The sequence below is a fragment of the Azonexus sp. genome (assembly GCF_041909095.1).
GTDB lineage: Bacteria > Pseudomonadota > Gammaproteobacteria > Burkholderiales > Rhodocyclaceae > Azonexus.
In genome coordinates, this window is record NZ_JAYREB010000007.1 from 117,264 (window position 1) to 173,787 (window position 56,524).

The window sequence follows — 56,524 nt, forward strand, 5'->3', positions numbered from 1 at the left end:
AAATGCAGAACTGGCGATAACTGGCAATGACCAGATGCCCAGCAGGAAATACATTTCGCCACCACCGTCGCAGGAGTGCTTTGCGCCTACCGAAAATGCCACCAATATGTAAGACAGGTATAGTGCTGCGGGAATGGCAATGATCAAAAATGCCTGATCTCTCCATTTTGCGTACTGACGTGAGGGACTTGCAGTCAGATTTTCCGGTGGAATAGCGTTCTCCATCGCTGCTTCGGCTTCATTCTTCGTGGCTTTGAATGTGGGGCCATTCCCGTTTGTCACGTCTTCTCCGGAAACTTCGGCCAGGGCGAAAAGGCGAACGACCACAGCGCAATCAGGTTGAACAGCGGAACAAAAGCGAGCAGGGCCCACCATGGCGACAGGCCGGCCTTCGTGAAGATGCGCGCGAAGAGCCAGGCAGGCAGGGCGACAACGGCGATAACGGCGATCAGGATCAGCACGTGCCAGATGGAAAAGGTGCCCATGTTCAGCTCTCTTGGTTGGTGGCGGTCGGACGGGACGCCGGCCACTCCGCAAACGCGAGGATGCCGGCGACGATCAGGAAACCGAGCAGCGGGACGAGGGCGATCAGCGACAAGGCCGGGGGAAATCCCGCTCGGCGGCAGATTCGCCAGAGCGGAATGACGAATAACACGATGCCGAACAATATTTCCATAGATGTTCCTGATTTGCGTCTTGCTGATCGTTGGCAGCCGCCCGGCCGGACTGCCGGGTGAGTTTGGGGGCTGACGCCCGACGCCGATGTCGGGGGGGGCGTCAGCCCGGCTTGGTCAGAGCTTGTTGCCGGCCGGGTTGCCCTGCTGCGTAACCGGCTGGCTGCCACTCGCGGCTTGCGGGCTGGTGCTGCCCTGGGCGGTGGGCTGGGGTTGCTGGGTGGCGGTTTCGCGGGCGACCGAGGGCTGGCCGTCCTTGTCGTCGCCACGGTCGAAAGTGAGGACCTTGCCGAAGGTCATCTGCATCCATTGCGGGTAGGTGTAGGCGGTGCCCTTGCTGTGGTCGATGATGGCGCCGATGCCGCCGCCGAAGATGATGTTGCCCCACATGCCGGCGTTGGCGCGGGAGACGCCGCGGCCATGAGCGGGTTGCTGTTCGGCCTTGCTGCACAGCACATTGAGGTCGCTCGGCGAGCGGCGGATCGTCACATTGCCCGGTGTGCGCAGGCGGACAGTGCCGTATTCGTTGCTCAGTTCGCAATCGGCGTCGCGGATTTCGGTGCCGTCGGCAGTCCGGGTTTCGACCCGGATCGACTGGACGGTGTCGCCGGTGATGGTGGCGCAGCCGGTGGCGAGGGTCGCGATGGCGAGGGCAAGGGTCAGCCTGGTGGTTTGCATGATGGTTGGTTCTGGTTTGAAAGGCGGCATTATCTCTTTTGCTTATGACGTATTCAATCTTTGATGTCGATGGACTGACGGTCCAGGCAGAACTTTTCGCGTGCCACTGTCGCTGGAGGGCGACAGGAATTTTTGGTGATAAACGCCAGTTTTTCGAGGATTTGCCGTTTTCGGCTTGAGCTGGAAGCGGCAAAGGCGTAGCCTTTTTTGTCATTCCAAATGACTAAAAAGGGAGGCAAAAATGGAATGGTTCGTGACAGGTTTGCTTGCCGTCGCCGCGCTTCTGTTTCTGGCGACGCGCAAGCGGCGCAGCGCGGTTTGCCTGGAGGAAGCGCCCCCTTATGTGCTTGTCGAGCACCTGTTTTCACCCGCCGAGCGTTTGTTTTTCGGGGTGCTGGAGCAATCGCTGGGTGATGAATTTCGGGTTTTTGGCAAGGTTCGCGTTGCCGATGTGCTGGGGATCGCCACTTGCCAGACGCGGGCCGCCTGGCAAAAGGCGTTCAACCAGATCAGTGGCAAGCATTTCGATTTCCTGCTCTGCCGTCCAGGCGATCTGCAGCCGGTTTGCGCCATCGAGCTGAACGACATTTCCCACGCCCGGGGCAAGCGCAAGCGGCGCGACGATTTCCTGCACCATGCCTGTGCCGCTGCCGGCTTACCGCTGGTATTCTTCCCGGCGCAGCGCACTTACCTGCCGGATGATGTGCGCGGCGTCGTGGCGGTGGCGCTGGGGGCGCCGGTAATGCAGGAGCCGGGGAGCGAGGTCGTTTTCCCTGAGCTGGCCGCTGCTTGCCGGGGTTCTGCCAGCCGCTGACCACCCGGGTCCGCCGGCGCGATCATTGGAGTTTGCATGCGTGTTTGTTGGTTTGCCCTGCTGCTATGTGCCGGGCTTCAAGGTTGTGCCGTGGTTGCGGTGGCTGATGCGGCGGTGACGGTGGTGGCGACGACAGTCAAGGTCGGCGCGACGGTGGTGGAAACGGCGGTCGATGTGGCCGCTGCCGGCGTCGACGCGGCGGTTGGCGACGACGAGGAAGAGGCAGCGACCGCTGCCGATTGAAACGCGTCGGGATTCAGCCGCCGGCCACCCGGTTGCGACCGGCATGCTTGGCTTCATACAGTGCGGCGTCGGCGCGGGCGACCAGATCGTTCGGCTGGTCGTCGATGCGGTAGGCGGCAACGCCGAAGCTGGCGGTCTGCTGCCCGATGCCGGAAAACTCGTGGGCGGCAATGGTGGTGCGCATTTTTTCGGCGAGCCGGCCGGCGCCGGCGAGATCGGTGTGCGGTAGCACGATCATGAATTCCTCGCCGCCCCAGCGGCCGACGACGTCGGTTTCGCGGCTGCCGTCACTGAGCAGGCGGGCGATGTCGATCAGCGCGCGGTCGCCGGCCTGGTGGCCGTAGGTGTCGTTGATGCGCTTGAAGTGGTCGATGTCGAGGAGGACGATCGCCAGCGCCTGGTCGTAACGGCGGCAGCGCTGGATTTCGGCGGCCAGTGCCTCGTCGAGTTTCATCCGGTTGTAGATGCCGGTCAGCCGGTCGGTGACTGAGAGGCGGGCCAGTTCGCGGTTGAGCCGGCTGAGCTTGCGCATCCAGAAGGCGGCGAGCAGCGCGATGACCAGGCCGCCAGCCAGCAGTTGCCAGACCAGCCGGTAATCGGTGCCGTTCTGGACGGTGATCGAGACGTGGCGATTGACGATCTGCTCGCGGTCGGCCGCGCTCAGCGTGGCGACGCCCTTGTCGAGGATGTCGCGCAAGGCCGGCTCGCTCTTGATCACGCCGATGCGCAACTGGTTGCCGAGTTCCGGCACCTGGCCGGCGATCTTCAGGTTGAACAGACCCTGCTTGCGGATGGCGTGGGCGGCGACGATCAGCGAACGCACGGTGAAATCGGCCTTGCGTTCGGAAACCAGGGTCATCGCTTCCGGTTCGCTTTCGGTGAGGACGATGCGCAGGTTGGGGTAATCGCGACGCAGGTGTTCCTCGACCATGGTGCCGCGCGGCAGGGCGACGCTTTCTTCGCGCAGCCAGCGCACATCGCCGACGAAGGGGTGGTCTTCGCGGGCGATGATCATGTTCGGATCGACAAAGATCGGCGCCGTGAAGTCGAGCCAGCGTTCGCGTTCCGGTGTCCGGTTGAGGAAGCTCATGATCTGGCAGCGCCCGGCTTGCGAAGCGGCCAGGCTTTCCTCCCAGGTGCGCGTCGGGTAGAGCATGATCTTCAGGCCGGTGCGGCGCGAGACCTGCTGGATCAGGTCGGCGGCGATGCCGACATGGCGGTCGTGCTCGTCGATTTGCTCGAACGGTGCCCAGTCCGGATCGACGCACATGCGGACGACCGGCATGGCAGCCAGGTAGGCCTGCTCGGTGGCGGTGAGCTCGATGAGCGGCGCCATGTTTTCGGCTTCCGTCGCCGTCGCGTTGAGGGCGATGCACAGCGCGGTGGCCAGCAGGCGTCTCATGGCTGGCGCTGGCGCAGCGGTTTCATCAGCCGCAGGTGCTTGTTGAGGATGGTGTAGGTGTTGTGGTCGAAGGGCGGCCGGTCAGCCGCCAGCAGCGCGTCGATCTCGCTTTCGCTGCGCACCGTGCCGAGGTAGCGCCAGCCATCGATGACGTGGATTTCGTTGCCCTCGTGGATTACCGCCGGGCCTGGGAAAGGCCAGCTCGGCAGCTTGAGGGCGACCAGCGCGCCGACCAGGCGGGCGCTGTGGCTGGCCAGTGTTTCCTTGCCGACGCAGGCGCCCTTGCAGCGGCCGGCGGCGTGGCCCGGGCAGGCCTGTCCGGCCGGCGCGTGTTCGAGGCCGCTGAGGGCATCGCAGAGCTGATTGGTTTCGACCAGGTTACGCAGGAAGTCCTTGGCCTGGCGCGCGTTGCTGAACAGCCCGTAGCAGGCTTTGCCGGTGCCGACGCCGAGGTTGCGGACCAGGCTCAGCTGCGGCCGCAGCCAGCCGTCGCCGGCGTTGATGAAAGTCCAGGTGCAGACTTCCTCGGCGTCGCGCAGCGGGCCGTTCTGGGTCGGGCGCAGTTGCTTGACCAGCGCCGTTTCGCGCAGTCGGGTGCCGATCTCGCCGGCGGTCTGGATCCAGTCGATACGCCTTGTCTGCTGCACCAGCGCGCGCTCGCGCGGCGATTGCTGCTTGCCGGAGAAGAGCGCCAGCACCCGGCCGCGGATGTTCTTGGCCTTGCCGACGTAGAGCGGCAGGTCGTCCTGGTTGTCGCGGCTGCCGTAGAGCAGATAGACGCCGGGCGTGTCGGGCAGCGCGTCGACGACTTCGGCGTCGATGTGCGGTGGCAGGCTGGAATAGGGATTGAGTTCGGCGAGCGCCGATTCAATCTCCTCGGCGCTGCGGTCGTCGTGGATCTTCTGCCAGAACTGGTGGATCAGGCGGGCGTCGGCCAGCGCCCGATGGCGACCGCTGGCGTGCAGGCCGTGCCGTTCGATCAGCGCATCCAGGCTGTGGCGCTTGAATTCGGGATAGAGCGCGCGCGACAGCTTGACGGTACACAGCACCGGCGCCCGGAAGTCGACGCCGAGCTGGCGGAATTCGCTTTTCAGGAAGCCGTAGTCGAAACTCGCGTTGTGGGCGACGAACAGCCGTCCCCGCAGGCGGCTCAGGACTTCTTTAGCGACGTCGGCGAAGGGCGGGGCGCTGGCGACCATCGCGTTGCTGATGCCGGTCAGGCGCTCGACGAAAGGGGCGATGCGCCGGCCCGGATTGACCAGTTGCTGCCACTCGCGAACGCTGCCATCGGTATCGACTTCGACGATACCGATTTCGGTGATGCGGTCGCTGGCGGCAGTGGCGCCGGTCGTTTCCAGGTCGACGAAGGCGATGGCGGTCATGGCCGGCATTGTCTCATGACTGGGCGGCGCGGCGATTCCAGCGCAGGGCGAAAAAGTCGTCGACGCTTACCGGCTCCGTGTTCAGGAAGACTCATCCCTGATCCGCCGGACCCGGGCACGATAGTCGCTGACGTTGTCGCCATTGATCCGCCTGCGCTGCGTGCCGGTGACCTCGTCGACCTTGAGGTCTGTCCCCCGCACCGGCTGCGCCTCGACCTTGGTTTCGCGCTCGAAGCCGTGTGACTTGTCGGTGTTGCGGTAATAACGATACAAGGTCCAGTACAGCGCGGTCGCGCCGACCGGGCCAGCCAGGAGGAGCCAGAGTCCGCTGTCGTCGCTCATGAGAAATTCACCAGGATCGCAATGGCGATGGTTTCGAGGATGGTGCCGACGGTGAGCGCGGCCAGCAGCAGTTTCCATTGCTGCACCGGCACGCTGCCCATGGTTTCGCCGGTACGCGCATTGACCGCGATGTAGTGCAGCATGCCGCCATTGGCGCCGGGCTGGTGGTAGGAATACAGCCAGACCGGCAGGTACATGGAAACCCAGCGGCTGCCGTGCACATCGAGCTTTTCCTCTTCCCAGCGCACGCCACGGTCGTAGCGGCGCACCGAGTTTTCGACCTGGGCGCGGCCAATCGACAGCAGTTGATCTTCCAGCCGTGGGCGCAGGTGTTCGACGTTGCTGTCGCGCTTTTCCGAGGTGAAACCCGACAGGTAGGACGCGTTCCACTTCACCGCGTTCTTGGTGTCGAAGGGCAGGATGGTGTTGATGATGTTGTTGGTATTGGCGCGCGTGTCGAGGTTGCCGCGTTCCCTGGACGATTCCAGCGGTAGATCGTCGACGGTGAAATCGACCTGCCGTTCGACCTGGTAGATGTCGGCGTCGTAATAGGTCTGCTTGTTCTTGTCGGAGCCGCGCGTGTATTCGCGCGTCTTGATCTCGCCCTTGCCGGCGACCTCGACGCTCACGTTGCCGTCAACGATCATGTAGGGCAGGTAGACACCGATCACGTTCTCGGGCGTGAATTCCGCCTTGAACGCCTTCAGGGCGAAGAGCCGCCGTTTATCGACAAACTGGCGGATACGCGCCACCGCGTCTTCCTTCTTGATGCGGAAGGGCAGGACCGCGTCAGGCACCGCGCCGTTGGCGATCTGCTCGTTCACCCCCAGGGTATGGCGACACCAGTGGCAGCGCGCGGTCATCGCGTTTTCCGTGTTGATCGTGACCTCGGCACCGCAGCCGCTGCACTTGAAAGTCATCAGGGCGGCGGCATCAGCGGCAATGTCGCTGGCACCGGAGGCGATGACGGTACCCTGGAGATCGTCAATGCCTTCCCCCAGCCCGAACAGTTCCTCGACCCGCGTGCCGTCCCATTCGTGGCGGCAGTACAGGCAGACCAGCGAATCGCTGCCCGGCTTGTGGCGGATGTCGGTTGAACCGCACTTCGGGCAGCGGTTGATGCCATCGCTGAGTTCGCTGGCGGCGGTGTCGATGATGGCCGGGTCGGGCGCTTCCAGTTCCTGGCGGATTGCCTCGGGCAGCGACTGGTCGACGGGCGGATGGCCGGGCGGCGGCGGCACGTCCCGCGGCGAACCCGGACCGGCGACCGGGCGTGACTGAGGGAACTCGGTATCGGCCATGGTTGCGCTACGTTTACAGGCCCAGCGCCTTCGCCTTGAGCGCGTCGTAGTCGGCCTGGGTGATCAGGCCGAGATCGAGCATCTCCTTGGCTTTTTTCAGTTTGGCAACCGGGTCGTCCGCAGCCGGGGCAGCCGGCTGCTGCTGCAGCCCGGCGAGGCCGCCGGTCAACATGCCAATGCCGACCAGCCCGGCGGCACCACTGTGTTCGCCCGCCGACTGGATGCCCTGCGCGACGCTGGCCTGCAGGTTCGAGTTGCCGCGCGCACCGGAGAGCGCATCGGCGCGCTGCACGGTTTTCAGCAGTTCACGGGTATTCGCGTCGTATTCGATCGAGACGATGGCGGTCTTGGTGATCGCCAGGCCGCGATCGGATTTCCATTGGTAAGCCTGCTCGACCGCCTCGGACAGGCTCCTGGCGAAGCCGACCGTATCCTGCTGGATGCGGGCGATGCGGTTGCCCTTGCCCGGATCGTTGGTGTAGAGACTGAAGGCGGGCGCCAGCGAAGCGACGACCTCGTTGAACAACTGGCTGGCGGCAGCATTGTCGAAATCACTGAAATCGAAAACCCGGCCGGCCTGCAGGTAGGTCGCCTGCACGAAGTTCTTCACGAACAGGATCGGGTCGACGATCTTCAGCGTATACGAACCGCGGGTGATCGCGCCGACCTGCGTATTGAGGAAGGCATCGTCCCAGTAGATCTCGGACTGCGTGCCGAAACGGTTGTCCGGCAACTCCTTCAAGGAAACGAAGAATGCGGCCTGCTGCGAACCGGGCTGGCCGCCGAACTTGAAACGCTCCCAGCTTTGCATGATCAGCGCGCTGACGAGGTTGTCGCCAGCGAAGATCGACTGCGAGTTGAGATCGTCCGAGCGCCACTCGTAGCCGCCCGGTTCGGCGGCGAAGCCGGTGATCTTGCCTTCCTGAAAGAGCAGCAGCCCGTAACCCTCGGGCACGATGATCTTCGAGCCGTTGCTGATGATGTTGGAAGAGCCGCTGGTGTTCGAGCCGCGCCCGGCATTGGTGCCCTGCGGCACTGCCGCAAACAGCGCTGCCGTGGACGGCAAGCCGGCCGGCACCGTGTAGAAGTCTTTCCACTGGTCCGCCAATACCCCGCCGACCGCACCGCTCACCGCACGCACAAGACCCATGACAACTCCCCGCTGAAGATTCGTTGTGACCACCGGAAACCAGCCACCCGGCAAGGGGTGTCCCGGTTTCGACCGGAAAATGCACCAGATGCAATGCTGGAAAATTTAATTCGGGCCAAGTATCCCCGGGCCTTTCACCGCATGTCAAACGAGACGGCAAAGGCGGCGAGTCATCGCGCTCATGGGCGGCGCGGCGAATCAGGCGTAGGGCGAAAAATGCCGCCGCTGCTCGTCGACGACCAGGGCGTTGCCGCTGGGCGGGAAGGCGCGCTGCGGGCAATGGGCGCGCGGGCAGACCTTGCATGCCGTGCCGATCGGCGTGAAGCCGTCTACGGCCTTGAGATCGAGTCCCTTGCTGTAAACCAGGCGCTCGGCGTGGCGCAGGTCGCAGCCGAGGCCGATCGAGAAGGTCTTGCCCGGGGCGCCATAGCCGCCGTGGCCGCGGCGGACGCTGCGGGCGATCCACAGGTAGTTGCGGCCGTCGGGCATGGCGGCAAGCTGGGTGAGGATCCTGCCGGGCTGGGCGAAAGCTTCATAGACGTTCCACAGCGGACAGGTGCCGCCGATGCGTGAAAAGTGGAAGTCGGTCGCCGATTGGCGCTTGGAAATGTTGCCGGCGCGATCGACGCGGATGAAGAAGAAGGGCACCCCGGGGGCCTGCGGGCGCTGCAGCGTGGACAGCCGGTGGCAGGCGGTTTCGAAGCCGACGCCGAAGCTGCGGCCGAGTTGTTCGATGTCGTAGCGGCAGGCTTCGGCGCTTTCCAGATAAAGGCCGTAAGGCAGCAACAAGGCGCCGGCGAAGTAGCTGGCCAGCCCGATGCGCGCCAGGCGCCGGGTTTCCTCGTCGTCCGGGTCGGCGGCGGCAGCCAGTTCGCCGATCAGCTCGCCGGCTTCGAGCCGGGCCAGTTGCGTTGCCATGTGGAAGGCCTGCTGGCCGGCGCTGAGCGACGACGACAGGCGTAGCTGGCGGGTGGGCGCATCGAAATCGCGCAGCAGGCCGTCATCGTCGTTGGCGATGCTGACCTGGATGCCGTGCCGTTCGCTCAGGCGGCGGGCGAGGGCGCTGCCGGTGTCGCCGGGGCGCAGTTGCCAGTCGGCGAAGCAGCGTTCGGCGAGTTCGTCGAGTTCGGCGATATGGTTGTGGCGGCGGTAGAAGAAGTCGCGCACCGCCTCGAAAGGCATCGGTCGCGGCAGTTCCTCGCTCAGCCGGTCGAGGCCGAGTCGGCTGGCCCAGATCGCCTCGCGTTCGCGCGCCTCGTGCAGTTGCCGGCCCTGTTGCAGCAGGGTGCGGGCGACGCCGGGCAGCCGGCTGGCCAGTTCGCGGATTTCCGCCAGCCCCGGTGCGTCGTCGTTCGGCGCGGCGGCGAAGAGGTCGCGCAGTTCGCTGATCAGGCGTGCTTCATCGTCTTCGGAAAAGAGCTGGATATCGATGCCGAAGGCCGCGTTCAGGCGCAACAGCACCGACACCGTCAGCGGCCGCTGGTTCTGTTCGAGCTGGTTCAGGTAGCTCGGCGAGAGGCCGAGCGCCTGCGCCAGCGCCACCTGCGTCATCTGGCGTTCCTCGCGCAGGCGCTTCAGGCGCAGGCCCATGAAGGTCTTTTTCATCGTTATTCATCCCGGGTGTTCGCAAGATTCGCAAAACAGCCGGCCGTGTTTTGCAAAGTCACGCTATTTCAGTGGTTTATTGAATTATTGCGATGCGTATATTGCGAAAAACCGGCGTCGCCGGCAAGCCTTTCCTCATCCCGATCCCAGGAGTCCAGCATGTTCGTCAATCCTTACCTTTACTTTGAAGAACTCTTTCCGGCACCACCGTCGCCAGCGCCCACAGCGGAAGTGACGACAGCCGCAACGCAAACGCAGGACAGCACCCCATGTGCGGACTGAACCGTCAGATGGCCGCCGATTTGCCCGGCTTCGGCGGTCAGGCCTTGTACGAGGGCGTCGCCGATTCGCTGCGCGAACGTATCTTCGCCCACCGGCTGCCGCCCGGCAGCCCGGTCGACGAGGTGGCGCTGGCCCGCCATTACGGCGTCAGCCGGACGCCGGTGCGCGAGGCGGTGAAGGTGCTGGCCAGCGAGGGGCTGCTTGAGGTCGTCCCTTACCGTGGTTGCCGGGTGGCGCGCATCGCCAGCGACGATCTTGGCGCGGCGCTCGACGTTGTCGAACTCATCGCGCGTCATGCGCTGCTTCGCCTGCTCGGGCAGGCTGAGGTCTCGGGGCGCATGCGGCTGAGCCAGGCTGCCGCGGCGGGCGGCAGTTGGGCGGGGTTTTGCCAGATCGCCGTCGAACTGCTCGCCCAGCCGCCGTTGGCGGCGGTCAGCCGCAACCTGCATCAGCAACTGCGACTTTGCCTCGGCCCGGCGCTGGCATTCGCCGACCGGGGCGGGGCGCCGACGCAACGCGCTGCGCTGTGCCAGGCCATCGAACAGGCCGACCCGGCGGCGGCACTGGCTGTGTATCGCGGGCTGGCGGCAGATTTTCGCGCCAGTCTGCTCGGCGCTTGCAACGAACTTTCGGTGAGCGTGGCAGGCTGAGGTCGGGAAACGGCGAAAACTGGCAGTTTCTGCTTGACGGGCTTGGCTCGGGGCGAAAATACTCGTGATTTGGCGTCCGCTTTTTCGCCCTTTCCTGCTGTCACTCCCATGACCGATGATCTTTTTCCGCTGCCGCCGAAGGCGGACCCCGTTCAGCAATCCGACACCCAGGGCTTGTCCGCCGATACCCACAAGCTTGCTCTGGCCGGCGCCCTGTTGTGGTCTTACTGCACCCGGACCCAACTCCTTGAACTGCTCTCGCTGCTGGCACTCAAGAACGCGGCCGGACGCAATTTCACCGGCGAGCAGGTCAAGACGGCGCTCCAGGAACTGAATCAGCGCCAGTTGCTTGAGGAACACGCGCAACGCCCCGGTTATTTCCAGCTGGTCGATTCCCTGCGGGTGCCGCTCTACCGGCAATTGCTCGAACTCAAGGGCGCGCGCCAACTGGTTGAACTGGTTTGCCGCGTCCATCAGTTCGACTTGCGGCGGGCATGGTTGTACAGCTTTCGCGGCAAGCAGTCGGGCAGCATCGCCCTGTTGCGCGCCATGTTCCTGGCGGGAGCAGGGCGGGAGGAGATTGCGCCGCTGGCCAATGTGCTCAACGAGGAGCAGAACTGGTGGCAACTGGCGGCGGAGGCGGTGCTTCTGCCCTTTGACGGCGAGAGTTTCGAACGTCTCGATCCCTACTGGCAATCCGAGCTGGCCAACCGGGCGGTCATTTCGCTCAGCAACCATTGGGAGAGCGGTTTCCTGCCGGTGGTCGACTGGGCCTGGGCGCGATTGCAGTCCCGCCCGGAAAGCCTGGCCCCCCACCTGCGCATGGCACTCGCCGATATTGCGCTGCAGCGCGGCGATACGGCCGTGCTGGGGCAGGCGCTGGACGGCATCGACGGTGCCGGTTGCGATGTTCTGCGGGCAGCGGCGCTGATTGCCGATGGACAGTGGGCGGGCGGGCAACAGGCCTACGAGGCTGCCCTCAAGCGCGGCCAGGCCGAGATGGGCGTGCGCAAACGGGTGTTTCCGAACTCGGTCGCCTGGCTTTACCCACTCGCCCTGTTCGCACAGGGTGGTCAGAAGCAACTCGAACTGGCGCGCAAATTCTGCGTCGGCGAAGCCGGCTCACGAACGCCCAGTGCTCACGACGTTTGGGGGCGCTGGGTCAATGCCATCGATGCCCGACTGGGCAACGCGCCCCTGGTGCCGGGCGCGTTTTCGCTACAGGACTCAGGCTACGATCCCTATTCGCTGACGATTTTCTGGAGAGTTATGCTGGCCGCCTGGATCGGCACCGAGGTGCTGGGCGTCGCCAAGGCCGGCAAGAAGACGGCGCTGATTTTCGACGGTCTGCGCCGCCGCCTGCAGGAGTGCGGATTCAAGCGCCTGCTTGGCATGCTGGACGCCGCCGAAGCCGTGCTTGGCGGCGACGAGCCGCCGGCGGGGTTTTTTGTTGCCGGCAAGGGCGAGCGCTGGCGCGAAGTGCTTGGCGCGCTGCAGGCGCTGGCAGGCGAAGGCGCCGCCGCCAAGGATAAGGACGCCGCCGCAAAGACCCGCATCCTGTGGGCCTTGAGCATCGGCAAGCAAGGCGAGTTGCTCGACATCAAACCCTTGGAGCAGAAGCGCGGCAGCCGCGGCTGGAGCGCGCCGAAGGCATTGCCCTTGGGCCGGCTGGTGGCCAATCAGGCGCTGCCGCCGGCGGACGCCCGGGTCGCCCGCTACGTGCGCAGCGATCGCTACTACGCCAAACGTTTCAATATCGATCTGGCCGCTGCCATTGCGGCGCTGGTCGGCCATCCGGCCGTCGTCCTCGATGGTGCGCCGGGGCAGTTGATCGATCTGGTCGAAACGCCGCCCGAGCTCGAAGCCGTCCGCCAGGGCGAGAAGATCGTCATGCGCATCAACCCGCCCATGCGCGCGGAAGAGCCCGACAGCTATTACCTCGACGCGGAAGCCAAGCGCGACGCCGAGGCGCTGCGCCTGATCACCCTGTTGCCGGACGGGGCGCAGCGCGTCCGGCTGGTGCGCTACACGGCGGCACAAAAACGCGCCGCGCAACTGGTGTCCGGGCGTTTCGCGGTGCCGGCAAAGGCCGAGGGCGCGCAGGCCGAGCTCGACAAGACGCTGCAGGCGCTGGCGGGGCATTTCCAGGTGCAGGCCGACGCGGCGCAGGCTTCGCGGCAGGTGGCGGCGGAATCGCGCCTGCGGGCGGAACTGGCGCCGGTCGGCGAAGCGCTGTCGCTGCGCCTGGTCGCCGCCCCCTTCGGCGCCGATGGCCCGCGCCTGCCGGTAGGCAGCGGCCGGGGCCGGCTGATGGCGGCGATCGGCGGCGAAACCCTGGGCACCGAGCGGAATCTGGCGGCGGAAAGGAAACACCTGGAAAGCCTGCTCGATGCCTTTCCTTTCCTCGACGAACTGGGGGACGCGGCAAGCGGCGAGTGGTTGATCGAAGACCCGGAGCTGGCGCTCGGATTGGTCGAGGGCCTGCCGGCGCAAGCCGGCATCGCCGCCATCGACTGGCCGAAGGGCAAGAGCGTCCGCGTCATCAGTGTCGATGCCGGCAAGCTCGGCATCACCGTCCGCAAGGAGCGCGACTGGTTCCGCGTCGCCGGCCAGGCCGGGCTCGATGAAGGCCTCGTCGTGCAACTGGAAAGCCTGCTCGCCGCCGCCCGCGACAAGAGCCGTTTCATCCCGATCGGCGACGGCGTCTATGCGGCGCTGACCCGCTCGTTGAAACAGAAGCTGCTCGATCTGGCGGCGGTTGCCGAAGTCGACAAGCACGGCAGCAAGGTGCCGCAGATTGCCGCCGCCTGGCTCGACGACGTGCTCGACGGCACCGACATGGAAGCCGGCGCCGATTTCCGCCAGGCCATCGACCGCCTGCGCGCCGCGCAGAACATCATGCCGAAGCTGCCGAAATCCCTGCAGGCCGAACTGCGGCCCTATCAGGAGGAAGGCTACCAGTGGGCGATGCGCCTCGCCGCCGCCGGCATGGGCGGCTGCCTGGCCGACGACATGGGCTTGGGCAAGACCCTGCAGGCGCTCGCCGTCATGCTCGAACGGGCGCCAGGCGGCGCCACCCTGGTCGTCGCGCCGACCTCGGTGTGCGGCAACTGGCTGGCCGAAACGCTGCGCTTCGCGCCCAGCTTGAACGCCCGCATCTACAGCGAGGCCAGCGACAGCGAGCGCGAGCAGTTGATCGACCAGGCCGGTGCGCAGGACGTGCTGATCGTTTCCTACACCCTGCTGCAACTGGCCCAGGAACGCTTTGCCGGCCGCCAGTGGCACACCGTCGTCGCCGACGAGGCGCAGGCGATCAAGAACGCGGCGACCAAGCGCTCGCAGGCGCTGTTCGAGCTATCGGCCGATTTCCGCCTGGCCCTCTCGGGCACGCCGGTGGAAAACCGGCTGGCCGAGCTGTGGTCGATCATGCGCTTCGCCAACCCCGGCCTGCTCGGCAGCAGCGGCCGCTTCAACGAACGCTTCGCCGGCCCCATCGAACGCAACCGCGACCGCGACGCCCAGCACGTCCTGAAACGCCTGATCGCCCCCTTCGTCCTGCGCCGCACCAAGGCGCAGGTGCTGCAGGATCTGCCGCCGCGTACCGAGTTGATCCTCTCGGTCGCTCCGGAGTCCGCCGAGGCGGCGCACTACGAAGCCTTGCGCCGGCAGGCGATCGACGAGGTCGGGACGCTCGACGCCCAGGCCGGGCAGGCGCGTTTCAACATCCTGGCGCAACTGACCCGGCTGCGCCGCGCCGCCTGCGATCCGCGCCTGGTCAGTCCGGAATTCGGCATCGTCGGCGCCAAGGTGCAGGCCTTCGCCGAACTGGCCGCCGAACTCACCGCCAACGGGCACAAGACCCTGGTCTTCAGCCAGTTCGTCGATTTCCTGCAGATCCTGCGCGCGCCGCTCGACGCCGCCGGCATCAGCTACCAGTACCTGGACGGCGCGACGCCGGCCGCCGAACGCAGCAAGCGCGTCGCCGCCTTCCAGGCCGGCGACAGCGACCTCTTCCTGATCAGCCTGAAAGCCGGCGGTTTCGGCCTCAACCTGACCGCCGCCGACTACGTGGTGATCACCGATCCCTGGTGGAATCCGGCCGCCGAGGACCAGGCGATGGGTCGCGCCCACCGCCTCGGCCAGCTACGGCCGGTGACCGTCTATCGTCTGGTCAGCAAGGGCAGCATCGAGGAACGCATCGTCGATCTGCACCACGACAAGCGGGCGCTGGCCGACAGCATCCTCGACGAGGGCGACGCCTCGACGCTGCCGTCGACGGAAGACCTGGTGGCGCTGATCCGGGGCGAGTAGGGAGCGGGGGGCGGCGGGAATCCCGCCGCCGGTTTCCTTACTTCGGGCTGTAACGCAGGCCGACGAAGGCGTTCATGCCGGGGGTGTTGTAGCCGAGCACGGTTTCGTACTTCTTGTCGAACAGGTTGTTCAGGCGGGCCTCGATCGCCAGTTCGCTGTTGATCGCGTAGCGCGCCGTCAGGTTGACCAGGCCGTAGCCGCCCATGCGCCCGGTTTCGGTGTTGGTGTTGTAGCGCTTGCCGACGCCGAGCACTTCGACGCCGGTTTCGAGCGGTCCCCAGTTGCGGTTGACGCCGAGCATCGCCTTGTTGCGCGCGCGCCGGCCCAGTTCGAAATCGTTGTCGGTGTTCTTCGCATCCAGCCAGTCGTAGCTGGCGCGCAGGTTCCAGACGCCGAAATGGCCGGCGTAGCTCAGCGTCGCGCCTTCGAGGCGGGCCTTGCTGACGTTCTCGTAAGTGCCGACCCAGGTGACCGGGTCGGAAACCCAGTCGATCAGGTTGCTGACCCGGTTGTGGTACCAGGTGGCGCTCAGCGCGTGTACGCCGTTGTCCCAGCTCAGCCCGATCTCGCGATTGCGCGATTTCTCCGGCTTGAGGTCGGGGTTGCCATTGCCCCAGGGCGAGGTCATGAACAACTGGTAGACCGACGGTGCCTTGAAGGCGGTGCCGTAACTGGCGTGGGCGCGCAGTTCGCGGCTCAGGCGGTAGCCGTAGGAGACACCCCAGGTGTTTTCGCCGCCGAATTCGGAATGGTCGTCGTGGCGCGCGTTGAGCTGCCAGCTATGGTCGCCGAGGTTGGCGGTCCAGCCGGCAAGGAAGGAGTCGTTGTCGACTTCCGGGCGGCTGGCGTAGCCGCTGGCCGGGCTGATTTCCTGTTCGTGGCGTTCGGCCGCCAGCAGCAGCTTGCCGAGCGGCAGCGTGATGTCGTTCTGCCAGCTCAATTGCCGGTTGCGCGTGTTCTGCCGGGTGACCACTTCGAGTGCCACCGGCCAGGCCCAGGCATCCCAGTAATACGACTTCTGCCGGTCCTCGGCTTCGCCGTACTGCAGACGGCTGGTCCAGGCATCGCTCAGACGGTTGCGGCTGAAGAGCTGCCATTGTTCGGTGGTGAAACGGGCGCGGTCGTCGTAATCGCCGGTGGCTGGCTGGTTGCCGCTGTCGTAGTGAACGACACCGTCGTTGCGCCGCCAGGTGCCGCCGATTTCGTGGCCGGCGGCGGGAATGAAGGAGAGCGCGGCGCTGCCGCCGGTGTTGCGGTAGGCGTCGTCGTCGGCATCGTGGTTGCTGGCGTGGCGCTGCGCCGAAAAACCGTCGCTGGCGCGGTGGTTGGCCTCGACGCGGAAGCGCCAGCGTTCGTCACCGCCGCTGACGCCGGCACTGGCTTCGCGGGTGTTGTCGCTGCCGTAGCCGACGAAGCCGTCGACGCGCAGGCCCGGCGCGCCGCGCCGGGTGATGATGTGGATCACGCCGCCGAGCGCGTCGGCGCCATAGAGCGTGGCCGCCGGGCCGCGCAGGATTTCGATGCGCTCGACGTCGGCCAGCGGGATGAAACGCAGCGGCGAGCCGGAGAGGTCGGCCGAGTTGATGGCGATGCCGTCGACCAGCACCTTGGTCTGGTTCGAGTTGCTGCCGCGGATGTAGAAGCTGGTCGTGGTGCCGGGGCCGCCGTTGCTTGCGGTCTGGATGCCGGGCTGCCGGGCGAGCAACTCGGTCACGGTGTCCTGGCCGTTGCGTTCGATTTCCGCGCGGTCGATCACCGTGACGTCGGCGAGCACTTCGGCGATGCGGCTTTCCTGGCGGGTGGCGGTGACGACGACGGTGTCGAGATCGGTGGCAGCCTGGACGCTGCCGGCGAATAGCGGCAACAGCAGCGCTGCGCCGGGCTTGAGACGGATGTGCATGATTTTCCCCTGCCGGCAGGCGTCCCCGCATGCCGGTGTGTGATGAAAAGAAAGTGCACGGGGGAGATGGGCTGAATCAGCCGGCGCCACCACCCCGTGGCACTTCCGCTTGCGTCACAGGCCGGTCTCCGGGCTCGCAAGTCTTGACGCGCCGCCTTCCCGGGATCAACCCAGTGGCTCGATGGCGCGCCCGCACTCGCTTACCGTTGCGGGGGCAGCAGCGGAATTGCCTCGTCGGAGGCGCACCGCTTTCCCGTTTCACCGTCGCGAGGAATTTCGCGAGCGGCACCTGAAACGGGCGTAATTATAGCGGAGCGGGAGGCGCGACGGCGCGTGGGCGATGCAACTGGTCGAAACGCACTGTGGCTGTGCGCGGCGCGCATGGCCGCGCGGCACTGAGCTATGATGCCCGTCAGGATCGATCATTCCGCGAGCCCATGCCAGCTTTTCCCGCCATCCTGCGTTCGTGCGCCGCCATTCTCGTCTTCCTCGCGGGAATGGCAGGCTTTGGCGCGCAGGCGGCGAATCCGCCGGAAGCGAGCATCCTGTTCATCAATTCCTACCATCGCGGCTATTCGTGGAGCGACGGCATCGAGGACGGGTTCCGCCAGCGCCTCGTCGCTTCCGGCAGGAAAATCGAACTCTCGGTCGAGTACCTCGACAGCCGCCGCTTCAGCTACGGCGCCCAGATCGAACCGCTGGCCCAGGCGATGGCGGTCAAGTACGCCGATTACCAGCCCGATGTGGTGGTGGTCGCCGACAATGCCGCCTTCGATTTCGCCATCCGCTATCGCGATCGTCTGTTTCCGCAGCGGCCGATCGTTTTCGGCGGGTATAACAATTTCCGCCCGGCGGTGATCGAGGGGATCGCCAACATCACCGGCGTCAATGAGGAAATTGCCATTGGCGACACCGTGAATATGGCGCTCCGCGTGCATCCGCGCACCCGCACCCTGGCTTTCATCGTTTCCACCGGTGATGCCAGCAGCAAGCGCATTGGTGAAGTGGCCGAGGAATCCGTCTTTCCCGAATTGCGCAAACGCTACGATGTGGTCGTCCTCAAGGATGCCTCGATCGAGGAAGTCCACCAGCGTCTGGCCAAGCTGCCGGCCGACAGCCTGCTTTTTCTGAGCGGTCAGGTGAGCGACAAGAGCGGCAGCCGCAGCCTGTCGCCGGCCGAGAACGGGCGGCGGATCACCGCCGGCAGCCCGTTTCCCGCCTACACCTTCTGGGATTTCCATCTCGGTAACGGTGCTCTGGGCGGCCACATCATCCCGCCCGACGAGCAGGGACGGACGATGGTCGGGATGGCCTTGCGTGTCCTCGACGGAACGCCGGCCGACAGCATTCCGGTGGTCATGACCACGCCGACCCGGGACATCTTCGATTACCCGGTGATGCAGCGCTTCGGCGTCAGCGAGGTCGATCTGCCGCCCGGCGCCGTGATCATCAACCGGCCGGTCTCGCTCTGGGAAAGCCATCGCTGGCAGATCGTCGGCGTGATCGGCTTGCTGGTCCTGGAGAGCCTGCTGGTCGGCCTGTTGCTGCACATCGCGCGCGGTCGCCGCCGGGCGATGGCGGCGCTGACCCAGGCCAAGGAAGCGGCGGAAGTCGCCAACGTCGCCAAGAATGCCTTCCTGGCCAACATGAGCCACGAGATGCGCACGCCGCTCAACCATATCATCGGCATGCTGACGCTGTTGCGCCGCGAACCCCTGTCGGCGAAACAGTCGGAACGTCTGGAGAAGATCGACGCGGCCTGTCAGAAGCTGACCGGTAGTATTGTCGCGGTGCTCGAACTGACCCGCCTGGAAGCCGACAAGCTCGAACTGGCGAGGCAGCCCTTTGATGGCGACGAACTGATGCGCGACGCGGTCGAGGAAATCCGGGGCGAGGCGGAGGCCAGGCAACTGGAACTGATCGTCGATGCGGCGCCGATGCCGTCCGGGCTGTTCGGCAATGTCGCCTACATCAAGCTGGCGCTGCACAACTACCTGGCCAACGCCTTGCGGTTCACGCCCTCGGGCAGCATCACCGTCCGCAGCAGCGTGCTGGCGCAGGAGGCGGAGACGGTGCTGGTGCGTTTCGCGGTCGAGGACACCGGGATCGGCATCGCCGAAGCCGACCAGCAGCGCCTGTTCAAGGTCTTCGAACAGGTCGACAACTCGTCGACGCGCCAGTACGGCGGGCTCGGCGCCGGTCTGGCGATCACCCGCAAGATCGCCCGGCTGATGGGCGGCGATGCCGGCTGTGAAAGCCGCCTCGGTCAGGGCAGTACCTTCTGGTTCACCGTGGTCCTCAGCAAGGCCGCTGCCGTGTGAAGGGCAAGGGCCGCGGCGGCGGCCCTTGCCTGGCTGCTTACTCGATGGCGAGCACCGATTTCGCCTGCTGGCGGAGAACGTATTTCTGGATCTTGCCGGTCGAGGTCTTCGGCAGGACGCCGAAGACGACCTGCTTCGGCACCTTGAAACGGGCCAGGTGGCCGCGGCAGTGCTCGATGATGTCGGCTTCGGCGCACGCGGCGCCGGCCTTCAGTTCGATGAAGGCGGCCGGCACTTCGCCCCATTTCTCGTCCGGCTTGGCGACGACGGCGGCGGCGATCACCGCCGGGTGGCGGTAGAGGACGTCCTCGACTTCGAGCGACGAGATGTTCTCGCCGCCGGAAATGATGATGTCCTTGGAGCGGTCCTTGATCTTGACGTAACCGTCGCTATGCACCACCGCCAGGTCGCCGGTGTGGAACCAGCCGCCGGCGAAGGCTTCCTCGGAGGCCTTCTCGTTCTTCAGGTAGCCCTTCATCACCAGGTTGCCGCGGAACATGATTTCGCCCATCGTCTCGCCATCCCAGGGCACTGGCTGCATCGACACCGGGTCGAGCACGGCGATCGCTTCCTGCATGTGGTAGCGCACGCCCTGGCGGCCGTTGCGGGCGGCCTGCAGGTCGATCGGCAGGCGCTCCCATTCCGGCTGCTTGGCGCAGACCGAGGCCGGGCCGTAGGTTTCGGTCAGGCCGTAGACGTGGGTGATGTTGAAGCCCATCTTCTGGGCACCCTCGATGATCGCCGCCGGGGGCGCAGCGCCGGCGATCAGGCCGTTGACCGTCTGCTCGATGCCTTCCTTGAGTACGGCCGGGGCGTTGATCAGCATGCCGTAGACGATCGGCGCGCCGCACATGTGGGTCACCTTGTGTTCCTTGATCAGGCCGAAGATCAGCGCCGGATCGACCTTGCGCAGGCAGACGTTGGTGCCGGCGTTGGCGGCCAGCGTCCACGGGAAGCACCAGCCGTTGCAGTGGAACATCGGCAGCGTCCACAGGTAGACCGAGTGCGGCGGCATGCCCCAGGAGATGATGTTGGAAGCGGCGTTCAGGTAGGCGCCGCGATGGTGATAGACGACGCCCTTCGGGTTGCCGGTGGTGCCCGAGGTGTAGTTGAGGGTGATCGGGTCCCATTCGTCGGCCGGCAGTTCCCAGGCGAATTCCGGGTCGCCGTTGCCGATGAAGGCTTCGTAGTCGATCTCGCCGAGCGCTTCGCCGCCGGTGAACTCGGGGTCGAGGCTGTCGATGACCAGCGGCTTCGGCCCTTCGAGCAGGGCCAGGGCGTCCTTGATGACGGCCGAGAATTCCGGGTCGGTGATTAGTACCTTGGCTTCGCCGTGGGTCAGCATGAAGGCGATGGCTTCGGCGTCGAGGCGTGTGTTCAGGGTGTTGAGCACGGCGCCGCTCATCGGCACGCCGAAATGGCATTCGAACATGGCGTTGCTGTTGGGCAGCATCGCCGCCACCGTGTCGCCCTTGCCGATGCCGCGCTGCTGCAGCGCCGAGGCGAGCTGGCGACAGCGCGCGTAGCTGTCTTTCCAGGTGTAGCGTTGCTCGCCCTGGATCACCGAAATCCGCTTCGGGTAGATGAAGGCCGAGCGTTCGAGAAAGGTGAGGGGGGAAAGCGGGACGTAGTTGGCCGGATTCTTGTCGAGGCCATGGGCGTACGGGTGGGTCACGTGCTGTCTCCTGCGTGCGTTGATGGGTTGGCAAAAATTAATAATTAGTAAAATGCGATTTATAGCGGAACATACTCGATTGTTGCAATGCAAAAATTCGTTTAATAAACAACGAATTGTTGCTGTTAATCATTGTGAAGCAAATTACGATAAATTAATTCATGCAATGTCATGGGGATTGGTTACTACGGCTAGTGAAAATTTTCGGGTTGGCTACTAAATATGGTGCCTTCGCCTTGACGCGGCGATGACGCAAAGCTAGACTTCGCCGCGTTGATGGTTCCCGCAAGGGATCAAAAGGGAATCCGGTGAAAGGTCTGTGACCTTGAATCCGGGGCTGCCCCCGCAACTGTCATCGGCGAGCTTTTCACTCATCTTTGCCACTGGTTTCGTACCGGGAAGGCGGTGGAAAGCGTCGAGCCGAGAGCCAGGAGACCTGCCGCAACGTCCTTCCAACCAACGATGGGGCGGGGTGTCCCTGGCGAAAGGTATGAGCGTGTCGCAGCCGGTTTTCGTTCGTGAGTCGCAGGTCGCAACGGGTTTTGCCCGCGGCGGCGTTCGTCTTGCCCGGCGCACGCTGTCCCGGTTCTCCGCCCCCCATGCCGGAGAATCGTCGTGTCCGCCAACGCCCTAGCCCGTCTTTCCGATTTTTCCGCCCACAGCACGGCGGCCCTCCAGGTCATCCGCCGCAACGGCGCCGTTGTCGGCTTCAACGCCGAGAAGATCTCGGTGGCCATGACCAAGGCCTTCCTCGCCGTCGAGGGCAGCCAGAGCGCCGTCTCTTCGCGGGTGCGCGAAGTCGTCGCCCAGCTCACCGAGGCCGTCGTTCGCTCGCTGACCCGCCGCCTGCCGGACGGTGGCAGGGTGCATATCGAGGACATCCAGGACCAGGTCGAACTGGCGTTGATGCGCTCCGGCGAACACGACGTTGCCCGTGCCTACGTGCTCTACCGCGAACGGCGTTCCGCCGAGCGCGCCGCGCTGGCCGAAGTCCAGGGCGTGCCGGAACTGCATGTGACGGTCGATGGCGAGCGTCGGCCGCTCGATGTCGCCGGCTTGCTGAGAACCTGCGAAACGGCGTGTGCCGGTCTGGGCGAGGGCGTTTCGGCGCGCACCATCCTCGACCACGCGCTGAAGAACCTCTACGACGGCGTTGCGCTGGCCGACGTCAAGCAGGCGCTGGTGCTCGCCGCGCGTACGCTGATCGAGCGCGAACCCGGCTACGACTACGCCACCGCTCGCCTGCTGCTGGCCAGCCTGAACGACGAGGCGGCCGGACCGGAAGCGGCGCAGGATGAGGACGTCGAAGCGGCTTATTTCCCGGTCTTCGTCGAACGCGGCGTGATTGCCGAACTGCTCGACCCGCGCCTCAAGGATTACGACCACGACCGCCTGGCCGCCGCGCTCAAGCCCGAGCGCAACCAGTTGTTCGGCTATCTCGGCCTGCAGACGCTGTACGACCGCTATTTCCTGCACATCGACGGTCGCCGTATCGAAACGCCGCAGATTTTCTTCATGCGTGTGGCGATGGGCCTGGCCTTGAACGAAATCGACCGCGAAGCGCGCGCCATCGAATTCTATGACCTGATTTCCAGCTTCGACTTCATGAGCTCGACGCCGACCCTGTTCAACAGCGGCACCCTGCATTCGCAGCTTTCTTCCTGCTACCTGACCACGGTGGCCGACGACCTCGAAGGTATCTACCAGAGCATCAAGGAAAACGCGTTGTTGCAGAAATACGCCGGCGGCCTGGGCAACGACTGGACGCCGGTACGCGCGCTGGGCAGCCGGATCAAGGGCACCAACGGCCAGAGCCAGGGCGTGATTCCCTTCCTCAAGGTAGTCAATGACACAGCGGTGGCGGTGAACCAGGGCGGCAAGCGCAAGGGCGCCGTCTGTGCCTACCTGGAAACCTGGCACCTCGACATCGAGGAATTCCTCGAACTGCGCAAGAACACCGGCGACGAGCGCCGCCGTACGCACGACATGAACACCGCCAACTGGATTCCCGACCTGTTCATGCAGCGCGTGATCGCCGGCGCCGAGTGGACATTGTTCTCGCCGGTCGATACGCCCGACCTGCACGAGAAATCCGGCCGCGCCTTCGTCGAGGCGTATGAAGCCTACGAAGCCAGGGCCGCCGCCGGCCAGTTGAAGCTGCACAAGAAGATTCCCGCCGTACAACTGTGGCGCAAGATGCTGACCATGCTGTTCGAGACCGGGCACCCGTGGATCACCTTCAAGGACGCCTGCAACCTGCGCTCGCCGCAGCAGCACGTCGGCGTCGTCCATTCGAGCAACCTGTGCACCGAAATCACGCTGAACACCTCGGATGCCGAAACGGCGGTGTGCAACCTCGGCTCGGTCAATCTGCTGGCGCACCTGAAGGACGGCCAGCTCGACCAGGAAAAGCTCGCGCGCACCGTGCAGACGGCCATGCGCATGCTCGACAACGTCGTCGACATCAACTTCTACGCGACGCCCAAGGCGCGCAACGCCAACCTGCGCCACCGGCCGGTCGGCATGGGCATCATGGGTTTTGCCGACTGCCTGTACCAACTCGGCATCGCCTACGCCTCGCCGCAAGCCGTCGAATTCGCCGACCGCAGCATGGAAGCCGTCTGTTACCAGGCCTACTGGGCCTCGACCGAACTGGCGCAGGAGCGCGGCCGCTACTCCAGCTTCACCGGCAGCCTGTGGGACCGCGGCATCCTGCCGCACGAGAGCATCGCGCTGCTCGAAGCCGGGCGCGGCGAAGCGGTCGAACTGAATCGTGACAGCTGCCTCGACTGGGACGCGCTCAAGCAACGCATCGCCCGCCACGGCATGCGCAACTCCAACTGCGTGGCGATTGCGCCGACCGCGACCATCTCCAACATCGTCGGCGTCTCGGCCAGCATCGAGCCGGCCTACCAGAACCTCTACGTCAAATCCAACCTGTCCGGCGAATTCACCGTGGTCAACGAAGCCCTGGTCCGCGATCTCAAGGCGCTCGACCTGTGGGACGAAGTGATGGTCGCCGACCTCAAGTACTTTGACGGCTCGCTCGCCCGCATCGACCGCGTCCCCGACGAGCTGAAAGCCCGCTACGCCACCGCCTTCGAGATCGACCCGGTATGGCTGATCGAAGCCGCCGCCCGCCGCCAGAAATGGATCGACCAGGCGCAATCGCTCAACCTCTACCTGGCGCTGCCCTCCGGCAAAAAACTCGACGAAATCTACAAACTGGCCTGGAAGCGCGGCCTGAAAACCACCTACTACCTGCGCACGCTGGGCGCCAGCCAGGCGGAAAAGGCGGGCGGGCGCGATGATGCGCCGGCGAGCGAAGAAGCGCCGAAGTTCTGTTCGATCGACAATCCGGAGTGCGAGGCTTGCCAATGAAGCCAGCCAAGCTTATTCGACGGATTGCGGCGCAGGCTAACCCGGCATGCCGGGTTAAGCGAGCGAAGGCGAGCGGCCGTAGCCACAACCCGGAGTGCGAGGCCTGCCAATGAAATCCTCCATCAAAACCGGCCTTCTGCTCGGCCTCGCGCTGCTCGCCAATCTCGCCCAGGCGGCCGATTGCCCGCGCATCATCAGCCAGTCGCCCTATATCAGCCGGGCGCTGGACTGGCTGGGGCGGGGCGATTGCATCGTCGGCGTCAGCCGTTACGACCGGCTGCCGCTCGCCCATACCGGCGGCGTCAAGGACCCGGACGCGGCGGCGATGGCCGATCTTGAGCCCGATGTCGTCATCTATTCCGAATGGACCGGCGAGGCAACCGTTCAGTCGGCGACGCCGCCCGGTGCGCGGGCCGTGCGGGTCGGCGGTTTTCGTGGCATGGCGGGGGTCGAGGCGATGTTGCGCGAGGTCGGGCAGGCGGCCGGGGTGGCAGATATCGAAGCTCGCGTCGCGCAGTTCTCCAGCGACTGGCGGCAGGCCGCGGCGCGCGTCGATGGCCGCCAGCGCCGGGTGCTGATCCTGTCCGCCTGCGGCGAGGCGCCGTATTCCTTCGGTCGCGGCAGCACACTGTTCGAGGTGTTTTCCGCCGCCGGTTTCGACGTCGTCGCCGATCACGAGCAGATCCGCAACTTCAATCCGCAGACGCCGCAAGGCGATGTCGCGGCGTGGATCAGCGAGCGCCGGCCCGATCTGCTCTTTGCCCTGCAGAACGCCAAAGCCGGCAGTTGCAATCCGGCCATCGCCAAACCCGGCATCCCCATCCTGCCGCTCACCGGCGAGCATTTCACCCATCCCGGCCCGGAACTGCTCAAGGGGCTGGAAGAGTTGCGCCGGACGATGGCCGACTTCGGTGCCTGACGCCATGCGCGCGATGAAGCCGGGACGGGTTTCCAGGGTTAAGCTTGCCGCCTTTTCGTGTCACGAGAGACTGCAATGAAACCCTTGCTCGCCCTGTTGCTGCGTTCGGCCCTGCTCCTGCTGCTGGCGCGATCCGCCATCGCGCCGGCCGCCGACCTCGATCTGCCGGCCGAACTCGGCGCCAGTGCCGAAGTCCGGCGCGGCGAGCGCGATGGCTTGTGGGAGAAGACGCTGCTCGTCCGCTTTGCCGGCGAGCGGCGGGTGCTGTCGACCAGCGATGGCATGCTCAGCGCCCGCGCGGCGATCAACCACGCCGCCCATCCCTTCCTCTGGCACCGCCTGGGCAGCGACAGCAAGGGCTACGCGCTGGGCGTGCGCGATGCGCTGGCGGCGCAACTGGAACTGCCGCCGGCCGCCGTCGCCCAGATGTCCACGGCCGCCGACATGGACCACATCGCCGTCGTCACGCGCAGCTACGGGCCGCTGACGGTGAGCGTGCTGGCCACCGCCGGCGCGCGCAGCAACGCCATCCGCACCGGCGTCGATGGCGGCGCCTACATCGAAGGCCTGGACGACGAGAAGAAGCCAGCCGGCACCATCAACATCCTGGTGCTGAGCAATATCGAACTCAGCGACGCGGCGCTCGCCCGCGCCCTGATCACCGTCACCGAAGGCAAGACGGCGGCGCTCGAAGACCTCAAGGTGGCGAGCAGCTACACGAAGGACGTGCAGGCCACCGGCACCGGCACCGACAGCATCATCGTCGTCTCCGGCAGCGCCGCGCCGCGCGCCACTTACACCGGCGGCCACAGCCGCATCGGCGAGCTGATCGGCAAGGCCACCTACGCGGCGGTGGTCGAGGCGCTGGGCAAGCAGAACGGCTACTACCTGCCCGGCGCGCGCCGCTTTGGCGACGCCCCGGCCGGCCCGGCCAAGCGTGCCGGCGACCTGCGCATCGCGCTGCTCCATCTCGACCCGGTGCCCGGCGACATCGCCGGCAACCGCGCCCGCATCGAAGCCGGCATCCGCGAGGCGGTGCGCCACGGCGCCGACTGGGTGGTGACGCCGGAACTGGCCGAAACCGGCTACAACTTCAACAAACGCATCGGCAGCGACTGGGTGCATCCCTTCCCGAGCAACTGGCTGCACGGCCTCAGCGCCGTCGCCCGCGACAATAACGTCGCGCTCTTCGTCGGCCTCGCCGAGCGCGACCCGGCGACGCAGAAGCTGCACAACAGCGTCGCTGTCATCGAGCGCAGCGGCAAGCTGCTCGGTAGCTACCGCAAGCAGCGCCCGGTCGGCGGCGCCGAAGCCTGGTCGGTGGCCGGCGGAGAAGGGCAACCCTTCGTCGTCGACGGCCTGCGCGTCGGCACCCTGATCTGCGCCGACGCCTGGCGCCCGGAACCGGCTGCCCAGCTCGCCGCGCGCGGCGCGCAAATCCTGCTCTCGCCGGCCAACTGGCCGCCGGTCGAAGGCATGGGGCCGGGCGACGTCTGGGAAAAACGCTCGCGCCAGACCGGCCTGCCGCTGGTCGTCGTCAATCGCGGCGGCAAAGAGCCGGAACTCGATTTCTCGCGCGGCGAAAGCGCCGTCTCCGTCGACGGTCGCCGCGTCTACACCTTCACCGCCGCCGAGGGCGGCATTTTCTACGTGGACTGGGATCGCCACCGGCGCTTCCGGTCCGTCCGCACCGACTGACCACGAGGTTCATGCCATGAATGCTGCCTACCGCTTCGACGACTGGGAAACCCCCGCTGCCGCACCGCAAAATCCTGCGGTCGACGCCAAAATTGCGCCAAAAATCGAGGTCGACCGCAGCATTTTGCCCGCCGCCGCGCTGGCGCCAATCAACGCCGCCGACAAGCGCATCGTGGGCGGCAAGGCCGACATCAACCAACTGGCGCCGTTCAAGTACCCGTGGGCCTGGGAGTTCTTCCTCAAGGCCAACCGCAACCACTGGACGCCGCTCGAAATCAGCATGGCGCAGGACGTGCACGACTACCACCACAAGCTCAGCCCGGCCGAGCGCCACGTCTTCGAGAACGTGCTGGCGTATCTGACCACCTCCGACATCCTGGCCATGCGCAACATCGGCCTGGCGGTCATGGAGAAAATGAGCGCGCCCGAACTGCAGATCTACCAGGCACGCCAGGTCTATGAAGAAGCGCTGCACACCTGGACCTACCAGCACTGCATCGAAAGCATCGGCCTCGACCAGCAGGAAATCTACAACCGCTACCGCGTCGTGCCGCAGATCCACGGCAAGATCGCGCTCGCCAACCGGCGGCTGGAAAAGGTACTGCGCTCGGATTTCGACCTCTCCGACCGCGCCAACCTGCACGAATTCGCGCTCTCCTATTTCTTCTTCGCGGTGATCTTCGAAGGCTGCTGGTTCTACAACGGCTTCACGCCCATCTTCGCGCTGCAACGGCGCGGCCTGATGAAGGGCGCCGCCGAGCAACTGCAATACATCATGCGCGACGAAGTCCTGCACTGCGCCTTTGGCATCCGCGTCGTGCGCGAACTGTTGAAGGAAGAGAGCCTGGAACTCGACCCGCAGGCGCTGCGCGAGCTATGGGACGAAGCCGAAGCCGCCGAACGCGCCTACGCCGGCTACATCCTGCGCGACCCCATCCTCGGCTACAACGCCGACCTGCACGTGCAGCAATTCCGCTTCGTCGCCAACCGGCGGGCGCGGCAGGTGGGCGTCGAAGAACCGTTCCCCGGCGCCGAAAACGTGCTGCCCTGGCTGGATGAACAGGCTAATTTGAGGAAGGAGAAGAACTTCTTTGAGACGCGGGTGACGGAGTACCAGACGGGTGGGGCGCTGGCTTGGGATTGAGTGGGGGCGACTGCAGACTGTTTGATTCCCTTGTTTTGCGATAGCTAAGGGAACCTACTTCAAACGGTTTGTCGGTCACGCAATAATCGCAACCCGACTATGTCACTAGTCTTTGCTGAGCCCTTAGCGGCACTAAGGGCGATAAACTATGCAACGTCACAATATTGCGTCGCTCGTTTTAAATAACTACCCCTCTACTCAGCGCCAAATCTGCTGAGTGGGACAAACGAATGATCGAGGTTGGTACTGATGCTAACTCACCTGCATATTAGGAATTTCAAGGCTTGGAAAGACACGGGGCCAGTTCGATTGGCTCCGCTCACTGTGCTCTTCGGGGCTAACAGCGCGGGTAAAAGCAGTCTGGGCCACCTCTTGCTGGCCTTGCAGCAAACTGCGCGCTCGACAGACCGGAAGCGCGCGCTGCATCTTGGTGATGATTCTTCATTGATTGATCTCGGTACATTTGCCGATTGCCTTCATGGTCACGATTTAAAACAGTCTCTTTCCTTCGAGCTGGGCTGGACATTGCCCAAGGTTCTAGACGTGCGAGATCCTTTGCAAGCTAATGCCCGCTACCAAGGCGAGCGTATGCAACTTGATGTGTCCTTGGTTGCCAACAAGGCAAAGCAACCAGAGGTCAAAGCGCTGCGCTACGGACTGTCGTCAGCGGAAAAAGAGGTGCTCGATGTCGTGCTTGAACGCGACGAAAAACAAAAGCTCAACCTGACGTCCACCCTCTATGACTTCAAAATGGCTGATGGTCGCAAATGGCCGCTGGAAGAGCCTGAAAAATTCTACCGGCTGTCCGATACCAGCATGGCCCGCTACAAGAACGCTGGTTTTTTGGCTGATTTTGCGCTTGCAACTGAGGGAATGCTGGAGCGTATCTCCTACTTAGGGCCGCTACGCAGCCATCCCCGACGCACTTATCAATGGTCGGGGGATACACCAGCCAGTGTCGGGCAAATGGGTGAATACGCCGTGGCAGCCATTTTGGCAGCGCAGGGTGAGGGGCGCCGGCTGAATCGTCAGGTTGGGCACCACACTAAAGGCTTTGCCGAGTTTATTGCTGCATGGTTGAAAGATTTAGGTGTCATCCACGATTTTTCTGTTCGTCCGGTAGCCGAGGGGCGCAAGGAGTATGAGGTACTTTTGAAAACTCACGCCAAGGCGCCAGAGGTAAAGATTACCGACGTAGGTTTTGGTATTTCCCAGGTCTTGCCCGCACTGGTACAAGCTTTTTACTGTCCGCCCCATTCCACCGTGTGGATGGAGCAGCCTGAGATCCACCTGCATCCGCAGGTTCAGGCAGTACTCGCTGACGTCTTCATTTCAGCCACGCAAGCTCGTGAGGGTGGCAAGCCGCGTGACGTACAGCTTATTGTGGAAAGTCACTCCGAGCACTTTCTGAACCGGCTACAGCGCCGTGTGGCCGAGGGGGTGGTCAAACCCGAAGATGTGGCAGTGTACTTCTGCCGCCGCGCCGGCTCTGCTACCGAATTGGAGCCACTAAAGTTGAATATGTTTGGCGAGATCGAGAACTGGCCTGAGCACTTCTTTGGCGATGAGATGGCCGATATCGCGGGGCGCACTATAGCGGCCATGCAACGCAAGAAGGAGATCAAAGAGCAAGGTGGTGCGCAGTGAAAGCTGTGATTGATACCAACGTGCTTCTGGTCGCCAACGGACAGCATGCCGATGTCACGGAGGATTGCGTGATTACGTGCGTGACGCGGCTACAAGCGCTTCAAAGGTCAGGGGTTGTCGTCATCGATGATGACCACCGCATCATTGGTGAGTACCGCCACAAAACCAGCCTGAAGTCCCCAATAGGTGTGGGCGACAAGTTTCTGAAGTGGATGCTGCAGCACACTGGGACATCCAGGGTGGAGCAGGTCTCGCTGAGCGAGACTGCAGATAACCACTTTGCCGAGTTTCCCGATCCGGAGCTGGAACTGCTGTTCGACCCCCCGGACCGGAAATTCGCTGCCGTGGCCCATGCTCACCCGGAGAAGCCAGTAATCTGGCAGGCGGCGGACAGCAAATGGTTGGACTGGTGGCCCGCTTTGCGAGCTAAAGGTGTTGAGGTCGATTTCTTGTGTCCAGATTATGTCCGCGTCGTCTACGCTAAGAAATTTCCGGAGAAACCTGCTCCCCAGATGCCGGCCTAAGTGCCATGAATTCAAGCTTTTTCCGTTTTCCTCACACGCCTCATTTGGTCTGGCTGGGTCAGAACACTCCACGCGACGACAAGGTGTTGTCGTCTGCAGAGGTGCAGGCTTTGCTGGCAGGTAATGTGGTGGTGGAGGAGAAGCTTGATGGTGCCAATCTGGGGTTTTCACTGGCATCGGATTGCAGCCTGCGCGCACAGAATCGTGGGCAATATTTGCTTGAACCTCACGCCGGGCAATTTGCTCGTTTGCCGGCGTGGCTGGCTCAGCATGGCGCTGCGCTTAGCAGAGTTCTGATTCCTGACCTCATCGTATTTGGTGAGTGGTGTGCCGCACGACACTCACTGGACTACGCTGCATTGCCAGATTGGTTTTTGTTGTTTGATGTTTATGATCGCTCTGCAGGCCGCTTTTGGAGTAGCGCACGCCGGAATGCGTTAGCTGCATCGGCTGGCTTGACCTGCGTGCCCGAGGTCGCGCGCGGGCGGCACTCCGTTGCCTCGCTGAAAGGGCTGGTGACCACACTATCCAGTCTATATCGCCAAGGGCCACTAGAGGGTCTGGTCATTCGTCAGGAGTCTGCGCAATGGTGTGAGTGCAGAGCCAAGCTTGTTCGGGCGGAATTCACGCAGACCATTGAAACACATTGGCGAAAACGTGCAATTGAGTGGAATCGGGTTGATTTTTCAAACATTTCCTAACGATGAACCCACTACCGCTGGTACATCTTTCACCGCTCCCCAATCAGCGCCGCCCTCAGCAATTCAATGAACGCCGTCGTCCGGCTCGGGATCAGGCGGCGGCCGGGGGTGACGCACCAGAGGGTGACCGAGGGCAGGGACCAGTCCGGGAGAATGCGCTGGAGCAGGCCGCGTTCTACCCAGGGGGCGGCGAAGCGGTCGTCGAGGGCGACGATGCCGAGGCCGTGCGCGGCCATTTCGCGTTGCAGGCCGGGGGAGTTGGCGGCGAGCGGGCCGCTGGGGATGCCTTCCCAGTGCTCGTTGCCGCGCGCGAGGCGCCAGGGCACGGCTTCGCCGTTGCCGCCGATGAGTTGCAGGGCGACGTGGTCGAGCAGTTCCGGCGGGCTGGCCGGTTCGCCGTAGCGTTGCAGGTAGGCCGGGCTGGCGTAGAGGCCGTTGACCATGTCGCAGAGCTTGCGGGCGACCAGCGTGGTGTCGTCGGGCAGGCGGGCGGCGGCACGGATGGCGAGGTCGAAGCGCTCGGCAAGCAGGTCGACGCGGCGCGGCGAAAGGTCGAGTTCCAGGCGGACTTCCGGGTAGCGCGTGGCGTAGTCGAGCAGTATCGGCGTCAGGTCGAGTTCGCGGAAGTCGGGCGGCATGGAAACGCGCAGCACGCCGCGCGGCGTTCCCTGGCGGAACTGGGCGATGGCGGCGGCGGCTTCGGTTTCTTCCTGTAGACGGTGGGCGTGTTCAAGGATGCGCTCGCCGAATTCGGTGATGGCGAGGCGGCGCGTACTGCGCGTCAGCAGGCGTTCGCCGAGGCGGCTTTCGAGCGCGCCGATGCGCCGCGACAGCGTCGATTTGGGCAGGCCGACGCGCTCGGCGGCGCGGGCGAAACTGCCGCTGTCTACCACGTGGGCGAAGAGGATGAGGTCGTTGGCGTCGAGTTCCATGGTGGCTTATTGTTCCATTGGTGGAACGATGATACCCATTTCAACGGCTTCCGGTGCTGGATTTGCGTCAATAGAATGGGCTCCATGGTGAAGGCAGGTTTGAAGCCGCCACCCCCCACCTCACTGGAGAAACCAACATGAATATCCTGCAAATCAACGCCAGCGCCCGTTCCACCGGTGCCAATTCCACCCGTCTTGCCGACAGCATCACCGCCCGCCTGCTCGCTCGCAACCCGGGCGCCACAGTGGAACTGCGCGACCTTGCCGCGCAGCCGCACCCGGTGCTCGACGAGCCGGCCCTCGGCGCCTTGTTTACCCCGGCCGAGCAGCGCACGGCGGAACAGGCCGCCCGCGTCGCGCTCGACGATGCGCTGATCGCCCAGGTGCAGGCGGTCGATGTGATCGTGCTCGGCGTGCCGATGTACAACTTCGGCGTGCCCGTGCAACTGAAAACCTGGATCGACGCCATCGCCCGCGCCGGCGTCACCTTCCGCTACACCGCCAACGGGCCGGAAGGGTTGCTCAAGGGCAAGAAGGTCTATGTCGCGCTGGCCCGTGGCGGCCTCTACCGCGATACCCCGGCCGATTCGCAGGTGCCTTACCTGAAGAGCGTGCTCGCTTTCCTCGGCATGACCGACGTCGAGTTCATCTACGCCGAAGGCCTGGCGCTGGGCGCTGATTCGGCCAGCAAGGCGTTTGCCGAAGCCGAGGCACGGATCGACGTAGTTGTGGTCTGATTGTTTATCAGGCCCAAGCTTGTCACCTCAACCCCACTGGAGACTGATGCCATGACCGCAACCCAATCCACCGCCCTGCAAAGCCGCCACGTCGAGCGCCTGGTCCAGGGCAAGCCGACCTCGGACGGCGCCGGGGTGCGCCTGACCCGCGTGCTGACGCAAAACCTGCAACGCCGGCTCGACCCCTTCCTGATGCTCGACGCCTTCCGCAACGAGAATCCGGAGGACTACATCGGCGGCTTTCCCGATCACCCGCACCGTGGCTTCGAGGCCGTCACCTACATGCTGGCCGGCCGCATGCGCCACCACGACACCGCCGGCAACGCCGGCCTGCTCGGGCCGGGCGGCGCGCAGTGGATGACGGCGGGCAGCGGCCTGATCCATTCCGAACTGCCGGAACAGGAAGAAGGGCTGATGGAAGGCTTCCAGCTCTGGCTCAACCTGCCGGCGCGCGACAAGATGATCGCCCCCAGCTACCGCGACATCCCGCCGGAGCAGATTCCCGAGGCGACCACGGCGGCCGGCGTGCGCGTGCGCATCATCGCCGGCAGCAGCCAGGGCGTGGCCGGCGCCGTGCAGCGCGAGACGACGCAGCCGTTCTACCTGGACGTGCATCTGCCGGCCGGCGGGCGTTTTGAACAGGCGATTCCGGCCGGGCACAACGCCTTCGTCTATGTCTATCGCGGCAGCGTCGAGGTCGGCGGTACGGCGGTGGATGATCGCCACATGGCCATCCTCGCCAACGATGGTGGCGAAGGCGTCACATTGGCGGCGAGCGAAGACGCCCGCGCCCTGATCATCGCCGGCCAGCCGCTGGGCGAACCCATCGCCCAGTACGGCCCCTTCGTGATGAACACCGGCGCCGAGATCGAGCAAACCTTGCGCGACTACCGCGACGGCAAGTTCGAGGCGGCGGTGGTGCAATCCTTGTGAGCGCTCCTGCGGGCCGAGTGGCGCCGCTGTCGGCCCGCAGCAATCGCTTTTTGCCGGAGTTTCGGCTTCATTCACCGCCTGCGCCGTGTAAGAATCCGCCGCCTGGCACGACCAATGGAAACTACTCCCCCGTGGCCTGGTCCACGGAGAGGCGGAAGGCAATCCCGCCGCCATTGGTTGCCGCAGTTCGGAAGGTTTCGTCATGATTTCGCAAACACTTGTCTTCAACGGCATCACTTTTGCGCTGGCCGCCGCGCTGCTGGTCGGCGCCTGCGGCGATGCCACCTCTGCCGCCCAGGCGGTGAAGCCGAAAATGCCGGCGGTGACCGAAAGCATTGTCCTCGGCATGGGCTGTTTCTGGGGCGCCGAGAAGCGCATGGCGGCGCTGCCCGGCGTCGTCGATGTCGAGAGCGGCTACGCCAACGGCGAGATCGACGGCACTTACGATGCCGTGCTGGCGCAGGAAAAGCTGCGTCAGTGGGGGCGCTCGGACAAGCGCAACCACGCCGAAGTGGTCAAGGTGACCTTCGACCCGGCCAAGACCGATCTTGAAAAGGTGCTGATCCAGTTCTGGGAAAGCCACGATCCGACGCAGGGCGACCGCCAGGGTAACGATGTCGGCAGCAACTACCGTAGCGCGGTCTACACGCAAAACGAGGCACAAATGGCGCTGGCGCTGAAGACGCGCGATGTCTATCAAAAGGCCTTGCAGGCGGCCGGGCGCGGGGCGATCACCACCGACATTGCGCCGCTGCAGAAGTATTACAGCGCCGAGGAATACCACCAGGACTACCTGGTCAAGAACCCGAACGGCTACTGCGGGCTGGGCGGCACCGGCGTCAAGTATCCGCAGGCCGGCGCCGCCGCGACGACGCCGATGCCGGCGGCAGCCGCCCAGGCACCCCGGCTGGACGCCGCCAAGCTGGATTTTGAGCGCCAACTGATCGTCTTCGAGGCCGAGGATTGCGCCTACTGCCGCAAGTTCAAGGCGGAAGTCTTCGACCGCTGGCAATCGCCGGTCGCCATCGCCCGCACCCTCAATCCGCAGCCGCCGGTCGGCTGGACGCTGGAGAAGGCGCTGTTTGCAACGCCGACGATCGTCCTCTTCGAGAAGGGCAAGGAAGTCTCGCGCTATACCGGCTACAACGGCGACCAGGAGCGCTTCTGGAAGTGGCTGGGTTTCCACCTGCTGACGCCGGCGCAACAGAAGATCGCCTTCGAGCAGGGCACCGAGTATCCGGGCACCGGTTCGCACCTCGACGAGAAGCGGCCCGGCACCTTCGTCGATCCTATCACCGGCGCCGCGCTGTTCCGCAGCGATACCAAGTTCGACAGCGGCACCGGCTGGCCCAGCTTCTTCAACCCGCTGCCCGGCGCGATCAGCGAGCATGTCGATGTCAGCCACGGCATGCGCCGGGTCGAGGTACGCAGCGCCAGTTCCGGCATCCACCTCGGCCATGTCTTCGACGACGGCCCGCCGCCGACCGGCAAGCGCTACTGCATCAATGGCAACGTGCTGAAGTTCGTCCCGGACAAAGCGCGCTAGCGGGCACTGGCGGGGGGCGCAAGCCGCTACAATGAGCGGCTTTCCTCTCCGCTTCTGCCCATGAACATCGTCATCGTCAGTCCCTACCTCGGCGACGCCAACAACGGCAACTGGCGCACCGCCCGCCGCTGGCAGCGCCTGCTGGCCGGGGTGGGGCGCCTGCGCATCGTCCGCGAATGGCCGGACGCCGGGGCGGCCGACGACCAGCTGATGATCGCCCTGCACGCCCGCCGTTCGGCGCCGGCCATCGCCGCCTGGCATGCCCGGCACGGCAGCCGCGGCCTGGTCGTCGTGCTCACCGGCACCGACCTGCACCGCGACATTGCCGTCGATGCTTCCGCCGTCGCCTCGCTACACGCCGCGCAGGCGCTGGTCGTCCTGCACGAATGCGGGATTGCCAGCCTGCCGGCCGAAGTGCGCGGGCGGGCGCGGGTCATCCTGCAATCGGCGCCGGCCCGGCGCACGCCGGCCAAGACCGGGCAGCATCTCAACGTCGTGGCGGTCGGCCACCTGCGTCCGGAAAAAGCGCCGGAGACGCTGTTTGCTGCCGCTCGCCAGCTGGCCGGCGAGCGTGACATCCGCATCCGTCACCTTGGTGGCGTCCTCGATCCGGCGCTCGGCGCCGCCGCCGCGGCGACCATGGCCGACTGCCCTGCCTACCGCTGGCTCGGCGCGCAGCCGCACGCGGCGGCGCGGCGGGCGATCCAGCGCGCGCATCTGCTGGTTCATCCGAGCCGGATGGAAGGCGGCGCCAACGTCGTCATCGAAGCCATCACCTGCGGCACGCCGGTGCTGGCCTCGGCGGTGGACGGCAACATCGGCCTGCTCGGCGCCGACTATCCGGGCTACTTCCCCTGCGGCGACAGTGCCGCGCTGGCCGAGCGCCTGCGCGAACTGCGCCGCAGCCAGGGGGCCGCCGACGGCCTGCTGTCCCGGCTGCAGGCTGCGGTGGCGGCGCGCGCCGAACTTTTTCAGCCGGCGCGCGAGCAGGTGGCCTTGCACGAACTGGTACGCCAGCTCGTCGCCTGATGCCTGGGGTATGCCCGGGGTATACATCGGCGGTCGCCGATGAAAGAATGCTCGCGTTATGTTCTTTCGCCGCCGCCCATGGATATCGTCATTCTTGACGGTTGTGCCGCCAACCACCCGGTCAGTCAGCAACTGCTGAAACTGGCCGCCGGGCGCGGCCTTGCGTTCCGGCACTTTGCCCTGGCCGGCATCAACCTGGCGCCATGCACCGGCGATTTCGATTGCTGGACGCGCACTCCCGGCATCTGCCGGACCCGCGACGCGGCGCAGGACATCGTGAGCGCCATGCGCGATGCCGCTCTGGTCGTCTTCCTGTCGCCGGTCGTCTTCGGTGGCTACAGCGCCGATCTGAAAAAGGCGGTCGACCGCCTGATCGGCCTGGTTCATCCCTTCTTCACCAAGCGCGACGGCCTGACCCGGCATCGCCCGCGCTACCAGGATTACCCGCCGATGCTCTTTCTCGGCCTCAGCGAGCGCAGCGACGACGCGACGGCGACGACCTTTCGCGAATACGCCGGCGGCAACGCGATCAACCTGCTGGCTTCGCGCTATGTCTGCCGCATCGTCTCGCCGCAGGCCGACGACTTGCCGGCGCAACTCGCCGCCGCGCTGGACAGCGCGCTGGCCAACGATACCGGCGACGCCTTTCCCACCCCCGCCAGCGATGCGCTGGCCGCAGTCTGCCGGCCCGATCCCGGGCCGGTGCTGAGTGCGCCGGCAACGGCGGCGATCTTCATCGGCAGCGCCCGGCCCAAGGGCGGCAGTACCTCGGAAGCGCTGGCGCGCGGGCTGGCGGCGGCGCTGGAAGCGCAGGGGACGCGGTGCACCCTGCTGCATGCCGCCGCCTTCATCAAGCCCGGTGCGGCCGCCGAGCGGGCGCTGGCGACGATGCTGGCGGCCGATCTGCTGGTCGTCTCGGCACCGCTCTACGTTGATGGTTTGCCCTACCTGACGATCCGCGCCCTGGAACGCCTCGGCAGGCAACTCGGCGCGCAGGGGGGCGGGCCAGGCCGCCTGGTCGGCATCCTCAACTGCGGCTATCCGGAAGCCGTCCATAACCGCAGCGCGCTGCGCCAGTTACGGCATTTTGCCGAACAGCACGGAGTGGCCTGGGGCGGTGGCCTGGCGCTCGGCGGCGGCGAAATCATCCAGGGGCGGCCGATCGACGATCACCCGCTACTGCTGCGCCGGCCGATCAGCGCCTTGCAACAGGCCGGCGCTGCGCTCGGCAGCGGGCTGCCGGTGCCTGAAGCGGCGATTGCCCTGATCGCCCGGCCGCTGGTGCCGGCCGGTCTGTTCCGCCGACTGGCGGGAATCCGCTGGATCAGGGATGCGCGCGCCAACGATCTGCCGCGTGCCGCGCTTGATCAGCAACCCCATACCCGCAATACCTGAATCAGCCCGGGTTTGTCGCATAAGCGACACCGCCGGTCAGGCAGGCGTAAGTCGCGGGCAGGGCGCCGGGTAGTGACCAGCCGAACAGCAATTCCTCGGCGTCGGCGACACTGGCGCCGGAGCAGAGGATTTGTTCGGAAAGGTGGGCAAAAGCGGCCAGCCGGATCCAGAACAGGGTTTCTTCAGTCAGTCGGGGGTCCATGATCATCTCCCGGGAAACAGTGTGCAGATTCACGCAACATCTGTTCCAGCAGGGATGATCGCCGCCGGCAGCGCGGCGCCTGCTCGGTGCCGGCACAAGGCGGGTGCATGAGCGGCGTTTTTTGCCGCCTGGCGGTGCGTGACCGGGGACGCCAGCGACTAGCGCTTGCCGGCAGTCTGCTGGCGGGAAAGCGCGTGCGGGCGCCAGGTTTCATGACAGGCCATGCAGCCGTCCATGATTTCCCGGTAGCCGGCGTAGGCTTGCGGCCACTGTCCCTGGCTGGCGGCGACCGACAGGCGCTCGCTCGCGCTGTGAAAAACCTTGTCGTAAGCCGGCATCACGTTCTTGAAGGCTTCACGCTGTTCCGGGACGATGGCGACGCCGGGGCCCTGGGCCGGTGCCGGGTGAGCGTCGAGGAGATGGGCGCCGAGTACCGTCATCTCCTTGTTTTCGGCCAGGATGCCGTCGAGGATCATCGACGTGGCTTGCTGCATGATTTGCATCAGCTGGGCAAAATTGATGTCGGCCTTGGTCCTGGCGGCGAAGCTGGCTGCGAAATCGTCATCGGCGACGAGACCAGGGCTGATGGTGATCAGGGCGGCGGCAAGCAGGGGAGTGAGGTAGCGGTTCATGGTGGTTTTGTGTGATGAAAAATACGTTCATCATACCTCTCCTGCTGTATTAGCGTCTCCTTCTATATTGCTTTCGCGTTTGCCCTCGAGTGCCGCAACCAGCATCGGCAGCTTGATTTCCAGCATGCTGAGGACGACTTCCGCTTCGTGGATTTCGCTGCGCCGCAAGGCCTGTTCGATACGTTCGGCGAGGTAGCGGATTTCGCCGGCGCCGAGATTGGCGGCCGAGCCCTTGAGGGCGTGGGCGAGATATTCGCCCTCGCGCAGTTGGCCGGCGTGGATCAGTGTCCGCAGGCGGTTGGCGTCGTCGGCGTGGGTGGAAATGAAGAGTTCGATGACCCGGCGGTAGGTGGCGAGCTTGCCATGCACCGCGCGCAGCCCGGCGTCGACGTTGAGTCCTTCGATACCGGCGAGCATCTGCTTGAGGCGGGCGATCTGGTCCTGGACTTCGGGATCGGCGGCGCTGCGTTCGGCCGGGGCGGCCAGCGGTTGCGCCGGCAGCCAGTGCAGCATGGTGCTGTAGAGCTGCTCGGGATCGACCGGCTTCGCCACGTGGTCGGCCATGCCGGCGTTGAGGCAGGCCTGGCGGTCTTCGGCGAAGGCGTTGGCGGTCATCGCCAGGATCGGCGTTTCGCCGCCGCCCGGCAGGCGGTGGATCTGGATGGTGGCGGCGATGCCGTCGAGACGCGGCATCTGCATGTCCATCAGGATCAGGTCGTAGGTGTTCTTTCTGGCCAGCTCGACGGCGGCCATGCCATCCTCGGCGAGATCGACGGCGAGGCCGACTTCGCGCAGCAGTTCGATGGCAACTTCCTGGTTGATCGGGTTGTCTTCCGCCAGCAACACGCGGCGGCCCTTGAAACGGCTGAGGTCGAGGGCGCTGACCGGCAGGGGCTGGGCGGCAGGTTCGCCGCTCAGCGATTCGAGGATCGTGTCGTGCAGTGTCGACGGCGTGACCGGCTTGCTCAGGGTGAGACGGATGCCGGCCTCGCGTAGCTGGTCGGCCGGCTGGTCGCGGCCGTAAGCGGTGATCAGGATCAGCACCGGCACCTGCGGCAGGTGCAGCGCCTGGATCTGGCGCGCCGTCTCGATGCCGTCGAGGCCGGGCATCTTCCAGTCGAGCAGGACCAGGTCGAAGGGTTGGCCGCGCTGGGCAGCAGCAGCCACCTGCTGGATCGCCTGCTGGCCGGAAGCGACGCTGGCGCTTTACGCCTGCAGCATGGCCAGCATGTCGCTCAGCGCGTCGCGTGCTTCTTCGAGGTCGTCGACGACGAGGACGCGCAGGCGGCGGTCGATACGCTGCCGGCATTGCGCTTCCGGCGTTGGGTTTTGCGCCGCCCGAAGGGAGATTTCGGCCCAGAAGGTGCTGCCCTGACCCGGCGTGCTGGTGACGCCGACGTGGCCGCCCATCAGTTCGGCGAGGCGCCGGGAAATGGCGAGGCCGAGACCGGTGCCGCCGAAGTTGCGGGTGGTGGAGAGGTCGGCCTGCTCGAAGGGCTGGAACAGGCGGGATTGCTGCTCCGGGGTGATGCCGATGCCGGTGTCGCTGATTTCGAAGCGAATGCGGATTTCTTCCGGCGACGGGCCATCGATCCTGCGCGCGCGCAGGCTGACGACGCCACGCTCGGTGAACTTGACCGCGTTGTTGGCGAAGTTGAGCAGGATCTGGCCGAGCCGCATGCGGTCGCCACAGAGCATCATCGGCAGCGCCGGATCGATGCGGGTGACGACTTCCAGGTTCTTGTCCGCCGCCTTGTCGCCGATCAGCACGTGGATGCTGCGGAACAAGCCATCGAGGTCGAAATCGCCGCTTTCCAGGGTGAGCTTGCCGGATTCGATCTTCGAGAAATCGAGGATGTCGTTGATGATGCCCAGGAGGTGCTGGGCGGCGTCGCCGATCTTGTCGAGGTGTTCGAACTGCCGCGGCAGTACCGCGTCGCGCCGCATCAGGTGGGTGAGGCCGAGGATGGCGTTCATCGGCGTCCGGATCTCGTGCGACATGTTGGCCAGGAAGGCGCTCTTCGCGCGGTTGGCGGTTTCGGCGGCGAGCCTGGCCTGGTTGACTTCGGCGGTGCGCTGTTCGACCAGGCTTTCCAGGTTCTGCTGGTAGTCCCGCAGCTGTTTCTCGGCCTCGTGGCGGTCGAGCAGAGCTTGCCGGAAATCCAGGACCGCCGCCGCCAGTGGCGCGATTTCGCCGTGCTTGCGGCTTGCCAGACGTTCGATTTCGGGCAGCGCTGCCGGGCTTTCGCGGCTCGCGGCGAGGCTCATCATGCCTTCGGCGAGCAGCGACATGCGGCGGCTGAAGTAGTTGGCGATCAACAGCGCCAGCGCCAGCATGGCGAGCATGCCGACGATGACGGTCAGGCGAACGCTGGCGAAGTGTCTGGCGAAGGCGCTGGCGGCCGCCTCGTTGCGCGCCTCGACGCGTTTGCCGAGAACGAGGGCGAGATGGTGGGCGTGCGCCGCAAAGGCGATGAAATGGGCGCGCGCCTGGTCGATGTGGCGGCTGGCGGTGCCGGGATCGATGGCGGCGATGTCGGAAGCCATCACCACGTAATTGCGGTAGCCCTGAAAGTCCTCGATCAGGGCCTGCGCCTCGCGCTCCGGGATCACCAGGCGTCGCGTCTGTTCGGCGAGGCCGGTGACGCGGCGGTCGAGCCCCGCCATCTGGTCGACCAGGCTGACATGGCTGCGGTAGAGCGCCGCTTCGTCGAGTTTGCGGTCGCGGGCGAGGCCCAGGGTTTCGCTGACCTTCAACTGCTCGCTGGCCAGCGTTTCGCTGAGCGCGGTGGCCTCGTTGAGCAGGGCCAGCAGCTCGCGCTGTTCAGCGCTGTCCTCGGCCTGCTGCTGCTTCAGGCTGTACACCGTGCTCAGGTTGAAGATCATCGCGCTGCCGCCGACCAGCAACAGCGGCAGCAGGATGATCAGGGTCAGGGTGCGCCGCCCGCTCTGGCGGAGAAAACTTCTCATCGCTGGCTCACTTGAGCAACTCCGCCCAGTCGGCCGGATGGATGCTGGCGGCGTATTCGTAGCCGGCGGCGCCGGTCTGCCGGAAGACGACGATGGTCCCTTCGGGCTTGACGAAGAAGCCGATCAGGTCATCGAGATTGGGCGCGTGGGCGATGATCAACGTGTTGCCGCCGGGCTTCACTGGTTCGGCGAGCAGCTTTTTCAAGGCGGCGATCCGCGGCTGCTTCTGCGCGCTGGTCATGTTGGCCGAATACATCAGCGGCTCGCTGATCTCGAACTGATCGCCGATCGCCAGTTGGGCCGATTCCCGGGTGCGGCACATCGGACTGACCAGCACGCGGTTGAGTGGCAACTTCGCACTGCGCAGGTGGCGGCCGATGTCGCGCATCAGCTGGCGGCCGGCGTCGGAAAGCAGGCGCTGGGTCGAACAGTCGCTGAGGTCGACTGCCGGAAAGCGGTCGGCGCGGCTGTTGTCGGTGTTGCCGTGACGCATGTAGAGGACAAAACCGCCGCTGCGGATCTGCTCGAAGAGCTCGTTCGTGATCGGTTTTTCGACGAAGGCCGGGGCATCACCGGCAAAGACGGAAAGCGAGAGCAGGATGCCGGAGAGCAGGCAAACCAGGGTTTTCATGGAACGGCCTCCGCGGGGTTTCTTTTGTAAAGTTTTGTATATTTAAGCACAGCAAACCCTGATGTGCGAGCAGTTTATGCAAATGTGCTTGGCGCTGCCGGCGTGCTCTTCAGGTGCCGCAGAAAGTCCGGTAGCTGTCGGTGAAGGCGGCGGGCGCCGGGGTGGCGTAGGCGGCGGCATCCGGGCGAGCGTCGAAGGGCTGGCGGACGACTTCGAGCAGACGCTCGAAGGGAGCGAAATCCCCGCCATCGACGGCAGCGTCGAGGGCGGCTTCGACCTGATGGTTGCGCGCGATGTAGAGCGGATTGGCGCAGCGCATCGCCGCCAGTAGTTGCGGCGGGCGCTGCGGCTGGCGCGCCTGCCAGCGGGCGCGCCAGGCGGCGAAGAGCGCCTCGCCGGCGATCAGGTCAGGCGTGCCGCCGGCGGCCAGCTCGTACAGCGCGCGGAAGGCGAGGGTGAAATCGTCCGCGCCGGTTTGCAGCAGGGTGAGGAAATCCTCGATCAGGCAGCGGTCATCGGCGGTGTCGCCGCGCTCGTCGATCCCCAGCTTGGCCCGGAAGACGCGCAGCCAGGCGCTGGCATGACGGCCCGGGAAGGCCTCGATGATCTCCGTGGCGATGGCAACGGCGCGCTCCGGCACGGCGTCGAGCAGCGGCAGCAGGGTTTCGGCGAAGCGGGCGAGGTTCCACTGGGCGATCGCCGCCTGGCGGCCGTAGGCATAGCGGCCCTGGCGGTCGATCGAACTGAAGACGGCGGCCGGGTCGTAGGCTTCGAGAAAGGCGCAGGGACCGTAATCGATCGTCTCGCCGGAAATCGTCATGTTGTCGGTGTTCATCACGCCGTGGATGAAGCCGACGCCGAGCCAGCGCGCGACCAGTTCGGCCTGCCGTTCGGCCACCGCCTGCAGCAGGTCGCGGTAGGGCTCGCCGCGGCTTTCCCGCGGCCCGCCATGGCGGGCGATCACGTAATCGGCGAGGCGCCGGACCGCCGGCTCGCCGAGATGCTGAGCCAGGAACTCGAAGGTGCCGACCCGGACGTGGCTGGCGGCGACGCGGGTCAGCACGGCGCCGGGCAAGGCCCGTTCGCGGCGCACCGGATCGCCGGTAGCGACGACGGCGAGGGCGCGCGTGGTGGGAATGCCCAGCGCGTGCATCGCCTCGCCGATCAGCGCCTCGCGCAGCGCCGGGCCGAGCGCGCACTTGCCGTCGCCGCTGCGCGAGAACGGCGTGCGCCCGGAACCCTTGAAGGCGATGTCGCGCCGCTGGCCCTGACGGTCAATGACCTCGCCGAGCAGCAGCGCGCGGCCGTCGCCCAGTTGCGGCGAAAAGCCGCCGAACTGGTGGCCGGCGTAAGCCTGGGCAACCGGCTCGGCGCCTTGCGGAACACGGTTGCCGACCAGCGCGGCGACGCCGTCTTCGCTCGCCAGCGCCGCCGGATCGGCGCCCAGCTCGCGCGCCAGTTCGTTATTCAGGAAACGCAGCAGCGGCTGCGAGGCGGCCGCCGGCGGCCAGCGCACGCAAAAATCGGCAAGTTCGCGGGCATAGCTGTTGTCAAAAGTAAACAGGTCGGGCATGAACGGCATCCGGAAAGCGGCGCCGGTTCGACCGGGGTCTGGCGGCTTGGTTCCGTGCCTGCCTCAGGCCGCGAAAATGCTTGCCCTGCGGCGCTTCCGGCTGGTGCGATCGGCATATTTCCTTGACCTTGGTATTAGCCCGGTGTTAGCATCCGCACCGTATGCGTTGATTGAATCCAATCTTGTCGGGGGCGCCATGAAATCACTGTTCAAAACTCTTCTTGCTGCCGGGCTGGTTGCCGGGAGTGCTGCATCCATGGCGGCTTTTGCCCCGGGCATGAGCCTCGGCCAGATCGATCAGGAAGTCCGCACGGCAATGCAACGCGGTGCCTCGTTGAACAGCATTGCCAGCGACGCCAGGGGTGCCGGCGTGCGCCCGGCCTTCATGGTCTATTCGATGACCGGCAACGGCGCCGGTGCCTGCTCTGCCGTCACCGCGCTGGTGGCTGCCGGTTACGATGCCAATGAAGTGATCAACGGTGCCAAGGCCGTTGGGGCGCAGGGCAGCATGATGGTGCAATGCGCGATCGAAGGCGGTGCCGACCCGACACAGATCACCGAGGCCTCGGCAGCCGGTGGTGGTACCGGCGGCGGTACGGGGATTGGTGGTGGCCCGACCAGCTTTGGCGCAACCCCGACCGGAACCTTCGGCGGCGGTGGCGGTGGCAGCGTAAGTCGCTCCTGATTCCTCCTGAATTCACGAAGAATGGCAGCTCAGGCTGCCATTTTTTTTCATTGAGGCCGATCAATGAGCTTGCGCAGTCAGTTGTTTGCTGGAATATCCGTGGTCTTCCTGCTGGTTTTCATCGGCATGGCGACACTCGGGATTCGCAGTACGCGAGATTATCTCCAGCACCAACTGGGTTCGCATGCGCAGGATGCTGCCACTTCGCTGGTGCATCCCCTGTCGCGCTCGCTCGGCGCCGGCGATCGGCCCCTGCTGGAAACGCAGGTGGCCAGCCTGTTCGACCGCGGCTATTTCCAGCGCATCAGCGTGCTGGCGATGAATGGCAGCGTCGTGTACGAAAGGGCGCTGCCGGCCAAGATAGACGGGGTGCCGCTCTGGTTCTCGTCGCTGCTGGCGCTGGACGCGCCGCCAGGAGAAGCCTTCCTCAACAGCGGTTGGGTGCGCCTGGGCAAGGTGGTGGCGATATCCCAGCCCACCCATGCCTATCGGTATCTGTGGCGTTCGGCGCTGGAAATCTCCGGCTGGATGCTGCTTGCCTATTTTGTCGCGCTTGGCATCACCGGAATGGTGCTGCGCTGGATACTGCGGCCGCTATCGGCCATCGAGCATTCGGCGAGCGAAATCCAGCGCAAGCGTTTCGTGCAGATTGCCGAACGCCCGCGCGCCAAGGAATTGTCGCGCGTCGTCGGCGCCATGAACGACATGTCGCGGCGGATTGCCGAGATTGTCGACGAAGAATCCGCCCGCGCCGAAGGTTACCGGTGCGAAGCCTATCAGGATCAGCTGACCGGCCTGGACAACCGGCGTAGTTTCGACCTGCGTTTCAGTCAGGCGCTCGCTGACAGCCTCGAATTTTCCGACGCGGCCCTGATCGGGATCGACATCAACAACCTGAAGGACTTCAACACCGAGTCGAGTTACCGGCGCGGCGACGAACTGCTGGCCCAGGTTGCGGCGGCCGCGCGCGAAATCCTGCAAGGCAACAACGCCATCCACGGGCGCATTGGCGGCAGTTCTTTCGCATTCGTGCTGTTCGACCCGGAAGTGGAGCGCGTGAGCGCCGCCTGCCGCCAGCTGCGCGAGCGGCTGGCAACGCTGTTTGCCGCGTTCGATGCCGGCGGCCGTGGCTCGTTCAGTATCGGCGTCGTGCATTTCGCACCGGGAGAAGGGCGCTCCAGCGTCTTCTCCCGGCTCGATCTGGCCATCGAAAGCGCCCGTCAATCCGGTCATAACGCGCTGCATCACCAGCTTGGCCAGGGCGGCGATGCCAGTTCGCTCGGCTCGGCAGCCTGGCGCACGCTGATTCAGGATGCGCTGGCCGAAAAACGCTGGCGCCTCGTGGCCCAGCCCGTCGTCCTGCTGGCCGACGGCAGCAAGATCCAGCAGGAAATCATGGCCCGCCTGGTCGATCAGCTTGGCAGCCTGGTCCCGGCCTCGCTCTTCATGCCGATGGCGATGCGCCACCAACTGATGCCCGAAGTGGATCGCGCCTTGCTCTCGCTGGTTTTCGAGCATCTCGCCGTCAGCGCTCAGGAAGATGGCATCGGGCTGGCAGTCAATGTCAGCAACCACAGCCTGGCCAACCGGGATTTCATGAAGTGGCTGACGGTTGGCATGGCGCGGCTGCGGCGCAAGCAGCGCGCGCTGTCTTTCGAAATCAGCGAATTCGGCTGCTCCATCGACCCCGATGCCATCGCCGATTTCGCCGGTCTGGTGCGCTCGCATGGCTTCCGCTTCGGCATTGATCACTTTGGCCTGGCCCCCAACTCACTGGCGCTGCTGCGCGCCCTGCCGCCGGATTACATCAAGCTGCACGCATCGCTGATTGCCGAAGCCCCGCAAAACGAAGTGGCCCACGCCTTGCTGCGTTCGCTGGTCACGCTGGCCCGCTCCCTGGGCGTTGAAGTCGTGGCGCAGGGCGTCGAAAACCCGGCCCAGGTGGACATGCTGCTGAGTGATGCCATTCTCCTGGGCCAGGGCTACCATTTCGGCATGCCTGAATCATTTGAAATCAAGTCCGCCTGATTCGACGATCCGCGGATTGTCATAAGCTGATTCCGGCGCGCCAAATCGCTGAAAAACCGGCTGTCGCCAAGCCTCCGGATAAATCCCATAAAAATGCCAAAAATCATTTTGCAACAAGGATTTAAGCGCTCTTGCCTATTACTTTAGGCATAGCCTGATATGTCGGTATGCTGCACTGCGATATATCGCTTTATCATCGCCGGTTTAAGTGGCAGAATCCGGACGCCGGGCGCATAAAATAGCCGATTCAAGGCTTGGGGGGCGTTCGTGTGGCAAAACATCACAATACCTTCATGACCATGAAACCATCCATTGCCGGGGCAGGCCATGCCGGGCTGTTCAACGCCAGGTTGCTGGAACTCACGACGCTGGCCGTAGAACAGACTCTACCCCCGCAAATGCAGGATAGTCTCCTGGGCTGTGATATGAACAAGCAAACAGGTCTGGGGAATGCGCTGTTTTCAACAACGCATTGCCAACGACAACGCCTTTGTCACACGCGCACTGGCCCAGCCAAAAATCTGGCTGATTGGGGATGAGCATGCCATCACCCCTTGAAAATCTGGCTAGTCAAACCATGCACCTCATGGCAGGCGGCGAAACGCAGGTTCTTGAGTTCAAGGCCTCGTTCGACAAAGCGACCATCGAGTCGCTGGTCGCGTTTGCCAATGCGCGGGGTGGAAAGGTGCTCGTTGGCGTATCGGATGCCGGAAAAATCATCGGCACCACCGTTGGCAAGGAAACCCTCAACGAATGGCTGGTGCAGATCAAGTCAGCCACCAGCCCTTCACTGATTCCGGACATCGCGCTGCACCAAGTCGATGGCAAGCAGATCGTCGAAATCGACATCCAGGAATTCCCGGTCAAACCAGTATCAACCCGTGGCCGGTACTACAAACGCGTCGCCAGTTCCAATCATCAGCTCGGCCCCGGCGAAATAGCTGATCTTTACCTGCAATCCCTGCAACTCTCCTGGGATGCCTACGAAGCACAGGGTTATACCGTCGCCCAACTCTCCACCGCAAAAATCGGGCGCTTCATTCGCCTGGTTAACCAGCACGGCCGTTTCACGCTGGAAGAGGGCGACGCAATGGGTGCCCTGCAAAAACTCAACTACCTCAAGAACGGCCAGCCCACCTGGGCGGCGGTTCTGCTCTTTGCCCAGGAACCGCTGCGCCACAACATCCACATCGGCCGCTTCAAAACCCCCAGCACCATCATCGATGACCGTCAGTTCACCGACACCCTGTTTGAAGTCGTCGAACAGTCGATGAAGTTTATCGTCTCCCACATTGCCGTTGCCTTCGAATTCGACGGCAGCGTGCAACGCAAGGAACGCTTTGCCTACCCGCTGCCCGCCATCCGCGAAGCACTGATCAACGCCGTTGTCCATCGCAGCTACACCGACCCCAACGACATCCAGATCAAGATTTTCGACAACAAGATCAGCATCTTCAGCCCCGGCACCTTCTACGGCGGCCTCACCGTGGCCGAAATTCAACAAGACAGCTACCGCTCCAGCCTGCGCAACAAACTTGTCGCCGAAGGCTTCTACCTCACCAACGTCATCGAAAAATACGGTAGCGGCTTTGTTCGAATCCGCCGGGCAATGGCCGAATACCCGGAAGTGCGCTTCAGCATCGAAGAAGCCCAGGGCGGGGTGTGGGCGGTGTTTGAACTTGAGGGGGGGCAGCCAGAGTCGCAGCCAGAGTCGCAGCCAGAGTCGCAGCCAGAGTCGCAGCCAGAGTCATTGGTCGAGCATGTGCTGAAAATTCTGGGAAGCGACGCGCTTTCAAAACAGGAAATCTCTCAGCGCCTCGGGCAAAAGGCCATTTCGGGCCCCTTGAACAAAGTCATTCGCGAACTGTTGGCACAAGGCCTCATCGAAATGACCCGCCCCGAAACGCCCAACAGCCGCCTGCAGAAATACCGCCGGAGGGTTGCGCAATGAGTCAGCATGCCATGGCAATTCTGCAGCCAATGGCCGCAGGAATTCTCCAGGGGTTGGCTACAAGCTTTAGCCAATTCAAACTTTGATCAACGGATAGCAGCATGAAAATCGCCATCGCCGGCACCGGTTACGTCGGACTCTCCAACGCCATCCTCCTGGCGCAGCACAATGAAGTCGTTGCGCTCGACATCCTTCCTGAAAAGGTCGAGATGCTCAATCGCAAGCAATCGCCCATTGTCGATGCTGAAATCGAAGACTACCTGGCCAACAAGCCGCTCAACCTCAAGGCCACGCTCGACAAACACGAAGCCTTTGCCGGGGCCGACTTCGTCATCATCGCCACGCCCACCGACTACGACCCCGAGACCAACTACTTCAACACCGCCTCGGTCGAAGCCGTGATCCGCGACGCGCTGGCCATCAACCCGGCGGCAACGCTGGTCATCAAATCCACCGTGCCGGTCGGCTACACCGCCAAAGTGCGCGAAGCCTTCACCATCGCCACCGGCAAGCCGGTCAAGCTGATCTTCTCGCCGGAATTCCTGCGCGAAGGCAGGGCGCTTTACGACAACCTCCACCCCTCACGCATCATCGTCGGCGAAAAGAGCGAAAGCGCCCAGACCTTTGCCCGGCTGCTGCAGCAAGGCGCCATCAAGCAGGACATCCCGGTGCTGTTCACCGACAGCACCGAAGCCGAAGCCGTCAAGCTCTTCTCCAACACCTACCTCGCCATGCGCGTCGCCTACTTCAACGAGCTCGACACCTACGCCGCCACCAACGGCCTGGACACCCGGCAGATCATCGAAGGCGTCTGCCTCGATCCGCGCATCGGCAACCACTACAACAACCCCAGCTTCGGCTACGGCGGCTACTGCCTGCCCAAGGACACCAAGCAGCTACTCGCCAACTACCGGCAAGTGCCGCAGAACCTGATCCACGCCATCGTTGAGGCGAACACCACGCGCAAGGACTTCATCGCCTTCGACATCATCAAGAAGAACCCCAAGGTCGTCGGCGTCTATCGCCTGGTCATGAAAGCCGGCTCCGACAACTTCCGCGCTTCCAGCATCCAGGGAATCATGAAGCGGCTCAAGGGCAAGGGCATCGAAGTCATCATCTACGAACCGAACCTTGCCGAAGAAGAGTTCTTCCGCTCGCGGGTGATCCGCGACCTGGCCGCCTTCAAGCAGGAAGCCGACATCATCATCGCCAACCGCATGACCGACGACATTCGCGACGTGGAAGCCAAGGTCTATACGCGCGACCTGTTCGGCGGGGATTAATCAAGATGAACCAAACAGCCAAAATCTACGTCGCCGGCCACCGTGGCATGGTCGGTTCCGCCATCGTCCGCCAGCTCAAGGCCGCCGGGTGCGAGAACATCGTCACCCGCAGCCACGCCGAGCTCGACCTGACCAACCAGGCCGCCGTCAACGCCTTCTTCGCCGCCGAAAAGCCCGACCAGGTCTACCTCGCCGCCGCCAAGGTCGGCGGCATCCACGCCAACAACACCTACCCGGCGCAGTTCATCTACGAAAACCTGATGATTGAAGCCAACATCATCCAGGCCGCGCACGCCAACAACGTGCAACAACTGCTCTTCCTCGGCTCCAGCTGCATCTACCCCAAGGCCGTACCGCAGCCCATGCGTGAGGACGCCTTGCTCACCGGCGTACTCGAAGCCACCAACGAACCCTACGCCATCGCCAAGATCGCTGGCATCAAGCTCTGCGAAAGCTACAACCGCCAGTACGGCCGCGACTACCGCAGTGTGATGCCGACCAACCTCTACGGCCCCGGCGACAACTACCACCTCGCCAACAGCCACGTCCTGCCGGCGATGATCCGCAAGCTCCACCTGTGCAAACTCGCCCAGGCCGGTGACAGCGCCGGCATTGCCGCCGACGAAGCCAGGTACGGTGAAATCCCCGCCGACATCCGCGCCATGATGCAAAGCGGCAAGGTCACCCTGTGGGGTACCGGCACCCCTTACCGCGAATTCCTGCACGTCGATGACATGGCCGCCGCCAGCATCTTCGTCATGAACCTGGACAAGGCCACCTACGACGCCAACACCCAGCCCATGCTCAGCCACATCAACGTTGGCTACGGCAGCGACCTGACAATCAAGGAAGCCGCCTGTACCGTGGCCGAAGTCGTTGGCTACCAGGGCGCAATCGAATTCGACACCAGCAAGCCCGACGGCACCTTCAGGAAGCTCATGGACAGCAGCCGGCTGGAAAAGCTCGGCTGGAAAGCCACCATAGACCTCAAGCAAGGCCTGCAGCAGGCCTACAACGATTACCTCAGTAAGTAAGCTTCAAGGAAAACAACAATGACCGCTCAAACCAAGAAAGTTGCCCTGATTACCGGCGTTACCGGCCAGGACGGTTCCTACCTTGCAGAATTCCTGCTTGAAAAGGGTTACGAAGTGCATGGCATCAAGCGCCGCGCCTCCTTGTTCAACACCCAGCGCGTCGATCACATCTACGAAGACCCGCACATCGACAACGCCCGCTTCAAGCTCCATTACGGCGATCTGAGCGACACCTCCAACCTCACCCGCATCCTGCAGGAAGTTCAACCGGACGAGGTTTACAACCTGGGCGCCCAATCGCACGTCGCCGTCAGCTTCGAAGCCCCGGAATACACCGCCGATGTCGACGCCATTGGCACCCTGCGCCTGCTCGAAGCCATCCGCTTCCTTGGCCTGGAAAAGAAAACCCGCTTCTACCAGGCTTCCACCTCCGAACTCTACGGCCTGGTCCAGGAAACCCCGCAAAAGGAAACCACGCCCTTCTACCCGCGCAGCCCGTATGCCGTGGCCAAGATGTACGCCTACTGGATCACCGTCAACTACCGCGAAGCCTACGGCCTCTACGCCTGCAACGGCATCCTGTTCAACCATGAAAGCCCGCGCCGTGGCGAAACCTTCGTCACCCGCAAGATCACCCGCGGCCTCGCCAACATCGCCCAGGGGCTGGAAAACTGCCTGTACATGGGCAATATCGATTCGCTGCGCGACTGGGGTCACGCCAAGGACTACGTGCGCATGCAATGGATGATGCTGCAACAAGACAAGCCGGAAGACTTCGTCATCGCCACCGGCGTGCAATACAGCGTGCGCCAGTTCATCAGCTGGAGTGCCGAACACCTGGGCGTGACCCTGCGCTTTGAAGGGCAGGGCGTGGACGAAGTCGGCATCGTCGCCGCCATCGAAGGCGACAAGGCACCCGCACTCAAGGTCGGCGACATCATCGTCAAGATCGACCCGCGCTACTTCCGCCCTGCGGAAGTGGAAACGTTACTTGGCGACCCGAGCAAGGCCAAAGCCAAGCTGGGCTGGACGCCGGAAATTACCGTGCAGGAAATGTGCGAGGAAATGGTCGCGAATGATCTGGAAGCGGCCAAGCGCCATGCACTCCTCAAAAAGCACGGGTTTGAGGTAGCTGTAAGCTCAGAACGGTAATTGGTCAATGAAAATCCTCGTCACCGGCGCTGCCGGTTTCATCGGCATGCACACCGCGTTGCGCCTTCTGGAACGCGGTGACGAGGTTGTCGGTATCGACAACCTCAACGACTACTACGAAGTCAGCCTCAAGGAAGCGCGGCTGGCTCAGCTCGGCGACAAGCTGCGTTTCCGCTTCGTCAGGATGAACATTGCCGACCGTCCGGCCATTGCCCAACTGTTTGTCGACGAGAAGTTCGATAAGGTCATTCACCTGGCTGCCCAGGCCGGTGTGCGCTACTCCATTACCAACCCGCACGCCTACGCCGACAGCAATCTGGTCGGCTTCGTAAACATCCTGGAAGGCTGCCGCCACAACGCCGTGCAGCACCTGGTCTATGCCTCAAGTTCCAGCGTGTACGGTGGCAACGCCAAAATGCCGTTCTCGGAACACGACAGCGTTGACCACCCGGTCAGCCTGTATGCGGCGACCAAGAAGGCCAACGAGTTGATGGCGCACACCTACAGCCACCTCTACCGGCTGCCGACGACGGGCCTGCGCTTCTTCACCGTCTATGGTCCGTGGGGCCGGCCGGACATGGCGCCCTTCCTGTTCGCCGGTGCCATTCTCAAGGGTGAGCCGATCAAGGTCTTTAACCATGGCGACATGAAGCGGGACTTCACCTATATCGACGATATCGTCGAAGGGGTGATCCGGGCCATGGACCGCGATGCCGAAGTCAATGAAACCTACGACCCACTGACCGCCGACCCGGCGACCAGCAATGCGCCATACCGGGTATTCAATATCGGCAACAGCGACCCGGTACCGCTGATGGATTTCATTGGTGCGCTGGAAAGCGCCATTGGCAAGCCGGCCGAGAAGATTTATCTGCCGATGCAGGCGGGCGATGTGAAAGCCACTTTTGCAAAAACCGCAGAGCTTGAAAATTGGATTGGATTCAAACCATCAGTATCAATTAATGAAGGTGTGGCAGGTTTTGTGAATTGGTATTTGAAATTCTACAAAAATAGTTAATTATATTTTTTGTGGGTCATTGGTTTATGTAAGTGATTTTTTGGGTGCTTTATTTTATATATCTATGGCGCGTGACATGATTGTTTTTGAGCGGTTTGCGGTGGCGGTTTTATTGTTTTCAGCCACAGGGGTTACGACGCTATCACGTTCGTCAATGACTTGGGAAAATCTTTTGGTGCCGGTTTTTTTGGGTGCTTTGGCGCTTTTTCTAAGCTTTCGTTATTCCTTGGGTGTGTCTAGGCCGATTATGTATTTTATGATTGGCTATTTAATTTTGTTTTTATGTCAGTTGCTCGTTTATGGTTCGCTGCATCCAAAACACTTGGTGTTGTATCCACTTAATTTTTGGATTGCATACTGTTTTGTTCGGGCAATGAAGGAGCGGTTTTTATTTCATCTGGAATTATTGATAACGTTCTTTTCAGGCGTTGCATTTTTCATTTGGATCCTGGATGTTCTGACTAGTGGTTCAGTGCGGCAATTATTAAGTGGTTTTGTGATGGGGCAGGCGTATAGCGATATTATTGATTCGTATATATTGTTATATACCGTTGTTGATGAAGGTGTTGATTCATTATTTCCAAGGAATTCTGGTTTTGCTTGGGAGCCCGGTGCTTTTGCTGTTTTTTGTTGCCTTGGTTTGCTTATAAATTTCTATCGTACGGGTTTTTGCTTTAAAGGTAATCGTGGTGCAATTGTATTGATATTGGCTTTGTTGTCTTCGCAATCGACTACGGGATATAGTATATTTTTTGTTATTTTAATTGCCAAGATGTTTCAAGACGCTCAAGGTTCTGTCCGGATTATTGTTCCGTTCTTGGTTACGGCGTTGGCTCTGCTTTTGTTTTCATTGCCATTCATGCAAGATAAAATCGTTAATTTGTGGGTTCAAGATCTTGATGAGTTAGCATACGCTGCGACATCTGCATGGAACCTTGATAAACCTATTGCTGCGCAGCGATTTTTGTCTTTTAGGTTGGATTTTAATGATTTTTTGAATAATCCGTGGACCGGTTATGGTGGGCGAGATAGTGAAATGTTTGTTGAGAGCCAGTTTCTTAATATAGTTTCCATCTCTGGTGTTGGCAAGGTAATGGCTAAATTTGGCATCGTTGGCCTTGGTTTTTTCCTCCTGACAACAGTGCTTAGCTCTATGCGCTTGAATCGTGAATTCAATTCAACGAGCCCGGCTCTGTTGGCGCTGCTAATTTTGATGGTTTCGGTAAGCTATTCATTGATTGAGCATCCGATATTCTTGGCTTTATGGGCCTACTGGCTTTTTGCATATGCAGATAAAAGTGCTTCGGTTGTTCATCGCACCGTTGGCGTCTCGAATCGATAATTGGTTTGTCGGGAGCGATTTTGATGAAGTTGGTAATTATCAACGATATGCTTTGGGGTGGAGGAAGAGAACGTCGTATTGTTCAGCTAATTTCTGGATTAAACAGGCTTGGCGTCCGTGACATTACACTGATCTTGCTGGATGAACGTATTGATTATCCTGAAGTCTATAACCTTAATGTTAAGGTTGTGAAGATTTTGCGCAAGAACAATCGAGATTTTACTGTCTTTGTAAAGCTTTACCGGCTTCTCAAAGAAATTGGCCCGGATTTGGTTAATCCTTGGTCATACATGAGTGTTTTTTACACTGCCCCTATCTGTTTGTTGAAAAAAATTCCATGTCTTGGTGCGTTTGTCGTTGATTCTAAATCGCCTAAGTTGTTTTCTATTAACTGGTTTGCGATGCATATAGGGTTTTTTCTTTGTGAAAAAATCGTTAGCAATTCGCTTGCCGGTCACCAGGCCTATCGGACTCCAGTTAAAAAACGCGTAATTATTTATAATGGGTTTGATGAATCACGGCTTGATTCTCTTTGTGCTGCGCCGTCAAAAGGTGGAGTTGTTCAGATTGCTATGATTGGACGTCTAGATCGTCAAAAGGACTACAGAACATATGTTGATGCTTTGGTTGAATTAAAATCTCGTGGCGTCAAATTTAATGCGTATATTGTAGGCCAAGGTGAGGATATGGAGGCGATTAAAGCTTATGCGTTGGAGCGCTGCGATGATTCCTTGGTTTTTATGGGTTTTATTCGCGAGATCGATAGCTTCATTGCCAGTTTAGACATCGGGGTTTTATGTACGGACCCGTATTTTCACGCCGAAGGTATTTCGAATGCTCTTTTGGAAATAATGGCCCAGGGTAAGCCTGTTGTTGCTACGAACGGTGGTGGTACCCCCGAGATTGTTACTGACGGAAATAACGGGTTTCTTGTTCCACCTCACGATCCATTAACCTTGGCTGAACGGTTGCACCAGCTTATTAGCGACAGTTCGTTGCGTGCCACGCTTGGCGATAATGCTGCTAGAACAGTCTCAAGCAAATTTAGCCTACAAAAAATGTCGTCCGAATTTCTTCATATATATCATGAATGTTTGTAAGCCTATCAAGATTCTCTACGCGATCTCCTCGCTTGCTAACGAGGGCCCTACACGGGTTCTACTGAACGTTGTACGCAACCTTGATCGGAGCCAATTCGATCCAACGGTTGTGACTTTTACTGCTGAGAAAAGCAGTTCGTTGCTAGCTGAGTTTCAGTCGATTAGCGTGCCTATCATTCAACTCATGGATACGATTCAGGCTAAGCCAACCGGAACACTTCATAGAGCGAGGGCTTTCCGGCATCTTATGCTCACCGGCCACTTCCAGATCGCTCATGCTCACTGTCCGCGCAGTTTGTTTTTTCTTGTCGCGGCAACTCCTCGTAGCGTTAAGTTAGCCTATACCGTTCACGGCTACCCAGATACCCAGTTCAAAGTAATTCACGGCGCAATCAAAGGTCCCATCATTACGGCAGGCTCTAATCTGGCACTACGCCTTATTGATCAGCCCATAGCATGCGCAGATAGTGTGGCAGCCGAGTACCTAGAGAAGAAAGGGCTCACGTTCCCCGCCGTTAACAACGGGATTGAGCCGATGAGCTTGGCGCATTGCGGGGACCGCAACACTGCACTTGAGTGTTTGGGTCTGGATCCTAGCAAACGCCATCTACTCTTTGTTGGCCGGCTATCTGCCGAAAAGCGTATTCAAGAGCTTGTGCGATCATTTGCCGCGTTAAATATGCCACAAATAGATTTGGTAGTAGTCGGTAATGGGCCTGATGAGGCTATGCTTCGGACAATACCGAATAAACACATTCACCTAATGGGATTCCACAGTGATATTCGCCCATTTCTGGCTGGGTGCGACTATTACATTTCGCCATCAGCCACTGAGGGTTTGGCTAATAGCTTGCTGGAGGCTATGTCAGTCGGCATGCCAAGCTTGCTATCCGATATTCCATCGCATCGTTCTGTCATACAGATATGCGACCGGTTTGTCGCTCAGACGTTTGACCCTACGTCTCCAGAGAGCTTAATCGCTGGGGTTAAGACCCTTCTGGAGCAGGATACCGAATTCGTACGTGCGGGAATACGGGAGAACTTCCAGACTCTGTTCCACGCCCAGATAATGACCAGAGGCTATGAGGCAATCTATAGGGAGATGATTGCGTGAGTTTCAATCGTATTTTAGTTACTGGCGGCTCTGGATTCATTGGCACGAACCTGATTGAGCAACTACGCGGCAGTTCGGAAAAGGCGATTGTCAGCTTGGATCTGGTTCCACCAAAATTGGAAACCCACCGCAGCAACTGGAAGTTGGCCGATGTCCGCGATGGCGCCGGGTTGGTTGATGTGCTCAAGAAGTTTCAGCCCGACGCAGTCATTCACCTAGCTGCCCGTACTGATCTGGATGGCAGCAGTATCAGCGACTACACCAGCAATACTGATGGAACATCTCGGTTGCTTGAGGCGTTGGATACCACCTGTTTTTCTGGGCCAGCGATTTTTACTTCGTCCATGTACGTTTGTTTGCCGGGGTATCAACCAGCCTCCGATACGGACTATCAGCCACACACCGTCTACGGGGAGAGCAAGGTCATTGGCGAACAAATCGTCAGGGCAGCCAACCCAAACTACCCATGGATCATCACCCGCCCAACCTCCAT

At 63.0% G+C, this 56,524-nt stretch carries 48 protein-coding genes, 1 pseudogene and 2 riboswitches (2 of these 51 only partly in view); of the genes and pseudogenes, 29 read left to right on the forward strand and 20 right to left on the reverse strand.

What is annotated here, in order from left to right:
• The 4 genes from ACE3OV_RS13675 to ACE3OV_RS13690 form a co-directional block, all read right to left on the reverse strand.
• Positions 1-282 carry the 5' portion of a hypothetical protein gene (locus ACE3OV_RS13675; protein WP_374327843.1) on the reverse strand. The gene continues 129 nt to the left of window position 1, outside the view, so only the first 282 of its 411 coding nucleotides appear in the window; the start codon lies at positions 280-282; its stop codon lies off the left edge, out of view.
• The gene (locus ACE3OV_RS13680; protein WP_374327845.1) at positions 279-485 is read right to left on the reverse strand and encodes a hypothetical protein; all 207 of its coding nucleotides are present in this window, start codon (positions 483-485) and stop codon (positions 279-281) included. Before ACE3OV_RS13680 ends, ACE3OV_RS13675 begins: the two co-directional genes overlap by 4 nt.
• A gap of 2 nt (positions 486-487) precedes the next feature.
• On the reverse strand, positions 488-676 hold the full coding sequence (locus ACE3OV_RS13685) for a hypothetical protein (RefSeq protein ID WP_374327847.1): 189 nt from the start codon (positions 674-676) through the stop codon (positions 488-490).
• Positions 677-791: 115 nt separating this feature from the next.
• Positions 792-1,352 carry a hypothetical protein gene (locus ACE3OV_RS13690; RefSeq protein WP_374327849.1) on the reverse strand — a complete coding sequence of 187 codons (561 nt, stop codon included), beginning with the start codon at positions 1,350-1,352 and terminating at the stop codon, positions 792-794.
• A 241-nt stretch (positions 1,353-1,593) separates the two neighbouring features.
• Here ACE3OV_RS13690 and ACE3OV_RS13695 point away from each other — a divergent pair, with 241 nt between their 5' ends.
• Together ACE3OV_RS13695 and ACE3OV_RS13700 are read left to right on the forward strand one after the other, a co-directional pair.
• On the forward strand, positions 1,594-2,166 hold the full coding sequence (locus ACE3OV_RS13695; RefSeq protein WP_374327850.1) for a DUF2726 domain-containing protein: 573 nt from the start codon (positions 1,594-1,596) through the stop codon (positions 2,164-2,166).
• Between the two features lie 36 nt (positions 2,167-2,202).
• A complete protein-coding gene (locus tag ACE3OV_RS13700; protein ID WP_374327851.1) occupies positions 2,203-2,409 on the forward strand; it encodes a hypothetical protein in 207 nt (68 codons plus the stop codon).
• Positions 2,410-2,422: 13 nt separating this feature from the next.
• Here the strand turns inward: ACE3OV_RS13700 and ACE3OV_RS13705 are convergent, their stop codons facing one another.
• The 6 genes from ACE3OV_RS13705 to ACE3OV_RS13730 form a co-directional block, all read right to left on the reverse strand.
• Positions 2,423-3,811, reverse strand: a complete 1,389-nt coding sequence (locus ACE3OV_RS13705) for a diguanylate cyclase (protein WP_374327852.1) — start codon at positions 3,809-3,811, stop codon at positions 2,423-2,425.
• A complete protein-coding gene (locus ACE3OV_RS13710; RefSeq protein WP_374327853.1) occupies positions 3,808-5,193 on the reverse strand; it encodes an exonuclease domain-containing protein in 1,386 nt (461 codons plus the stop codon). Before ACE3OV_RS13710 ends, ACE3OV_RS13705 begins: the two co-directional genes overlap by 4 nt.
• Positions 5,194-5,274: 81 nt before the next feature.
• Complete coding sequence (locus ACE3OV_RS13715) at positions 5,275-5,535, reverse strand: hypothetical protein (protein WP_374327855.1); 261 nt, start codon at positions 5,533-5,535, stop codon at positions 5,275-5,277.
• The gene (locus tag ACE3OV_RS13720) at positions 5,532-6,836 is read right to left on the reverse strand and encodes a hypothetical protein (RefSeq protein ID WP_374327856.1); all 1,305 of its coding nucleotides are present in this window, start codon (positions 6,834-6,836) and stop codon (positions 5,532-5,534) included. The genes ACE3OV_RS13715 and ACE3OV_RS13720 overlap by 4 nt, the downstream gene beginning before the upstream one ends.
• A gap of 13 nt (positions 6,837-6,849) precedes the next feature.
• On the reverse strand, positions 6,850-7,986 hold the full coding sequence (locus ACE3OV_RS13725; protein ID WP_374327857.1) for an SPFH domain-containing protein: 1,137 nt from the start codon (positions 7,984-7,986) through the stop codon (positions 6,850-6,852).
• Between the two features lie 198 nt (positions 7,987-8,184).
• Positions 8,185-9,591 carry a short-chain fatty acyl-CoA regulator family protein gene (locus tag ACE3OV_RS13730; RefSeq protein ID WP_374327858.1) on the reverse strand — a complete coding sequence of 469 codons (1,407 nt, stop codon included), beginning with the start codon at positions 9,589-9,591 and terminating at the stop codon, positions 8,185-8,187.
• Positions 9,592-9,860: 269 nt separating this feature from the next.
• Between ACE3OV_RS13730 and ACE3OV_RS13735 the strand changes: the two genes are divergently transcribed.
• A complete protein-coding gene (locus tag ACE3OV_RS13735; RefSeq protein ID WP_374327859.1) occupies positions 9,861-10,523 on the forward strand; it encodes a GntR family transcriptional regulator in 663 nt (220 codons plus the stop codon).
• Positions 10,524-10,631: 108 nt separating this feature from the next.
• Positions 10,632-14,834 (forward strand): DEAD/DEAH box helicase, encoded by a 4,203-nt coding sequence (locus tag ACE3OV_RS13740; RefSeq protein ID WP_374327860.1) that lies wholly within the window; start codon positions 10,632-10,634, stop codon positions 14,832-14,834.
• Between the two features lie 37 nt (positions 14,835-14,871).
• Here the strand turns inward: ACE3OV_RS13740 and ACE3OV_RS13745 are convergent, their stop codons facing one another.
• Positions 14,872-16,734 carry a TonB-dependent receptor domain-containing protein gene (locus tag ACE3OV_RS13745; RefSeq protein ID WP_374327861.1) on the reverse strand — a complete coding sequence of 621 codons (1,863 nt, stop codon included), beginning with the start codon at positions 16,732-16,734 and terminating at the stop codon, positions 14,872-14,874.
• Between the two features lie 101 nt (positions 16,735-16,835).
• Positions 16,836-17,042, reverse strand: a riboswitch (cobalamin riboswitch).
• A gap of 129 nt (positions 17,043-17,171) precedes the next feature.
• Between ACE3OV_RS13745 and ACE3OV_RS13750 the strand changes: the two genes are divergently transcribed.
• On the forward strand, positions 17,172-19,055 hold the full coding sequence (locus tag ACE3OV_RS13750; RefSeq protein WP_374327863.1) for an ATP-binding protein: 1,884 nt from the start codon (positions 17,172-17,174) through the stop codon (positions 19,053-19,055).
• Positions 19,056-19,092: 37 nt separating this feature from the next.
• Here the strand turns inward: ACE3OV_RS13750 and ACE3OV_RS13755 are convergent, their stop codons facing one another.
• Positions 19,093-20,730: an acyl-CoA synthetase gene (locus ACE3OV_RS13755; RefSeq protein ID WP_374327865.1), complete on the reverse strand. Its 1,638-nt coding sequence runs from the start codon at positions 20,728-20,730 to the stop codon at positions 19,093-19,095.
• Positions 20,731-20,990: 260 nt separating this feature from the next.
• A riboswitch (cobalamin riboswitch) is annotated at positions 20,991-21,189 on the forward strand.
• 156 nt (positions 21,190-21,345) lie between these two features.
• Here ACE3OV_RS13755 and ACE3OV_RS13760 point away from each other — a divergent pair.
• The 7 genes from ACE3OV_RS13760 (at position 21,346) to ACE3OV_RS13790 (ending at position 30,744) form a co-directional block, all read left to right on the forward strand.
• On the forward strand, positions 21,346-24,111 hold the full coding sequence (locus tag ACE3OV_RS13760; RefSeq protein WP_374327866.1) for a ribonucleoside-diphosphate reductase subunit alpha: 2,766 nt from the start codon (positions 21,346-21,348) through the stop codon (positions 24,109-24,111).
• Positions 24,112-24,220: 109 nt separating this feature from the next.
• Entirely contained in the window at positions 24,221-25,030 is an 810-nt protein-coding gene (locus ACE3OV_RS13765) for an ABC transporter substrate-binding protein (RefSeq protein ID WP_374327867.1), read from the forward strand.
• Between the two features lie 75 nt (positions 25,031-25,105).
• Positions 25,106-26,728: an adenosylcobinamide amidohydrolase gene (locus ACE3OV_RS13770; RefSeq protein ID WP_374327869.1), complete on the forward strand. Its 1,623-nt coding sequence runs from the start codon at positions 25,106-25,108 to the stop codon at positions 26,726-26,728.
• Between the two features lie 16 nt (positions 26,729-26,744).
• On the forward strand, positions 26,745-27,872 hold the full coding sequence (locus tag ACE3OV_RS13775; RefSeq protein WP_374327871.1) for a ribonucleotide-diphosphate reductase subunit beta: 1,128 nt from the start codon (positions 26,745-26,747) through the stop codon (positions 27,870-27,872).
• 249 nt (positions 27,873-28,121) lie between these two features.
• Positions 28,122-29,519: a DUF3696 domain-containing protein gene (locus tag ACE3OV_RS13780; RefSeq protein WP_374327872.1), complete on the forward strand. Its 1,398-nt coding sequence runs from the start codon at positions 28,122-28,124 to the stop codon at positions 29,517-29,519.
• Positions 29,516-30,043, forward strand: a complete 528-nt coding sequence (locus ACE3OV_RS13785; protein ID WP_374327873.1) for a hypothetical protein — start codon at positions 29,516-29,518, stop codon at positions 30,041-30,043. The genes ACE3OV_RS13780 and ACE3OV_RS13785 overlap by 4 nt, the downstream gene beginning before the upstream one ends.
• Before the next feature lie 5 nt (positions 30,044-30,048).
• Positions 30,049-30,744, forward strand: a complete 696-nt coding sequence (locus ACE3OV_RS13790; protein ID WP_374327875.1) for an RNA ligase family protein — start codon at positions 30,049-30,051, stop codon at positions 30,742-30,744.
• Positions 30,745-30,773: 29 nt separating this feature from the next.
• On the opposite strand, the gene ACE3OV_RS13795 is transcribed toward ACE3OV_RS13790, so the two are convergent.
• Positions 30,774-31,676, reverse strand: coding sequence for a LysR family transcriptional regulator (locus ACE3OV_RS13795; RefSeq protein WP_374327876.1), 903 nt, complete (start codon positions 31,674-31,676; stop codon positions 30,774-30,776).
• Between the two features lie 137 nt (positions 31,677-31,813).
• Between ACE3OV_RS13795 and ACE3OV_RS13800 the strand changes: the two genes are divergently transcribed.
• The 5 genes from ACE3OV_RS13800 (at position 31,814) to ACE3OV_RS13820 (ending at position 37,316) form a co-directional block, all read left to right on the forward strand.
• The gene (locus ACE3OV_RS13800) at positions 31,814-32,413 is read left to right on the forward strand and encodes an FMN-dependent NADH-azoreductase (protein WP_374327878.1); all 600 of its coding nucleotides are present in this window, start codon (positions 31,814-31,816) and stop codon (positions 32,411-32,413) included.
• 51 nt (positions 32,414-32,464) lie between these two features.
• On the forward strand, positions 32,465-33,346 hold the full coding sequence (locus ACE3OV_RS13805; RefSeq protein ID WP_374327880.1) for a pirin family protein: 882 nt from the start codon (positions 32,465-32,467) through the stop codon (positions 33,344-33,346).
• A 202-nt stretch (positions 33,347-33,548) separates the two neighbouring features.
• Entirely contained in the window at positions 33,549-34,892 is a 1,344-nt protein-coding gene (gene msrA, locus ACE3OV_RS13810) for a peptide-methionine (S)-S-oxide reductase MsrA (protein ID WP_374327881.1), read from the forward strand.
• A 60-nt stretch (positions 34,893-34,952) separates the two neighbouring features.
• On the forward strand, positions 34,953-35,921 hold the full coding sequence (gene senB, locus ACE3OV_RS13815; protein ID WP_374327882.1) for a selenoneine biosynthesis selenosugar synthase SenB: 969 nt from the start codon (positions 34,953-34,955) through the stop codon (positions 35,919-35,921).
• A gap of 78 nt (positions 35,922-35,999) precedes the next feature.
• Entirely contained in the window at positions 36,000-37,316 is a 1,317-nt protein-coding gene (locus tag ACE3OV_RS13820) for a flavodoxin family protein (protein WP_374327884.1), read from the forward strand.
• 1 nt (position 37,317) lies between these two features.
• Here the strand turns inward: ACE3OV_RS13820 and ACE3OV_RS13825 are convergent, their stop codons facing one another.
• The 7 genes and pseudogenes from ACE3OV_RS13825 to ACE3OV_RS13855 all read right to left on the reverse strand — a co-directional run bounded on the left by ACE3OV_RS13825 (position 37,318) and on the right by ACE3OV_RS13855 (position 43,324).
• Positions 37,318-37,518, reverse strand: coding sequence for a hypothetical protein (locus ACE3OV_RS13825; RefSeq protein ID WP_374327886.1), 201 nt, complete (start codon positions 37,516-37,518; stop codon positions 37,318-37,320).
• A 158-nt stretch (positions 37,519-37,676) separates the two neighbouring features.
• The gene (locus ACE3OV_RS13830) at positions 37,677-38,150 is read right to left on the reverse strand and encodes a hypothetical protein (RefSeq protein WP_374327887.1); all 474 of its coding nucleotides are present in this window, start codon (positions 38,148-38,150) and stop codon (positions 37,677-37,679) included.
• Positions 38,151-38,180: 30 nt separating this feature from the next.
• Entirely contained in the window at positions 38,181-38,663 is a 483-nt protein-coding gene (locus ACE3OV_RS13835; protein WP_374327934.1) for an Hpt domain-containing protein, read from the reverse strand.
• Between the two features lie 15 nt (positions 38,664-38,678).
• Positions 38,679-39,338 (reverse strand): annotated as a pseudogene (locus ACE3OV_RS13840) (response regulator); the annotation flags it as partial.
• Positions 39,339-39,356: 18 nt separating this feature from the next.
• The gene (locus ACE3OV_RS13845; protein ID WP_374327889.1) at positions 39,357-41,120 is read right to left on the reverse strand and encodes an ATP-binding protein; all 1,764 of its coding nucleotides are present in this window, start codon (positions 41,118-41,120) and stop codon (positions 39,357-39,359) included.
• A 7-nt stretch (positions 41,121-41,127) separates the two neighbouring features.
• Entirely contained in the window at positions 41,128-41,751 is a 624-nt protein-coding gene (locus tag ACE3OV_RS13850) for a histidine phosphatase family protein (protein WP_374327890.1), read from the reverse strand.
• A 109-nt stretch (positions 41,752-41,860) separates the two neighbouring features.
• Positions 41,861-43,324: a YdiU family protein gene (locus ACE3OV_RS13855; RefSeq protein WP_374327891.1), complete on the reverse strand. Its 1,464-nt coding sequence runs from the start codon at positions 43,322-43,324 to the stop codon at positions 41,861-41,863.
• A gap of 256 nt (positions 43,325-43,580) precedes the next feature.
• Here ACE3OV_RS13855 and ACE3OV_RS13860 point away from each other — a divergent pair, with 256 nt between their 5' ends.
• From ACE3OV_RS13860 to ACE3OV_RS13915, 12 genes are all read left to right on the forward strand, one after another.
• Positions 43,581-44,009, forward strand: a complete 429-nt coding sequence (locus ACE3OV_RS13860; RefSeq protein ID WP_374327892.1) for a hypothetical protein — start codon at positions 43,581-43,583, stop codon at positions 44,007-44,009.
• Positions 44,010-44,072: 63 nt separating this feature from the next.
• A complete protein-coding gene (locus tag ACE3OV_RS13865) occupies positions 44,073-46,037 on the forward strand; it encodes an EAL domain-containing protein (protein WP_374327893.1) in 1,965 nt (654 codons plus the stop codon).
• Positions 46,038-46,330: 293 nt separating this feature from the next.
• Complete coding sequence (locus tag ACE3OV_RS13870; protein WP_374327894.1) at positions 46,331-46,576, forward strand: hypothetical protein; 246 nt, start codon at positions 46,331-46,333, stop codon at positions 46,574-46,576.
• Positions 46,577-46,578: 2 nt separating this feature from the next.
• A complete protein-coding gene (locus ACE3OV_RS13875) occupies positions 46,579-47,988 on the forward strand; it encodes an RNA-binding domain-containing protein (protein WP_374327896.1) in 1,410 nt (469 codons plus the stop codon).
• Positions 47,989-48,089: 101 nt separating this feature from the next.
• Positions 48,090-49,271 carry a nucleotide sugar dehydrogenase gene (locus ACE3OV_RS13880; protein ID WP_374327898.1) on the forward strand — a complete coding sequence of 394 codons (1,182 nt, stop codon included), beginning with the start codon at positions 48,090-48,092 and terminating at the stop codon, positions 49,269-49,271.
• Positions 49,272-49,276: 5 nt separating this feature from the next.
• Positions 49,277-50,305 carry a GDP-L-fucose synthase family protein gene (locus tag ACE3OV_RS13885; RefSeq protein ID WP_374327900.1) on the forward strand — a complete coding sequence of 343 codons (1,029 nt, stop codon included), beginning with the start codon at positions 49,277-49,279 and terminating at the stop codon, positions 50,303-50,305.
• Positions 50,306-50,323: 18 nt separating this feature from the next.
• A complete protein-coding gene (gene gmd / locus ACE3OV_RS13890; RefSeq protein ID WP_374327902.1) occupies positions 50,324-51,457 on the forward strand; it encodes a GDP-mannose 4,6-dehydratase in 1,134 nt (377 codons plus the stop codon).
• 7 nt (positions 51,458-51,464) lie between these two features.
• On the forward strand, positions 51,465-52,475 hold the full coding sequence (locus tag ACE3OV_RS13895) for an NAD-dependent epimerase (RefSeq protein WP_374327904.1): 1,011 nt from the start codon (positions 51,465-51,467) through the stop codon (positions 52,473-52,475).
• Between the two features lie 64 nt (positions 52,476-52,539).
• Positions 52,540-53,817: a hypothetical protein gene (locus ACE3OV_RS13900; RefSeq protein ID WP_374327905.1), complete on the forward strand. Its 1,278-nt coding sequence runs from the start codon at positions 52,540-52,542 to the stop codon at positions 53,815-53,817.
• A 23-nt stretch (positions 53,818-53,840) separates the two neighbouring features.
• Positions 53,841-54,917: a glycosyltransferase family 4 protein gene (locus ACE3OV_RS13905; RefSeq protein WP_374327906.1), complete on the forward strand. Its 1,077-nt coding sequence runs from the start codon at positions 53,841-53,843 to the stop codon at positions 54,915-54,917.
• The gene (locus ACE3OV_RS13910; protein WP_374327907.1) at positions 54,835-56,031 is read left to right on the forward strand and encodes a glycosyltransferase family 4 protein; all 1,197 of its coding nucleotides are present in this window, start codon (positions 54,835-54,837) and stop codon (positions 56,029-56,031) included. Before ACE3OV_RS13905 ends, ACE3OV_RS13910 begins: the two co-directional genes overlap by 83 nt.
• Positions 56,028-56,524 carry the 5' portion of an NAD-dependent epimerase/dehydratase family protein gene (locus ACE3OV_RS13915; protein WP_374327908.1) on the forward strand. 490 nt of this gene lie beyond the right edge of the window, so 497 of the gene's 987 nt are visible here — the first part of the coding sequence; it begins with the start codon at positions 56,028-56,030; its stop codon lies beyond the right edge, outside the window. The genes ACE3OV_RS13910 and ACE3OV_RS13915 overlap by 4 nt, the downstream gene beginning before the upstream one ends.

What these genes read in the sequence shown, in the direction of transcription:
- ACE3OV_RS13795 (WP_374327876.1), bottom strand. Translation starts at nt 31,676, where the DNA reads ATGGAACTCGACGCCAACGACCTCATCCTCTTCGCCCACGTGGTAGAC.
- ACE3OV_RS13715 (WP_374327855.1), bottom strand. Translation starts at nt 5,535, where the DNA reads ATGAGCGACGACAGCGGACTCTGGCTCCTCCTGGCTGGCCCGGTCGGC.
- ACE3OV_RS13705 (WP_374327852.1), bottom strand. Translation starts at nt 3,811, where the DNA reads ATGAGACGCCTGCTGGCCACCGCGCTGTGCATCGCCCTCAACGCGACG.
- ACE3OV_RS13860 (WP_374327892.1), top strand. Translation starts at nt 43,581, where the DNA reads ATGGCGGCTTTTGCCCCGGGCATGAGCCTCGGCCAGATCGATCAGGAA.
- ACE3OV_RS13820 (WP_374327884.1), top strand. Translation starts at nt 36,000, where the DNA reads ATGGATATCGTCATTCTTGACGGTTGTGCCGCCAACCACCCGGTCAGT.
- ACE3OV_RS13730 (WP_374327858.1), bottom strand. Translation starts at nt 9,591, where the DNA reads ATGAAAAAGACCTTCATGGGCCTGCGCCTGAAGCGCCTGCGCGAGGAA.
- ACE3OV_RS13875 (WP_374327896.1), top strand. Translation starts at nt 46,579, where the DNA reads ATGCCATCACCCCTTGAAAATCTGGCTAGTCAAACCATGCACCTCATG.
- ACE3OV_RS13775 (WP_374327871.1), top strand. Translation starts at nt 26,745, where the DNA reads ATGAATGCTGCCTACCGCTTCGACGACTGGGAAACCCCCGCTGCCGCA.
- ACE3OV_RS13910 (WP_374327907.1), top strand. Translation starts at nt 54,835, where the DNA reads ATGCTGCTAGAACAGTCTCAAGCAAATTTAGCCTACAAAAAATGTCGT.
- ACE3OV_RS13885 (WP_374327900.1), top strand. Translation starts at nt 49,277, where the DNA reads ATGAACCAAACAGCCAAAATCTACGTCGCCGGCCACCGTGGCATGGTC.
- ACE3OV_RS13690 (WP_374327849.1), bottom strand. Translation starts at nt 1,352, where the DNA reads ATGCAAACCACCAGGCTGACCCTTGCCCTCGCCATCGCGACCCTCGCC.
- msrA (WP_374327881.1), top strand. Translation starts at nt 33,549, where the DNA reads ATGATTTCGCAAACACTTGTCTTCAACGGCATCACTTTTGCGCTGGCC.
- ACE3OV_RS13870 (WP_374327894.1), top strand. Translation starts at nt 46,331, where the DNA reads ATGACCATGAAACCATCCATTGCCGGGGCAGGCCATGCCGGGCTGTTC.
- senB (WP_374327882.1), top strand. Translation starts at nt 34,953, where the DNA reads ATGAACATCGTCATCGTCAGTCCCTACCTCGGCGACGCCAACAACGGC.
- ACE3OV_RS13780 (WP_374327872.1), top strand. Translation starts at nt 28,122, where the DNA reads ATGCTAACTCACCTGCATATTAGGAATTTCAAGGCTTGGAAAGACACG.
- ACE3OV_RS13835 (WP_374327934.1), bottom strand. Translation starts at nt 38,663, where the DNA reads ATGCTGCACTGGCTGCCGGCGCAACCGCTGGCCGCCCCGGCCGAACGC.
- ACE3OV_RS13685 (WP_374327847.1), bottom strand. Translation starts at nt 676, where the DNA reads ATGGAAATATTGTTCGGCATCGTGTTATTCGTCATTCCGCTCTGGCGA.
- ACE3OV_RS13725 (WP_374327857.1), bottom strand. Translation starts at nt 7,986, where the DNA reads ATGGGTCTTGTGCGTGCGGTGAGCGGTGCGGTCGGCGGGGTATTGGCG.
- ACE3OV_RS13745 (WP_374327861.1), bottom strand. Translation starts at nt 16,734, where the DNA reads ATGCACATCCGTCTCAAGCCCGGCGCAGCGCTGCTGTTGCCGCTATTC.
- ACE3OV_RS13905 (WP_374327906.1), top strand. Translation starts at nt 53,841, where the DNA reads ATGAAGTTGGTAATTATCAACGATATGCTTTGGGGTGGAGGAAGAGAA.
- ACE3OV_RS13880 (WP_374327898.1), top strand. Translation starts at nt 48,090, where the DNA reads ATGAAAATCGCCATCGCCGGCACCGGTTACGTCGGACTCTCCAACGCC.
- ACE3OV_RS13695 (WP_374327850.1), top strand. Translation starts at nt 1,594, where the DNA reads ATGGAATGGTTCGTGACAGGTTTGCTTGCCGTCGCCGCGCTTCTGTTT.
- ACE3OV_RS13720 (WP_374327856.1), bottom strand. Translation starts at nt 6,836, where the DNA reads ATGGCCGATACCGAGTTCCCTCAGTCACGCCCGGTCGCCGGTCCGGGT.
- ACE3OV_RS13825 (WP_374327886.1), bottom strand. Translation starts at nt 37,518, where the DNA reads ATGGACCCCCGACTGACTGAAGAAACCCTGTTCTGGATCCGGCTGGCC.
- ACE3OV_RS13830 (WP_374327887.1), bottom strand. Translation starts at nt 38,150, where the DNA reads ATGAACCGCTACCTCACTCCCCTGCTTGCCGCCGCCCTGATCACCATC.
- ACE3OV_RS13790 (WP_374327875.1), top strand. Translation starts at nt 30,049, where the DNA reads ATGAATTCAAGCTTTTTCCGTTTTCCTCACACGCCTCATTTGGTCTGG.
- ACE3OV_RS13900 (WP_374327905.1), top strand. Translation starts at nt 52,540, where the DNA reads ATGGCGCGTGACATGATTGTTTTTGAGCGGTTTGCGGTGGCGGTTTTA.
- ACE3OV_RS13805 (WP_374327880.1), top strand. Translation starts at nt 32,465, where the DNA reads ATGACCGCAACCCAATCCACCGCCCTGCAAAGCCGCCACGTCGAGCGC.
- ACE3OV_RS13740 (WP_374327860.1), top strand. Translation starts at nt 10,632, where the DNA reads ATGACCGATGATCTTTTTCCGCTGCCGCCGAAGGCGGACCCCGTTCAG.
- ACE3OV_RS13770 (WP_374327869.1), top strand. Translation starts at nt 25,106, where the DNA reads ATGAAACCCTTGCTCGCCCTGTTGCTGCGTTCGGCCCTGCTCCTGCTG.
- ACE3OV_RS13895 (WP_374327904.1), top strand. Translation starts at nt 51,465, where the DNA reads ATGAAAATCCTCGTCACCGGCGCTGCCGGTTTCATCGGCATGCACACC.
- ACE3OV_RS13855 (WP_374327891.1), bottom strand. Translation starts at nt 43,324, where the DNA reads ATGCCCGACCTGTTTACTTTTGACAACAGCTATGCCCGCGAACTTGCC.
- ACE3OV_RS13710 (WP_374327853.1), bottom strand. Translation starts at nt 5,193, where the DNA reads ATGACCGCCATCGCCTTCGTCGACCTGGAAACGACCGGCGCCACTGCC.
- ACE3OV_RS13735 (WP_374327859.1), top strand. Translation starts at nt 9,861, where the DNA reads ATGTGCGGACTGAACCGTCAGATGGCCGCCGATTTGCCCGGCTTCGGC.
- ACE3OV_RS13750 (WP_374327863.1), top strand. Translation starts at nt 17,172, where the DNA reads ATGCCAGCTTTTCCCGCCATCCTGCGTTCGTGCGCCGCCATTCTCGTC.
- ACE3OV_RS13765 (WP_374327867.1), top strand. Translation starts at nt 24,221, where the DNA reads ATGAAATCCTCCATCAAAACCGGCCTTCTGCTCGGCCTCGCGCTGCTC.
- ACE3OV_RS13700 (WP_374327851.1), top strand. Translation starts at nt 2,203, where the DNA reads ATGCGTGTTTGTTGGTTTGCCCTGCTGCTATGTGCCGGGCTTCAAGGT.
- ACE3OV_RS13680 (WP_374327845.1), bottom strand. Translation starts at nt 485, where the DNA reads ATGGGCACCTTTTCCATCTGGCACGTGCTGATCCTGATCGCCGTTATC.
- ACE3OV_RS13850 (WP_374327890.1), bottom strand. Translation starts at nt 41,751, where the DNA reads ATGAAAACCCTGGTTTGCCTGCTCTCCGGCATCCTGCTCTCGCTTTCC.
- ACE3OV_RS13865 (WP_374327893.1), top strand. Translation starts at nt 44,073, where the DNA reads ATGAGCTTGCGCAGTCAGTTGTTTGCTGGAATATCCGTGGTCTTCCTG.
- ACE3OV_RS13845 (WP_374327889.1), bottom strand. Translation starts at nt 41,120, where the DNA reads ATGAGAAGTTTTCTCCGCCAGAGCGGGCGGCGCACCCTGACCCTGATC.
- ACE3OV_RS13800 (WP_374327878.1), top strand. Translation starts at nt 31,814, where the DNA reads ATGAATATCCTGCAAATCAACGCCAGCGCCCGTTCCACCGGTGCCAAT.
- gmd (WP_374327902.1), top strand. Translation starts at nt 50,324, where the DNA reads ATGACCGCTCAAACCAAGAAAGTTGCCCTGATTACCGGCGTTACCGGC.